Source organism: Streptomyces sp. NPDC031554, assembly GCF_055580685.1.
In genome coordinates this window covers 57,672-114,051 of the sequence record NZ_JBVIKX010000010.1, presented here as the reverse complement: position 1 = coordinate 114,051, position 56,380 = coordinate 57,672, and the positions used below count along the sequence as shown (strand labels likewise).

General features: G+C 72.8%; 51 protein-coding genes and 1 pseudogene (1 of these 52 running past the window's edge). 28 read left to right on the top strand and 24 right to left on the bottom strand.

The window, feature by feature from the left end; genetic code table 11:
• Positions 1 to 5: 5 nt before the first annotated feature.
• From ACZ5FU_RS24860 to ACZ5FU_RS24850, 3 genes are all read left to right on the top strand, one after another.
• A complete protein-coding gene (locus ACZ5FU_RS24860; RefSeq protein ID WP_468642069.1) occupies positions 6 to 623 on the top strand; it encodes a HEAT repeat domain-containing protein in 618 nt (205 codons plus the stop codon).
• 93 nt (positions 624 to 716) lie between these two features.
• The gene (locus ACZ5FU_RS24855; RefSeq protein ID WP_451525736.1) at positions 717 to 1,463 is read left to right on the top strand and encodes an adenosylcobinamide amidohydrolase; all 747 of its coding nucleotides are present in this window, start codon (positions 717 to 719) and stop codon (positions 1,461 to 1,463) included.
• Between the two features lie 491 nt (positions 1,464 to 1,954).
• On the top strand, positions 1,955 to 3,409 hold the full coding sequence (locus ACZ5FU_RS24850) for a hypothetical protein (RefSeq protein WP_468835115.1): 1,455 nt from the start codon (positions 1,955 to 1,957) through the stop codon (positions 3,407 to 3,409).
• 4 nt (positions 3,410 to 3,413) lie between these two features.
• On the opposite strand, the gene ACZ5FU_RS24845 is transcribed toward ACZ5FU_RS24850, so the two are convergent.
• Positions 3,414 to 4,457 (bottom strand): hypothetical protein, encoded by a 1,044-nt coding sequence (locus ACZ5FU_RS24845; RefSeq protein ID WP_451525738.1) that lies wholly within the window; start codon positions 4,455 to 4,457, stop codon positions 3,414 to 3,416.
• A gap of 971 nt (positions 4,458 to 5,428) precedes the next feature.
• Here ACZ5FU_RS24845 and ACZ5FU_RS24840 point away from each other — a divergent pair.
• Positions 5,429 to 5,875: a hypothetical protein gene (locus ACZ5FU_RS24840; protein ID WP_451525739.1), complete on the top strand. Its 447-nt coding sequence runs from the start codon at positions 5,429 to 5,431 to the stop codon at positions 5,873 to 5,875.
• Between the two features lie 52 nt (positions 5,876 to 5,927).
• Here ACZ5FU_RS24840 and ACZ5FU_RS24835 read toward each other — a convergent pair whose 3' ends face one another.
• A complete protein-coding gene (locus ACZ5FU_RS24835) occupies positions 5,928 to 6,053 on the bottom strand; it encodes a hypothetical protein (protein WP_451525740.1) in 126 nt (41 codons plus the stop codon).
• Positions 6,054 to 6,115: 62 nt separating this feature from the next.
• Between ACZ5FU_RS24835 and ACZ5FU_RS24830 the strand changes: the two genes are divergently transcribed.
• From ACZ5FU_RS24830 to ACZ5FU_RS24815, 4 genes are all read left to right on the top strand, one after another.
• The gene (locus ACZ5FU_RS24830; protein WP_451525741.1) at positions 6,116 to 6,763 is read left to right on the top strand and encodes a peptidoglycan-binding protein; all 648 of its coding nucleotides are present in this window, start codon (positions 6,116 to 6,118) and stop codon (positions 6,761 to 6,763) included.
• A gap of 451 nt (positions 6,764 to 7,214) precedes the next feature.
• Positions 7,215 to 10,136, top strand: a complete 2,922-nt coding sequence (locus ACZ5FU_RS24825; RefSeq protein ID WP_468835111.1) for a hypothetical protein — start codon at positions 7,215 to 7,217, stop codon at positions 10,134 to 10,136.
• Positions 10,137 to 10,164: 28 nt separating this feature from the next.
• Complete coding sequence (locus ACZ5FU_RS24820; protein ID WP_469046646.1) at positions 10,165 to 14,685, top strand: peptidoglycan-binding protein; 4,521 nt, start codon at positions 10,165 to 10,167, stop codon at positions 14,683 to 14,685.
• 85 nt (positions 14,686 to 14,770) lie between these two features.
• A complete protein-coding gene (locus ACZ5FU_RS24815; RefSeq protein WP_469046644.1) occupies positions 14,771 to 15,880 on the top strand; it encodes a peptidoglycan-binding domain-containing protein in 1,110 nt (369 codons plus the stop codon).
• A gap of 33 nt (positions 15,881 to 15,913) precedes the next feature.
• On the opposite strand, the gene ACZ5FU_RS24810 is transcribed toward ACZ5FU_RS24815, so the two are convergent.
• The 4 genes from ACZ5FU_RS24810 to ACZ5FU_RS24795 all read right to left on the bottom strand — a co-directional run bounded on the left by ACZ5FU_RS24810 (position 15,914) and on the right by ACZ5FU_RS24795 (position 18,887).
• Positions 15,914 to 16,705, bottom strand: coding sequence for a DUF4097 family beta strand repeat-containing protein (locus ACZ5FU_RS24810; protein WP_468835105.1), 792 nt, complete (start codon positions 16,703 to 16,705; stop codon positions 15,914 to 15,916).
• A 130-nt stretch (positions 16,706 to 16,835) separates the two neighbouring features.
• Positions 16,836 to 17,162, bottom strand: coding sequence for an alpha-L-rhamnosidase C-terminal domain-containing protein (locus tag ACZ5FU_RS24805; RefSeq protein WP_469046718.1), 327 nt, complete (start codon positions 17,160 to 17,162; stop codon positions 16,836 to 16,838).
• The gene (locus ACZ5FU_RS24800) at positions 17,071 to 17,733 is read right to left on the bottom strand and encodes a response regulator (RefSeq protein WP_451780649.1); all 663 of its coding nucleotides are present in this window, start codon (positions 17,731 to 17,733) and stop codon (positions 17,071 to 17,073) included. The genes ACZ5FU_RS24805 and ACZ5FU_RS24800 overlap by 92 nt, the downstream gene beginning before the upstream one ends.
• Positions 17,730 to 18,887, bottom strand: a complete 1,158-nt coding sequence (locus ACZ5FU_RS24795; protein ID WP_469046642.1) for a sensor histidine kinase — start codon at positions 18,885 to 18,887, stop codon at positions 17,730 to 17,732. Before ACZ5FU_RS24795 ends, ACZ5FU_RS24800 begins: the two co-directional genes overlap by 4 nt.
• A 486-nt stretch (positions 18,888 to 19,373) precedes the next feature.
• On the opposite strand from ACZ5FU_RS24795, the gene ACZ5FU_RS24790 reads away from it, so the two are divergent.
• A complete protein-coding gene (locus ACZ5FU_RS24790; protein WP_451780651.1) occupies positions 19,374 to 20,864 on the top strand; it encodes an alpha/beta hydrolase family protein in 1,491 nt (496 codons plus the stop codon).
• Positions 20,865 to 20,939: 75 nt separating this feature from the next.
• Here the strand turns inward: ACZ5FU_RS24790 and ACZ5FU_RS24785 are convergent, their stop codons facing one another.
• Complete coding sequence (locus ACZ5FU_RS24785; protein ID WP_451780653.1) at positions 20,940 to 21,449, bottom strand: DinB family protein; 510 nt, start codon at positions 21,447 to 21,449, stop codon at positions 20,940 to 20,942.
• Between the two features lie 188 nt (positions 21,450 to 21,637).
• Between ACZ5FU_RS24785 and ACZ5FU_RS24780 the strand changes: the two genes are divergently transcribed.
• Positions 21,638 to 21,973, top strand: a complete 336-nt coding sequence (locus tag ACZ5FU_RS24780) for a UBP-type zinc finger domain-containing protein (protein ID WP_451525750.1) — start codon at positions 21,638 to 21,640, stop codon at positions 21,971 to 21,973.
• A 1-nt stretch (position 21,974) separates the two neighbouring features.
• On the opposite strand, the gene ACZ5FU_RS24775 is transcribed toward ACZ5FU_RS24780, so the two are convergent.
• From ACZ5FU_RS24775 to ACZ5FU_RS24765, 3 genes are read right to left on the bottom strand one after another with little or no spacing between them, the layout of a single operon-like run.
• Positions 21,975 to 22,532 (bottom strand): TetR/AcrR family transcriptional regulator, encoded by a 558-nt coding sequence (locus ACZ5FU_RS24775; protein WP_451525751.1) that lies wholly within the window; start codon positions 22,530 to 22,532, stop codon positions 21,975 to 21,977.
• Between the two features lie 10 nt (positions 22,533 to 22,542).
• Positions 22,543 to 23,124 (bottom strand): sugar O-acetyltransferase, encoded by a 582-nt coding sequence (locus tag ACZ5FU_RS24770; protein WP_451525752.1) that lies wholly within the window; start codon positions 23,122 to 23,124, stop codon positions 22,543 to 22,545.
• Between the two features lie 36 nt (positions 23,125 to 23,160).
• The gene (locus tag ACZ5FU_RS24765) at positions 23,161 to 24,267 is read right to left on the bottom strand and encodes a MerR family transcriptional regulator (RefSeq protein ID WP_451525753.1); all 1,107 of its coding nucleotides are present in this window, start codon (positions 24,265 to 24,267) and stop codon (positions 23,161 to 23,163) included.
• Between the two features lie 243 nt (positions 24,268 to 24,510).
• On the opposite strand from ACZ5FU_RS24765, the gene ACZ5FU_RS24760 reads away from it, so the two are divergent.
• From ACZ5FU_RS24760 to ACZ5FU_RS24750, 3 genes are all read left to right on the top strand, one after another.
• Positions 24,511 to 25,704: an acyl-CoA dehydrogenase family protein gene (locus ACZ5FU_RS24760; protein ID WP_451525754.1), complete on the top strand. Its 1,194-nt coding sequence runs from the start codon at positions 24,511 to 24,513 to the stop codon at positions 25,702 to 25,704.
• Positions 25,705 to 26,037: 333 nt separating this feature from the next.
• Positions 26,038 to 26,286 carry a WhiB family transcriptional regulator gene (locus ACZ5FU_RS24755; protein WP_469046640.1) on the top strand — a complete coding sequence of 83 codons (249 nt, stop codon included), beginning with the start codon at positions 26,038 to 26,040 and terminating at the stop codon, positions 26,284 to 26,286.
• Between the two features lie 266 nt (positions 26,287 to 26,552).
• Positions 26,553 to 27,179 (top strand): RNA polymerase sigma factor, encoded by a 627-nt coding sequence (locus ACZ5FU_RS24750; protein ID WP_451779365.1) that lies wholly within the window; start codon positions 26,553 to 26,555, stop codon positions 27,177 to 27,179.
• 118 nt (positions 27,180 to 27,297) lie between these two features.
• Here ACZ5FU_RS24750 and ACZ5FU_RS24745 read toward each other — a convergent pair whose 3' ends face one another.
• From ACZ5FU_RS24745 to ACZ5FU_RS24725, 5 genes are all read right to left on the bottom strand, one after another.
• On the bottom strand, positions 27,298 to 28,203 hold the full coding sequence (locus ACZ5FU_RS24745; protein ID WP_451525757.1) for an anti-sigma factor: 906 nt from the start codon (positions 28,201 to 28,203) through the stop codon (positions 27,298 to 27,300).
• Positions 28,187 to 28,801: an RNA polymerase sigma factor gene (locus ACZ5FU_RS24740; RefSeq protein ID WP_451525758.1), complete on the bottom strand. Its 615-nt coding sequence runs from the start codon at positions 28,799 to 28,801 to the stop codon at positions 28,187 to 28,189. Before ACZ5FU_RS24740 ends, ACZ5FU_RS24745 begins: the two co-directional genes overlap by 17 nt.
• Positions 28,798 to 29,490, bottom strand: a complete 693-nt coding sequence (locus ACZ5FU_RS24735; RefSeq protein WP_451525759.1) for a class F sortase — start codon at positions 29,488 to 29,490, stop codon at positions 28,798 to 28,800. The genes ACZ5FU_RS24740 and ACZ5FU_RS24735 overlap by 4 nt, the downstream gene beginning before the upstream one ends.
• An 84-nt stretch (positions 29,491 to 29,574) precedes the next feature.
• Positions 29,575 to 30,402 carry a DUF4397 domain-containing protein gene (locus ACZ5FU_RS24730; RefSeq protein WP_451525760.1) on the bottom strand — a complete coding sequence of 276 codons (828 nt, stop codon included), beginning with the start codon at positions 30,400 to 30,402 and terminating at the stop codon, positions 29,575 to 29,577.
• Between the two features lie 413 nt (positions 30,403 to 30,815).
• Complete coding sequence (locus ACZ5FU_RS24725; protein WP_451525761.1) at positions 30,816 to 31,301, bottom strand: MarR family transcriptional regulator; 486 nt, start codon at positions 31,299 to 31,301, stop codon at positions 30,816 to 30,818.
• 149 nt (positions 31,302 to 31,450) lie between these two features.
• On the opposite strand from ACZ5FU_RS24725, the gene ACZ5FU_RS24720 reads away from it, so the two are divergent.
• Positions 31,451 to 32,617: a PP2C family protein-serine/threonine phosphatase gene (locus tag ACZ5FU_RS24720; protein WP_451525762.1), complete on the top strand. Its 1,167-nt coding sequence runs from the start codon at positions 31,451 to 31,453 to the stop codon at positions 32,615 to 32,617.
• Positions 32,618 to 33,424: 807 nt separating this feature from the next.
• Positions 33,425 to 34,666 carry a PP2C family protein-serine/threonine phosphatase gene (locus tag ACZ5FU_RS24715; RefSeq protein WP_451525763.1) on the top strand — a complete coding sequence of 414 codons (1,242 nt, stop codon included), beginning with the start codon at positions 33,425 to 33,427 and terminating at the stop codon, positions 34,664 to 34,666.
• Here ACZ5FU_RS24715 and ACZ5FU_RS24710 read toward each other — a convergent pair.
• Positions 34,643 to 35,143 (bottom strand): MarR family winged helix-turn-helix transcriptional regulator, encoded by a 501-nt coding sequence (locus ACZ5FU_RS24710; RefSeq protein ID WP_451525764.1) that lies wholly within the window; start codon positions 35,141 to 35,143, stop codon positions 34,643 to 34,645. The genes ACZ5FU_RS24715 and ACZ5FU_RS24710 overlap by 24 nt on opposite strands.
• 562 nt (positions 35,144 to 35,705) lie before the next feature.
• On the opposite strand from ACZ5FU_RS24710, the gene ACZ5FU_RS24705 reads away from it, so the two are divergent.
• Genes ACZ5FU_RS24705 through ACZ5FU_RS24695 form a run of 3 tightly spaced genes read left to right on the top strand, consistent with a single transcriptional unit; the run spans position 35,706 to position 38,829 of the window.
• Complete coding sequence (locus ACZ5FU_RS24705) at positions 35,706 to 37,325, top strand: PP2C family protein-serine/threonine phosphatase (RefSeq protein WP_451525765.1); 1,620 nt, start codon at positions 35,706 to 35,708, stop codon at positions 37,323 to 37,325.
• Entirely contained in the window at positions 37,322 to 38,428 is a 1,107-nt protein-coding gene (locus ACZ5FU_RS24700) for a cobalamin B12-binding domain-containing protein (protein ID WP_469046637.1), read from the top strand. The genes ACZ5FU_RS24705 and ACZ5FU_RS24700 overlap by 4 nt, the downstream gene beginning before the upstream one ends.
• Before the next feature lie 23 nt (positions 38,429 to 38,451).
• Positions 38,452 to 38,829 (top strand): STAS domain-containing protein, encoded by a 378-nt coding sequence (locus ACZ5FU_RS24695; protein WP_451525767.1) that lies wholly within the window; start codon positions 38,452 to 38,454, stop codon positions 38,827 to 38,829.
• Positions 38,830 to 39,340: 511 nt separating this feature from the next.
• On the opposite strand, the gene ACZ5FU_RS24690 is transcribed toward ACZ5FU_RS24695, so the two are convergent.
• The 3 genes and pseudogenes from ACZ5FU_RS24690 to ACZ5FU_RS24680 form a co-directional block, all read right to left on the bottom strand.
• Positions 39,341 to 39,571, bottom strand: a complete 231-nt coding sequence (locus ACZ5FU_RS24690; protein WP_468835092.1) for a tautomerase family protein — start codon at positions 39,569 to 39,571, stop codon at positions 39,341 to 39,343.
• A gap of 28 nt (positions 39,572 to 39,599) precedes the next feature.
• Positions 39,600 to 40,510, bottom strand: a pseudogene (locus ACZ5FU_RS24685) (SDR family oxidoreductase).
• 42 nt (positions 40,511 to 40,552) lie between these two features.
• The gene (locus tag ACZ5FU_RS24680) at positions 40,553 to 41,335 is read right to left on the bottom strand and encodes an SDR family oxidoreductase (protein ID WP_469046635.1); all 783 of its coding nucleotides are present in this window, start codon (positions 41,333 to 41,335) and stop codon (positions 40,553 to 40,555) included.
• Positions 41,336 to 41,493: 158 nt separating this feature from the next.
• Between ACZ5FU_RS24680 and ACZ5FU_RS24675 the strand changes: the two genes are divergently transcribed.
• The 3 genes from ACZ5FU_RS24675 to ACZ5FU_RS24665 all read left to right on the top strand — a co-directional run bounded on the left by ACZ5FU_RS24675 (position 41,494) and on the right by ACZ5FU_RS24665 (position 43,684).
• Positions 41,494 to 42,399: an MmyB family transcriptional regulator gene (locus tag ACZ5FU_RS24675; protein WP_469046633.1), complete on the top strand. Its 906-nt coding sequence runs from the start codon at positions 41,494 to 41,496 to the stop codon at positions 42,397 to 42,399.
• 183 nt (positions 42,400 to 42,582) lie between these two features.
• On the top strand, positions 42,583 to 42,705 hold the full coding sequence (locus ACZ5FU_RS24670) for a hypothetical protein (protein WP_468835080.1): 123 nt from the start codon (positions 42,583 to 42,585) through the stop codon (positions 42,703 to 42,705).
• 229 nt (positions 42,706 to 42,934) lie between these two features.
• Positions 42,935 to 43,684 (top strand): tetratricopeptide repeat protein, encoded by a 750-nt coding sequence (locus ACZ5FU_RS24665; protein ID WP_469046631.1) that lies wholly within the window; start codon positions 42,935 to 42,937, stop codon positions 43,682 to 43,684.
• A gap of 39 nt (positions 43,685 to 43,723) precedes the next feature.
• Here ACZ5FU_RS24665 and ACZ5FU_RS24660 read toward each other — a convergent pair whose 3' ends face one another.
• Entirely contained in the window at positions 43,724 to 44,584 is an 861-nt protein-coding gene (locus ACZ5FU_RS24660) for a glycoside hydrolase family 16 protein (protein WP_469046629.1), read from the bottom strand.
• Positions 44,585 to 45,034: 450 nt separating this feature from the next.
• On the opposite strand from ACZ5FU_RS24660, the gene ACZ5FU_RS24655 reads away from it, so the two are divergent.
• Together ACZ5FU_RS24655 and pntB are read left to right on the top strand one after the other, a co-directional pair.
• Positions 45,035 to 46,591 (top strand): Re/Si-specific NAD(P)(+) transhydrogenase subunit alpha, encoded by a 1,557-nt coding sequence (locus ACZ5FU_RS24655; RefSeq protein ID WP_451779341.1) that lies wholly within the window; start codon positions 45,035 to 45,037, stop codon positions 46,589 to 46,591.
• Between the two features lie 6 nt (positions 46,592 to 46,597).
• Positions 46,598 to 48,064, top strand: coding sequence for a Re/Si-specific NAD(P)(+) transhydrogenase subunit beta (pntB, locus tag ACZ5FU_RS24650; protein WP_451525771.1), 1,467 nt, complete (start codon positions 46,598 to 46,600; stop codon positions 48,062 to 48,064).
• Between the two features lie 214 nt (positions 48,065 to 48,278).
• On the opposite strand, the gene ACZ5FU_RS24645 is transcribed toward pntB, so the two are convergent.
• The gene (locus ACZ5FU_RS24645) at positions 48,279 to 48,530 is read right to left on the bottom strand and encodes an acyl carrier protein (RefSeq protein WP_468642099.1); all 252 of its coding nucleotides are present in this window, start codon (positions 48,528 to 48,530) and stop codon (positions 48,279 to 48,281) included.
• Between the two features lie 148 nt (positions 48,531 to 48,678).
• Positions 48,679 to 49,755 carry a cysteine peptidase family C39 domain-containing protein gene (locus tag ACZ5FU_RS24640; protein WP_468835075.1) on the bottom strand — a complete coding sequence of 359 codons (1,077 nt, stop codon included), beginning with the start codon at positions 49,753 to 49,755 and terminating at the stop codon, positions 48,679 to 48,681.
• A gap of 237 nt (positions 49,756 to 49,992) precedes the next feature.
• On the opposite strand from ACZ5FU_RS24640, the gene speD reads away from it, so the two are divergent.
• Positions 49,993 to 50,373: an adenosylmethionine decarboxylase gene (speD, locus tag ACZ5FU_RS24635; protein ID WP_451525774.1), complete on the top strand. Its 381-nt coding sequence runs from the start codon at positions 49,993 to 49,995 to the stop codon at positions 50,371 to 50,373.
• A gap of 10 nt (positions 50,374 to 50,383) precedes the next feature.
• On the opposite strand, the gene ACZ5FU_RS24630 is transcribed toward speD, so the two are convergent.
• Positions 50,384 to 51,079 (bottom strand): alpha/beta hydrolase, encoded by a 696-nt coding sequence (locus ACZ5FU_RS24630; protein ID WP_451525775.1) that lies wholly within the window; start codon positions 51,077 to 51,079, stop codon positions 50,384 to 50,386.
• Between the two features lie 11 nt (positions 51,080 to 51,090).
• Positions 51,091 to 52,164, bottom strand: a complete 1,074-nt coding sequence (locus ACZ5FU_RS24625; protein WP_451525776.1) for a PIG-L family deacetylase — start codon at positions 52,162 to 52,164, stop codon at positions 51,091 to 51,093.
• A gap of 119 nt (positions 52,165 to 52,283) precedes the next feature.
• Between ACZ5FU_RS24625 and ACZ5FU_RS24620 the strand changes: the two genes are divergently transcribed.
• The 4 genes in view from ACZ5FU_RS24620 to ACZ5FU_RS24605 are tightly spaced (at most 53 nt apart) and all read left to right on the top strand, a layout consistent with a single transcriptional unit that may run on beyond the window.
• Complete coding sequence (locus ACZ5FU_RS24620) at positions 52,284 to 52,928, top strand: hypothetical protein (protein ID WP_451525777.1); 645 nt, start codon at positions 52,284 to 52,286, stop codon at positions 52,926 to 52,928.
• Complete coding sequence (locus ACZ5FU_RS24615; RefSeq protein WP_451525778.1) at positions 52,925 to 53,671, top strand: 4'-phosphopantetheinyl transferase family protein; 747 nt, start codon at positions 52,925 to 52,927, stop codon at positions 53,669 to 53,671. The genes ACZ5FU_RS24620 and ACZ5FU_RS24615 overlap by 4 nt, the downstream gene beginning before the upstream one ends.
• 53 nt (positions 53,672 to 53,724) lie before the next feature.
• Complete coding sequence (locus ACZ5FU_RS24610) at positions 53,725 to 55,467, top strand: B12-binding domain-containing radical SAM protein (RefSeq protein WP_451525779.1); 1,743 nt, start codon at positions 53,725 to 53,727, stop codon at positions 55,465 to 55,467.
• Positions 55,464 to 56,380, top strand: partial view of a Gfo/Idh/MocA family protein gene (locus ACZ5FU_RS24605; protein ID WP_468642107.1) — the 5' portion only. Its footprint extends 31 nt past the window's final position; only the first 917 of its 948 coding nucleotides appear in the window; its start codon is at positions 55,464 to 55,466; its stop codon lies off the right edge, out of view. The genes ACZ5FU_RS24610 and ACZ5FU_RS24605 overlap by 4 nt, the downstream gene beginning before the upstream one ends.

Below are 56,380 nucleotides of genomic sequence, written 5' to 3'. Positions count from 1 at the left end.
CCGACATGCCACTGACGCGGGACGAAGCCGTGGCGCGGTTGGCTCACGGGCGCTCGCCCGGGCGGCGCTCCGCCGCCCGGCGCCTGCGCCGGCTCGCCGATCCCGCCGCGGGGCCGTCGCTGCTGGAGGCCCTGCGACGTGAGGCCGACGACCCCCGCACCTGGGAGACGCAGTACGAGATGGTCATGGCCCTCGGTGCGTGCGGCCACCGCCCCGCACTCGGTTTCCTGCGCGAACTCGCCCGGCGCCCGTACGAGGCCACCATGGTGTACGTCGCCCTCGGCGACGCCGTCGTCCGGCTGAGCACCCCCGAGGACACCGCCGGCGCCCTGCGGTGGTGCCTGGACAGCGGTACCCCGCTGCTCGCCGACGGCGCCCTGCGCGCCGTCGCCGCGCAGCGTCTGTGCCCGGACCCGGCCACGGTCGACCACGTCCTCGACTTCCTCGCCCCCCTGGACCCCCACGACGGACTCCGGTTCTGGGCCGCGGCCGCCGCGGTGGAGTGGCCAGGCCCCCGGGTCGGGGAGTTCCTCCGCGCGTGCGCGGCCGGACCCCGGGCCGACGTGGCCGAGGCGGCTGCCGCGTCCCTGCGGGGCGAGCACCCGGCCCGTTCCCCGGCGTAGGGGGCGCTACCGCGGAGCGTCGCACCGGCCGTCGTCACGACCGGGCCGGTTCGTAGCATGTGCGGGTCGTGTCCGTTCGTGTGAGGAGCCCCTGTGCAGCGCGCCGTCCTGCCGCCGACCCCGACCGCGCGGCGGCTGACCGTGGAGCGGTTCGGCCGCCTCGAGGACGGTGCGCGACTGTCGGCGCTGGTGTGGCGGGCGGGCCCGGGATGGCGGATGGTCAGCAGCGCCGTCCTCGGCGGGGGAGTGGGAGAACGGCTCTGGGTCCTCAACGCCCAGGTCCCTCACGGTTACCGGCGCCTGGACCCGGCCGAGCACCTGAGGGAGGTCGCCGCCGCTGCCGGTCTGACCGGTGAGGGCGTGGGCCTGATGACGGCGGCCGACGTCACGGACCACGCCCGCGCCGACGACGGCGGCGTCGAGGCCGTCGTCACCGCCGGCATCGAGGTGCGCGGGTGGGCCGCCGCACCGGCCGGCCCACCCGGTGCGAACGAGCCCTTCGAGCCCGGCACGATCAATGTCGTCGTGAGCGTTCCCGTGGCCCTGAGCGACGCCGCGCTGGTCAACGCCGTCGCCACCGCGACCGAGGCCAAGGTGCAGGCCCTGGTGGAGGCCGGTCACGACTGTTCCGGCACGCCGACCGACGCCGTCTGCGTCGCCGCCCGGCTCCCGGGGCCGGGCGAGGAGGCGCACGCCTTCGCGGGACCGCGGTCGCTGTGGGGCGCACGCCTCGCACGGGCCGTGCACCGTGCCGTCCTCGCCGCGCTGCCCCGGCCCGTCGCCGCGCCCGCCGGAACCCGCGACCCGCGACCCGTGACGGCGCCGTCGCACGCGCCGTGACCGGAGGAGACGCGTCCGACGGACAGGACAGGACAGGGCAGGACAGGGCGGTACGGGGGTGGTACGGGGCCTGCCCCGTCCCGGACCCGCCGGGGCGTGGCCACGGTTTCGGTGACCGCGCGACGGCGGGTTCGAGGCGGCGGGCGCGAGGCGGCGGGCACGAGCCCGGTACCACCGCCGGGCGCCCTCCGGGGGCAATCGAGGCCGCACAGAGTCCGTTTGGGCTCGGAGGGGAGTGAACTGCCGGAGCCGTGCCGACGGATCGCGTCCGTCCGTACCGGGAAACGGCGGACGCGCGGCGCCGACGCGGACGGCGGGACGGCCTCGGCTCCCGTCCGGTCACCGGCCGTGCGAGGCCGGGACGCAGGGGCGGGCGCTCGCCCGACGTCAAGAACTCGCCGTGGCGACACGCTCGCAGGAAGGCGACCCCCTCGCGGGCAAACGGGGTAGCTCCGCGTGCACGGCGCCGACACAGGTTCGAGTCTGAGGTCATGAACATCCGCCCCTGGGTCATCGTCGAGCCGCCGGACAGCCGAGGCCTTCGCCGCGTCACCATCGGCGGCGAGAGGGCCGGCAGTGCCTGGTCACCGGCCGAACTGCGCGCGATGCTGGCCCGTCGCGGCTACCCCGAGGACATGGACCTGGACGATCCGGCATCCGTGTGCTGGCGCGGGGGCGGCAGCGGGACCTGGCCCGACCGGCCCTGGAGAAGGCGTCTCACCCTGTCCCTCATGGTCGCCGGCCTGCTCGTCTCCATGGTCTTCAACGCGGTCGTCGGATGGCCGGACGCCTCGGGGGCCCTGACTTTCGCGCAACGGATCACCGGCCTCCTGTTCGTCCTCTCGGGCGTGGTGCTGGGAATCGCGGCGGTCGCGGCACTCGACCACTGGGGACGCCGGCAGTTCAAGGCCTCCGGAGCGCTCGTCCTGCTGGGAGCGGTCATCGTGCTGGCCACCGACGGCCTCCTGTTCCTCCTCTGGTTCGAGGAACAGGAGTACACGCGCTACATGCTCGTCTACGGGCCCGCCCTGTGCTGGTCCGTATGGGCACTGTGTCTTCTCGTGCGCGAAAAATCATGGAAAGGGATACCGCAGCCGAAGAAATTCGCGGCCGGAGTGGCGGCCACGGTGCTGCTGACGGCTGTCAGCCTCGCGTACTCGACCATGTACCAGCCCGCGGCCGCCCCCATGCACTTCACCCTGAAGGCGGAGTTCGGGAAGGCATGGAAGGACGACAACGTCGATTTCGTGCACGTTCCGCTGACGCTCTACATGAAGAACACCGGGGGAATTCCGGTGTACATCATCAATGACATCTACACGGTCCGCGGAAGAACCGCCCTGTACTCCCACGGGGAGGAGGACCTGCTGCTGGAGTGGATGGAGAGCGTGGGGAAGCCGGGGACGCGCGACGGAGAGGCCGAACTCTTCGTCGACCAGTTCAAATACTCCACCATCAGCAGCGGGAGATTCTACGAATCCGGAAACTCGCTCGACGTCGGGCAGGAGTACACGATGAAGCGCGTTTTCCAGATTCCCGGAGAAGCCTGGTACGACACGGTGGACGTGGAACTGCAGATCTCGTACATGAGGAGGGACCGGGGGCGGCTCGATGTGGAGGAATTCAGACTGCCTCACGATTCGTGGAAGGAAGCCGAGGGGCGCTACTACTGCAGACCCCTGGAATGCGGTGGGCAACTCGTCCATCGGGGGAGGGTGCGGCACAACAACAACCTCATCAACGTGACGCGCAAACCCCGCTATGTGACCGCCGTCTGGTCGCCGGGAGGGCGGTTCGTCTCCTCGATCTCCTCCTTTCCCTTCAACTACTACGGGGTGGCCGACTACCGGGAGGAGAGGAGGGAGCTGGAGAGGTACGGAGCCGCGACGGCCCGGACCGACTCGGAGGTCTCCGCGGCCGAACTGCTGAGATCCGCCGGGGTGTGACCGGTCAGCCGCCGGCACCGATGAGCCAGGGCCCCACCGTGACCTGGAAATCCTTGTCGAGGTATTCGGCGGTCTGCTCGCAGTACGCGGCAGAGCCTCCCAGGCTCCCGAACAGCCTGTCGTGCGGTACGAGCTCGGCGAGTGCGGTGATGAGCGGCGCGACCTCGAACGGGCCGTGCGTGCGCTCGTCGTTCCGCAGCTGGGCGAGGACGTCGAGCGTGTCGTCGCTCTCCTCCCGCGCCTTCCAGAAGTCCTTGACCCCTTCCTCCTCCCACTGGGGAGGAACCAGCTCCTTCAGTCCTCGCATGAGGGCCGATTCGGGAGTGGACTCGAAGATGGCGCTGGTGCAGAAGGCGGCGGCCTTGCCGAGCGCCTCCTTCGGGCGCTTCTGGGCGACGGCGGACCGCTCCTGCTGGTCCTTCATGCGGGACGTCTTCCGGTCCAGTTCCTTCGCGGCGCCGGACCGGTCCCCCTGGGACGTCCGGGGGTCGCTGATCTTCCTCAGCAACGCGCTGACCTGCTGTGTGATCTTCGCGAGTCGTTCTCTTTCCTCAGGAGGCGTCCTCCGGTCGTGCATGATGTCCGAAGAGGAGCCCACCAGTACCAGGGTGTCCTCGGGCGCCTGCTCCGGGCCCGGGCTCTCGGGTGGGTTCCGGCCGGTGTCCACCGAGCCGGCCGGCGAACCGTCCTGGCGCCTCTTCACGACGTAGGTCGTGTCTTTCACGATCAGGATCGCCTTCTCCCGCACGATCTGCGGTGTCCGGGGATCGCAGATCACGTCCAGCAGGGAGGTGGTCCGTTTGACCACCAGGATGAGCATGGACCGCTTCTCGGCCGGTACCCGCGAATCGTCGACGGCATCGAGCGTCGACGTCACCTGCGCCACGATCGCGGTCAGCTCCTCCCGCAGTTCGGGAGGCGTTCGGCTGTCGTCGATGGCCGCCAGCGCCGTCGACAGGTTCTCCGCGCTCTCGACGATCCCCTGCCTGTCCTGCGGTGCCGTCTTCGGATCCTCGGCCGAGTCGACGAGGGTGATGAGGGTCTCCACCGTCGGGAGGAGGGCTTCGGGGGCCTGTTCCTTCTGCTCGGTCAGTGTCGTCGTCGTTTCCTCGATCGCCGCCTGCTGCTCCGGTGGTGGTTCGGGCGTCCCTCCGTCCGTGCCGTCGTCCGTGCCGCCGTCCGTCCCCCCGTCCGTGTCGCCGGGGCTTGACGGCTCCGAGGGGTCGGGCGTCCCGTCCGGCGGGGAGGAGGGGGACGTCCCGGGGTCCGACGGGCCGTCCGGTTCGGACGACGGCGCGGACCCGGGGGGTGAGGAGGGGGGCGTCGCCGGTTCCGTCGGATCACCCGGTTCGGACGGAGGGGACGGAGGAGCCGTGGTCGGAGCCTGTACGCCGGCACCGAACCCGTCGGGACTCCCGGCGTTCCCCGCGGCTGTGGTGAGACCCGCCGACAACGCGAGCGCCACGACCAGAACGGATGCGTCGGCCGCGTGGAAGACATGTCGCCGAGAAATTCTGGCCATGACGGTCCCGATACGCTTGGCGCGGTGCTGTTCCGTCCGTTGCGGATTCTTCCTGCCGACGGCGGCTCCGGGAAACGCGGAGCCGGAGGAACACAGAGTCGATGCATGTCCACTCTTCACCCGTCCGGCGCGTTCCGCAACGGGGGACACGGGGCCGCGGTGCCACCGGTTCCGGGGTGCCGGGCCGGCCGGGTGGGCGGGGGATCCGGGTGTGACGGCAGACAGCGCCTCGTGGTCCCCGCCCTGCCGCCGGAAGACCGCACGCCCTCGCCCGCGGGGCGGTACCGGCACGCCGCGCCCACGCCCGGCACTCCGGGAACTTTGCTGAAGTGATCCTCAGAAAGCCTGCCTGCCAGCGCTTTTCCGGAATTGCACACGACTTGCATCGGGCGCATGGTGGAAGTAAGGCGACTGTGACCGACCGGCGGGCGCATGCCTCGACCAGCGGTCTCCATCCTCTCGGGGAGGCGTGATGGTTGCCCTGCCCCCTGTCCCCCGTGCGCTTCGGGAAGCGCGACGACGACGCCAGGACCGTCCGGTCGGCGCTCACCGCCGTCGGGGCAGGCACGGCCGCGGGCGCCACCGGCTTCTTCGGCGAGCCGACGCGGGCGGCCTGCGCGCGATGGCAGCGCATGCCCGGACCGAGGGACTCGGACGCCGATGGTCTTCCCGGCCGTTCCTCCCCGGCCGGACGCGGAGCCGGAGCCGGATTCGCCGTGGACCGCCGCCGTCCCGCTGCCCTCGCCAAGAGTTCCGTGCGCTTCTCGACGAACACGGGCGTGGCGGTCGGCGAGATCACCGCCCGCGGCTTCGCCGAGCAGGCGTGCGACCTCACCGGCGCGCCGAGGAGTCGGGCCACGGGGGTCGACGGCGGCGCGAACCTGCCGGCCCTCGTCTCCCGGGAGTCGTCCCACAACCCGAACGCGGTGAACCCACCGACGTGAACGCGACAGGTCCGGTCCGGTCCGACGGCGCGAAGCTCGACCGCTCACGCGGCTACGCCCTGGTGGTTCCCGGGACGTTCGCCGAGAACCACCGGGCGGGCACGTCCGACCGGATCCACGAGCCGGTGGCGAACATCGCCTCGGCGATCCACCACATCCGGCGCCGGTACGGTGACATCTCGCTTGTCCAGCAAGCCAGTCCGCACCGTGATCCGGCTCCTTACCGCAAGGGAGAGGGCCATGCCCGCCTTGGCGCCGTTCCCAGGAACGCAGTTCTTCCACAAGGGACAACGCAGTCCGGTGATCGCCTCGATGGGCAGACGCCTGGTCAAGGAAGGGTGCGGCAAATACCGGACGGGTCCCGGCCCCGAGTGGACGGACGCCGACCGGCAGTCGTACGCGGCCTGGCAGCACAAGATGGGATTCGAGGGGGCCGAGGCCGACGGCATCCCGGGCAGGAACTCCTGGGACCGGCTTCGCGTCCCGGAGCCGTCGCCCGTCACCGGGGGCCGCGTCGCGTCCCCCGTCCCGAAACACCACGTCACGACCGCCTACCGGCTGAAGGGGCCGCGTTGGAGCCTCGGTTACCACACCGGCGCGGATTACGCCGCTCCGGAGGGCACCCCCTGTGTCGCCGTGCTCCGGGGCACCGTGGTCCGTCACGGGAAGGACCACAGTTTCGGCAACTTCCTCGTGCTGCGGGCCGGCAAGTTCGACTACTGGTACTGCCACCTCTCCCGGCTGACCGTGCAGGGGGGTGCGGTCACGGCCGGCCAGAAGGTCGGCGAGGTCGGCTCCACGGGGAACGCCACCGGCGCCCACCTCCACTTCGAGAAGCGTCCGGCCGGCGGCGGTTTCGGAACCGACGTGAACCCCACCACCTGGTAGCCGTCGGAGGCGGGGAGTCCTGTCCGGCGGGCGCCGGCGAAGCCGCCGGAAGGCCCAGGGACGTGCGCGGGGACGTACGCGTCCGGGCCACCGGTGCGCGGAGCCCGTCCGACGCGGTGCATCCGTACGAGGGGATTGCGTTATGGCTTCCGACAGCCGTCCTCCCACCGGGCCGACACCCTGGCGGGAGGTGCGCGGACATCATCGCGAGGGCCTTCCCGGCAGTGGCGGCGGTCCCGGACGTCCCGGTGACGGGGGTCGCCTGGAGTGGTCCGGGGGATGGGGGCGCCGGGGCCGCGGCGGAGGAGGGGACCACCCTGACCACCCCTGGGACCGGGACCACCCCTGGGACCGGGACCACCCCGGAGACGGGGACCGCCCGGACCGTCCCGGCGGCGGGGGTCCTCCCGACCGTCCCGGCGGCGACGGCGCGGTGGGACCGTTCAGGGTCGTGCGCCCGGCGGACATGCTCGTGGCCGACATAGCCCTGGTCAATCTCCGGTGGGACGGCAGTCGCCTGGTCCGGCGGGAGCCGGCCGCCCCCACGCTGGTCCTGATCGGGCTGCCGCCGCAACACGTCCTGGAGGAGGTCGCCCCGCCGCTGGACACCGTCGCCGCCCCTCCCGGCCCCATGAAGGCGTTCACCTCCGGCGCGTCCCGGCTGGTCTTCTCGGTGCCGCCCGAGGTGGACGGTCTGGAACTGACCCTGGAGTCCCTGCTCGACTGGGGGCGGCTGGTCCCGATGACCGTGCCGGTTCCCCAGCCGGGCACCACCTCCACCGAACTCCCGGGAAGCGTCCTGGAGTTCCCCGCCCGGCTTCTCCTCACCTACGACGAACCCGTCGACTGGGTGTGCCCGCCGGAGCCCCACGGCGCGGACGGCCGCACCGGGTTGTGGCACGCCCGGCTGAGCGGGGAGCGGGGCGGCGAAGCACTCCTGCGGGCCTTCGCCCGGATCGAGGACCGGCCCCCCGTCGCCCCCCGGGTGCCGCTGAGCGCGGCCGAACTGGAGGCCCTGGTCACCCTCACCTGCCGGGAAAAACTGTTCGACACCGACAACGCGGCCATCGTGCTGCCCAGCGCCCCCCTGCGCGCCGAGCAGTTCATCGTGACGCCCCTGGGTGCCTCCGCCCACCTCCACGGCGCCTGGGACGACCTCACGGAGAAGGCCGCCGCGCAGTTGGACGCGATCCGCAGGAATCGCCCGGACCTCGTGGCGTACGACCACATCACCGGTCTGGGACGTGATCAGTTCGTCAGGGTCGTCACCCGCGGCTTCCTCTCCACCGGCCACCCGGCTCTGCTGGTGACCGAGTACAAGCGGCTGTTCGCCGCCGACCGCGACGGTGGCGTCACGGCCTACCTGCAGCGGGAGGACCGCATCCTCCCGCGCGTCCCGCAGGTGCACTACGCGGAAGGCACGGGTTTCCCCCATCAGGGACGGGAGATGCCCTTCCGCGCGCTGCGGATCACCGACCGGGTCACCCCGCCGATCAAGCCCGTCTGGCCCCCGAAAGCCCCCGGCCAGGATCAGCCGCAGGCCGTGGAGGCGTTCTGGGTGGAGCTCCAGGACGGCTCACGCGACCACGAGTTCACCGTGATCGGCACGGATCACGAGGGACGCGACGTCAGCTTCACCACACCCCTGGTCTTCGTACCCGCCTCACGGGCCGGCCAGTTCGAGCAGTTGCGGGACCTCTACAAGCCGGATGGAACGAACTCGGACAGGAACCGGCTGAAGCGGACGCTGGGCGGTCAGGTGATGGCCATGGCGCAGCCGCCCGCAGGCGCCCCCGGCAGCACCAGCCACGCGGTCGGCACCCTCCTCTTCGAGATGACCCGCAGGTCCGACGGGGGCGAACACCCCCTGGCCGGGACGCTCGTCGTGTCCGGCGCCGAGGTGAACGTCCCCGCCCTCGAACCGTTCACCCCGGACGCGGGCCCCGTCCCGGTGCACTTCGACACCGTCTACCTGGACCGCGGCCCGGCGGCGCACCCCGCGCGCGCGTACCTCGACCTGGACGCCGCGGTCGACCTCGCCTTCGCGGCGGAGCAGTCCGGCGGCGTCGCCCGGCCGAACGCCGCGGTCAAGGTGATCACCAGTCAGGCGGGCGTCCTCCCCGACATGTTCAGGACCGACGGCACGGGAGCCGTCGGCGCGGCCCCCATGGCCGACATCAGGCAGGCCTTCGGAGCGGCGAAACTGCTCGGCTTCATCGACCTGGGCGAACTGGTGGGGGACATCGCCGGCCGGGACCTCGACCGGCTCGGGCACCTCGGGGACGACGACATCCAGGCCGTCCTCGACGACGTCGACGGCAGGCTTCCCGCCCCGGTGCTGCGCGTCCGCGACCTCGCGGACGGGGCCGGCAAGGAACTGCGCCACGTGTGGAAGACGGATCTGAGACCACCGGATCGCGGACCGCAGGACAAGCCGCCCCTCCTGGACGTGGACGGCACGGTGCTCACCCTGGACGCACGCACGACGACCTCGAAGGAAGCGGGCCGGACGACCTCGGTGGAGGGCCGGCTGCGCCACATCGCCCTGAACGTCGCCGGGGTCGCCCGGGTGGAGATCGCCGAGCTGGTCTTCAAAGCCGTTCCGGGCAGCAAGCCGGACGTGACGGCCTCCGGACTGGAACTGAAGTTCGACGGCGATCTGGAGTTCATCAACACGCTGCGCAGTGCCCTGCCGGCGGACGCCTTCGGCTCCGGCGCGTTCGTGGACGTCCAGCCGTCCGGCATCCGCACCGGTTACACGCTCGCCCTCCCGACCGTCGCCGTCGGTGTCTTCTCCCTGGCGAACGTCTCCCTGACAGCCGAACTGACCATTCCCTTCGAGCCGACGAAGGCCGTCTCCCTGCGCTTCTCCGTCTCCGAGCGGCAGCGCCCCTTCAACGTGACCGTCTCCCTGTTCGGCGGCGGCGGTTACTTCTCCCTGCTGGTCGACGCGGAGGAGGGGATCAGGGAGGCCGAGGGCGCCATCGAGTTCGGCGGCAGCGCGGCGCTCGACCTGGGGGTCGCGAGCGGCGGGGTGACGGTGATGGCCGGAGTCCGCTTCGAGCTCAGGGACGAAGCCGTCAAGGTGGGCGGCTACCTGCGGTGCAACGGCTTCCTCAGCGTGCTGGGCATCGTCACCGTGTCCGTCGAGTTCTACCTGGAGCTCACCTACGAGAAGAGCGACGGCCGGTCGACGGTCCGGGGGAGGGGCACCCTCACGGTGAGCGTCAAGATCGCGTTCTTCAGCAAGTCCGTGACCCTCAGCCTCGAACGGAGCTTCTCCGGCGCACCGGGCGATCCCACCTTCGTCGACTGCTTCGACAAGGACACCCACTGGGAGGAGTACTGCCTCGGCTTCGACGGCGACTCGTAGGAACCTGTGGACCCGGTGGTGGGTGATCATGAAGTTCGAACAGAGAGTGCTGTGGACGGTGCTCCCGGCGGGCCTGTCGCGGGACGGGACGAGGGCCAAGGTGTCCGTCTTCGTCAGCCCCCGCCTGGGAGTGCCCGACCAGGACCCGGCGGCGCGGCCCGACGGGGAACCCGAACGCGGCACGCTGGACTCCTTCGACGACTTCCGTTCCTGGCCGGAGAGGATCAGGGACGCGACGTTCGAGTTCGGCCCGGGCGACGGCGTCTCCCCCTCCTTCACCGGACCGGTCCGGGCGTCCGGTCCCCCTCCCGACACCACACGGTGGAACAAGCTCTTCGGCGGTGACATCCCGGTGGAGCCCTACGTCTTCGAGGGCATGGCCGGCCGGGCCGCGGCGATGCGCACCTACTCGGCGAAGCGGGTGAGCGAAGCGACCCGCACGGCTTACGGCACGGCGGCCAGGAGGTCTCCCGAACGGCCCCCCGACATGCGCTCCATGATGCGGCAGATGATGGGTTCCGAGAGCGCGGTCGCGGACCCGGAACGTTCCGACACGGCTGCCACCATGCGCCGGGGCCTCGACGAGGTGACCGAGTTCCACCGGTCCGCGGCCGGCGATGAGCCGGCACCCTCCGAAAGCGCGCCACCACCGAAGAAGCCCGATCCCGACTTCCACCAGATGCTCACCTCGCTCGGCGACCACCCCGAGCTGCTGCGCATGCTCGGGCTGGTCCTGGACTTCGACCTGCCCGTCGAGAAGATCCCGCCCTCCGCGGGCGAGCGGTTCCTGTGCGTGATCCCGCACTGGGAGTCCGCACTGGGGCCGGACTCGGTCGACGTGCCCCCGCGCACGCGCTACGTCCTGCTGCCCGACCGCAAGCTGTTCGTCGCCGCGCCCCGGAGGTTCGAGACCGACCCGCTGGCCTCTCCCGCACTCGGCCTGGTCGCACTGCCCGAGGACGACTTCTCCCTCGAACAGGCCGACATCGACAGCGCCGCACTGAAACTGGCCGACCTCGCCCGCGAAGGGGCCGGCGCACCGGAGCCGGCCGAGTCGCCGCAGACCAGAGGGCTGGCCCCGGTCCGGACACAGGGACTGTCCCTGGTCAGGGACGATCGCCGAGGGGTTCTCCGGACCGACTTCGAGACGGCGGACCGGCACGAGGACGCGGCCGCCACCGCCGTACGGGCCAGGCGGCCACTCGGAGAGGACGGGCAGGTTCCGGACCGGCCGGACTCGCCCGCCATGCCGCAACTGTGCGCGGAGGACCTGGTCCGCGGCCACCGGATGGACGTCTGGGACGACACCCGGGCCCGCTGGTACTCGTTGCACGCGCGCACGGTGGCCTACCGCTCCCCGGGCGAGGAGGAACCGTTCCTGACGGCTTCCGACGAAGGCTTCTTCCTGGCCAACCTGGTGTCCTCGCCCGCCGACGCCGACAGTGACGTCGTGTACGTACCCGAGCGGATCATGACGTGGGAGGGCTGGTCGCTGTCCGCGCCCCGCCCCGGCCGGGTCCTGGGCATCGGCGAGGGGGCGCCCGACGAGGTCGTCGAACCCGCCGGCGAGGCGCAGACCCGGCTTCCGCTGCGCATCGACGTCACGGTGCGGCAGGGCTCGCTGCCCCGCCTGAGGTTCGGCCGCGGATACCGGGTCCGACTGCGCACCGTCGACCTGGCGGGCAACGGCCCGAACCTGGACGAGGCCGACGCCCTGGTCGGCCGGGACGGCAGCGGCGACCTGGTCCTGCCGGGGGACGGGCCGCTGGTCTTCCGCCGGTTCGAGTCCGTCCCGGCTCCCGCCGTGGTGCCCCGGTCACCGCTGCACGAGGGAACCTCGGTGTCCCGGCTGGTCATCCGCAGCACCCCGGGCAGCGCACCCGGCCCGGCCGCCGACGGCGCGGTCCCCGGCACCGGGACGCGAGTCGTCGTCCTGGCCGAGGTGCGGCCGGAACGGACCAACGACGACGTACGGGTCGTCCAGGAGGCCCTGATCGCCCTGGGCCACCCCGTCCCCGCGGGGGCGACCGGCCACTTCGGCCCTCAGACCCGCGAGGCGTACGCCGCCGAACAACGCGACCAGGGCATCGGCGGCCCGGCCGCCGACGGCGTTCCCGACTGCGCGTCCCTGACCGAACTCGGCCGCAAGGGCGGCTTCGCCGTCGACTGCGTCACCGTCCCCGGCACGGGAGGCGGGGACGCCCGGCAGGAGGAACCGGCCCGCACCGCCGAACAGCACGCCGCCCACCTCAACGGCCTGCCCGAGGTCACGACGGGGAACCGCCCTCCCTACGCAGGTGTCGACGAGCGACATCTGGCGGCGCCCAAGGCCTCACTGCACTGCGTCGAACGGCACGGACTGCTCGACGGGGCCATCGGCGCGCAGGACCGGGCGGCCAGGGAGGCCGGCTACGCGCTGGCGTCCCGCGAGAGCGGCTCGCTGAGCGATCCGGCCCGGCCGGGGGCGGAAGTGGAACCGGTCCGCTCGCCCGCCGCCGACCCCGAGCACCCGGTGGCGACCGTCCGGTACCCGGGCGAGCAGGTCGAACTGCCGTATCTGCGCGAGCCCCTGTCCACCGGGGCCGTGCTGCTGGACCTGCCGGGGACGCGGGCGGGCGAGCCGTTCGAGGTCCCGTGGGGCGGCAGTGCCTGGCACCTGCCCCGTTCGTTCCGGCTGAGGCTCGCGGAAGGAGACGCACCGCCTCGCTTCGACGAGGCGTCACGGGTGCTGACGGTCTTCCTGCCCCCGGCCGAAGTGGCCACCGTACGGGTGTCCTCCGCGATGCGGTTCGACGAGGGACTCATGGGGCTGGCCTCCTGGTGCCGTGAACTGCCCGGCCGGCGAGCGCGACCCGAGGCCCCGCCGGAGGACGCGGAGGCGACGGCGCGGCAGGACGAGGAGGAGCGCGGCCGCACGGCCACCGCCCTGAGTCTGGCCGCCGCCGGCCGCCACTGGATGTTCACCCCTTCCCAGACCCTCACGCTCGTGCACGCGGTCCAGAGGCCACTGCGACGCCCCGTCCTCGACCTGCGGCCCCCGGCGCCCCGTCCTTCGGACGCCACCGCCGAGCACCTCGCCGGGACGATCGCGCTGGACCGGAACAGCACCGGCCGGATCGAACTCGTCGCGCACTGGACGGAGGTCTCCGACGAAGGCGGGGAAGGGCGCACCGAACGCCCCCTGACCACCACGGTCTTCGACCTGCTGACAGCGAGACTGCTGCCCCCGGACGATCCCGCGTCGAGCCCGTCGGCCGTCCTCGAGGACGGCACCCTGACCTTCGACACCGAAGCCGCCGGGGACCCTGACAAGGCGGAACCGGGGAAGCACGAGTTCGGCGACACCAAGCACCGGGTGGTGTTCTACCACCCGGTGGCCGGAACCCGGTTCGGTGACTGCTTCCCGCCCGAACTCGCCGAGAACGACCCGAACGCGCTGACGGTGCGGGGCGCGCCCGTGCGGCACTCCGTGCCCAGCAGCGCCCGGCCCACCGCGCCCCGGCTGCTGTACTGCGTACCCACCCTGTCTCTCGAGACCGTCGAGAGCCCGCCCGGCACCGTCGTCAGGCGCCGCCGCGGCGGCGGCATCCGGGTGTTCCTGGAACGTGGTTGGTTCTCCTCCGGGGACGGCGAACTCCTCGGCGTGGTGCTCGGCCAGGCACCGCCCGCCGGCACACCCGTGGGCGCCTTCCCGGAGGTCACCCTGATGGGCCGCGACCCGGTGCACCGCTCCGCCCGGGTCGTCGCCCCGACCCCGGCCACGTTCACCAACGCGGTACGGCGGGCCGAGCAGGTCGCCCCGGCGACACCCGCCGGTTCGCGCACCGTCACCGTCGTGGGCTTCGCCCCGCGGTTCGACCCGGAGGGGAACCGCTGGTTCTGCGACGTGGACCTCGACACCGGGACGACCTGCATGCCGTTCGTCCGGCTGGCCCTGGTCCGCTTCCAACCGGACTCGATCCCGGGAGCCGAGATCTCGCCCGTCGTGGTCACCGATCTGGTGAGGACCCTGCCCGACCGCGAACTGCGGGTGAAGCTGGACGAGGTGCCGACCGTCAGCGTCACCGGCCCCTCGTACGACCCGACCGACTCGCCGCCGCCGTCGATCACCGCCACGGTGCAACGCCGGAGCGACGCCGTCGCCGACGAGGATCTCGCCTGGACGACGCTCGACGGCACGACCGTGACGCTGACCTCGATCGACGCGGTTTCCACCAGGACCCCCTCCTACATCGGCCAGGTCCCCCTGCCTTCGGACGTGCCGCGTGACCGGCTGCGCCTGCTGGTCATGGAGACCGACGGCATACCGCCCGACGCCGCCGCCCCGCCCGCCACGCCGGGGCCGGTGGTGTACTGCGACACCGTCCCCCTGGGCGCGGACCCCCACCGTCGTGGTGACGGCGACCGCGACCAAGGCGGAGACGACCGCGACCGGGACGACCGCGACGGAGACGACCGCGACGGAGACGACCGCGACCGGGACGGCCGCGGCCGGGACGACCACGGCAGGTGGGACCACCGCTGGGGTGGTGATCGCCACGGGCGCTGATCGGGCGAACGGCGTCGTGCCCCGTCTCGGGACGCGCGAGAACCGCCATTCCCTCAGGGGGTGGTCACCCGGGAAGGAGCTGGCCGTGAGCATCTGTTTCACACCCGGCGAGGTGTACGGAGACTCTCCCGACAGCGTGAAGCGCAGGATGTCCTCGCTGTTCGGAGACGTGGCGGAAATCATCGTCAAGAAGCACTACTGCAAGGAAAAGGGGGGCTGTCAGGAATTCCTCAAGCCGGGCACGCTCCAGACCGATTTCTTCGACGTCGGCATGGGATTCCACCGATGTGATCACCTTCTCGCGTACCTCCACGTGCACAACCCCTTCCTCACCGCGGACGTGCGCGCCCGGTGTCTGGCCCGCAAGGAACCGGGCGATCCGCATTTTCCGGTACCGGACGTCATCACCACCGAGCCGGGAAGGCGGGAGTTCTACGAGATCAAACCGGACTCGGCCGACGGTCTCGCCAAAGCGGTCAAGAAGGTCCAGTGGTTCGAGGACGAGGTGTGCGCCCCGAACGGGCTCGTCTACGGCAGGGGCACCGTCTTCAGCGGTGCCGTGGACGAAGTGGTCTGGAACGGGACCTGGTTCGGTGTTCCCGTCAAGGTGCGTTTCACGACCGAGATGCCGCGCAACGGAATCGTGGTGTACAAGCTCTGCCTGGACAGGGCTCTCGGAGAGTTGCTGGAGAAACTCCTCGTCAAAGCTGTCGTCGCGGCCTTGGTCTACCTCCTCCTGACCACCGCGCCCGTCGTCGTTCCCGCTTTCGCGGTCCTCCTCGCCTCGGCGGCCGAACCACCGCTTCGGCAACCGGTGGGGAGCGGTGGAACCAACTCGAAACCGGACGTCGCCTACGCGCAGCTCATGCTGAACGACTGGCGGGGACGGAACGGCGTTTCCCCCCTCCTCGACGTCGACGGTTCGGTGGGTCCCCGGACCATCGGCGCGATCACGTTCTTCCAGCAGCGGGTGACGGGGATCGTCGACGGCCGGTTCGACCTGGGCGGCCCGGGAGTCGGTGCGCTCGAGTCCGGCCACTTCGACTCGCTCACCTCGCAGGCGAGCGTCACCTCCTCCATGGAACAGCGTGAGTTCGAGCAGGAGGAGGAGGCTCCGCTGCTGGAGAGCCTTGCCGAAGCAGGGCGGGACCACCTGTCCTCGGTGTACCGAACGGCCGGGGCACTGGCCGGTTGACCATCGCGCCGGGCCGACCGGAAACACCGGGCATCACTCCCGGGCGGCGCCGACGTCGCCGTTGACCGTGGTCAGGGTCATGGTGCGGTCGTCCTGTGTGCCGTCGGTGGGGAGGGTCACCGACGGCCGGCCGTTGTCGGTGGCCGCCGTGACGCGGTAGCGGGGCGCGTCGTGCGGCACCACGACGCGGACCGAACCGTTGGTGGTGGCCGCCGCGACGCCGGTCGGCGAGGTGGCGCAGTGGAGCACCACGTCGCCGTTGACCGTCTCCGCGCGCAGCGTCGTGGCCCGCAGGGCGTCCGCGCGCACCGAACCGTTCCGGGTCGCCAGCCGGACCGCCGCCTCTTCCTCTCCTCCCGCGCCCTCACCGTTCCCGGAACCGGTCACCGTCACGTCACCGTTGACGGTCGTCAGGTCCAGGGCGGCGTCGACGCCCGCCACGTCGATGCCGGCGTCACGGGCGGTGACGGTGACGGACGTGCCGGCGGGGACGTCGACCTCGGGCATGCGCGGGCACGAACCCTTCGCCTCGGGCGGCCGGGCGCACGACAGGTCCACGACCCAGGTGTCGTCGCGGTGCGTCCAGCGGTGCCCGACGCCCCGCTCGACGACGACGCGGTCACCGTCCGCGGGCCGCAGACGCACCCCGTTGTCCGTGGTGATCACCAGGTGCGCACCGGGGCCGGTGACCGGCCACCCTCCGGCCGTCCGGGCGTCGCCGCGCCCGTCGTGTCCCGCGCCGCCGCACCCCGCCACGAGGGGGAGGGCCGCCAGCGCCACGGCCAGGCGCCGCGCGTACGTCGTCGTCATCGCCACCGCATCCATGCCGGGTCGCCTTCCCCCTCTCGCGGCGGTCAGACCCGGGCGCGTGCCGGCACCGTCGACCGGGCTTCCCCACAAGGGAATTGACGCTCCGTCAGTTCGTTGCCGCCGTCCGCCGCCTCGTGACCCCGCCTCAACCGCGGGGGAGGGCGACGGTGTACGTGTGGGTGCCGGGGCGGGCGAGAACGGGTTCGCTCCCGGGCAGCCGGACCTTGGCCGTCGTGCCGGGGGGAACGGTCACGGCCACGGTGAACTCCTCTCCGCGCCGCCGCCACCGGCAGGCGAGGGGCCCGTGCAGCGAGTCGTGCCGCGCCGAGGCCCAGGTGAGGCCGCCGCCGGGCCGGGGCCGTCGGCCCCGGGCCGCGGCGTCATGCCGGGCGGACGAGGCGGTTCTCGTGGGCGAAGACCACGGCCTGTATCCGGTCGCGGAGTCCGAGCTTGTGCAGGATGCGCCCCAGATGGGACTTCACGGTCGCCTCGGCGAGGTACAGGCCGGCCGCGATCTCGGCGTTGGACAGGCCGCGGCCCACCTGGACGAGCACCTCGCGCTCACGGGCGCTGAGCCGGCTCAGCCGCTCGTCGGGTCCGGCGCCGCCGCCGTCGGGGAGGTGCGGGCGGAGGTCCTCCAGCAGGCGGCGGGTGATCCGCGGGGAGAGCACCGCGTCGCCCGCGGCCACGCCGCGTATCGCGGCGAGCAGTTCCTCGGGCCTGGTGTTCTTCGGCAGGAAGCCCGACGCTCCGGCGTCGAGTCCGGCGAAGGCGTACTCGTCCAGGTCGAAGGTGGTGAGGATCAGCACTCTGCTCCGCGGGGAGGTCCGGACGACCTGCCGGGTCGCCTCGATCCCGTCGGTCCCGGGCATCCGGACGTCCATGAGGACGACGTCGGGGCGCAGTTCCCGGGCGAGGCGCACGGCCTGGACGCCGTCCGCGGCCTCACCGACCGGCACCATGTCGGGCTGGACCTCCAGGACCGTGCTGAAGGCCATGCGCAGCAGCGCCTCGTCGTCGGCGATGAGGACGCGGATCGTCATGCGGACGCCGCCCCGTCGCCGAGGAAGAGGCGGGTACGGACTCCCCAGCCGCCGCCCGGGAGCGGTCCGGCCCGCAACGTCCCCCCGTAGGCGGCCGAGCGCTCGCGCATGCCGGCGATGCCGTGGCCGGACGGTGCGGTGCCGGGCGCCGGCGGGCAGGGGCCGCTGTCGGTGACGTCCACGGTGACGGTCTCGGCCGAGCACCCTATCCGGACCTCCGCGCGGGTGCCTGAGGGCGTGTGCCTGAGGGCGTTGGTCAAGGCCTCCTGCACCAGGCGGTAGACGGTCAGCTGCGCGGTGGCGGACATGTGGGTGTGGCCGCCCCGGACCTCGACGCGGGTCGGCAGCCCGGCCGCGCACATCTGGTCGGCGAGGGACTCCAGCTGCGCGATGCCGGGCAGCGGGTGGCGCTCCGCGTCCGGTTCGTCGGTCCGCAGGACGCCCAACGAGCGCCGCATGTCGGTCAGGGCCTGCCGGCCCGTCTCGGAGATCTGGAGCATCGCGGTGGTGGCCCTCTCCGGCGACCGGTGCTGCGCGTAGACGGCGGCGTCGGTGAGCGCGACCATGACGGACAGGTTGTGGGTGACGATGTCGTGCATCTCCCGGGTGATACGGGTCCTCTCCTCGGCGACGGCCAGTCGCGCCTGCTGGTCCTGCTGGTGTTCCAGGCGCGCGGCCCGTTCCTCCAGGGCCGCCAGGCAGGCGCGACTGGTGCGCGCGTTCACCCCCAGGACGGCGGCGGCGACGACCGTTGCGCTCACCGCGACGAAGGGGGCCAGGAACGCGCCTTCGGTCGCCCAGCGCAGGCAGGCCAGCAGGGCCCCGGCCTCCACGACGGCACCGGCGACGAGCGTGCCGAGCCAGCCCGAGTTCGCGGCCGCCGTGTGGAGGGCCACCAGCAGGGCGACGTCCGCCGGCAGCGGGACGTCCGCCAGCCACTGGACGAAGGCCGCGGCCGCCACGGCGCCGAACACCGTGAGCGGGGCCCTGCGCCGCCACACCAGGGGCAGCGTGAGGGCGGCGGTGAGGGCCAGGGCCACCGGGAGCTCTCGCGGCGGGCGGGTGGTCACGATGTTGAGCAGGAGCAGCGCCGGCAACAGCGAGTCCCCCACCACGGGCGGCAGCCGGCGGCTCCGGCGCCGGGCGGCTCCCACCGGTCGCACCGCTCGCGGGGAGGCCGGGCCGGCGTGGTCCGCCGGCCGTGCGGCCGTCCTCGTCCGCCGTACGCGGTCCCGGTGGCGCACCGGGTGGGCATCGCCGGGTCCTGCGGCCGCCTCGGTCATCACACGTCCCTGTCGGTTCGGCATCGTGGCGGCCCCGGCCGGGCCACCGCCGCGTGCGGCCGGAACCGGGTCGGACACGAGGAGCCGGCCCCCTCGCGCGCACCGGCGTGCACCGCGGTCCTGTCACGGTAGGCCGTGGGTCCGCGCAGCACATGAGCCCACCGTCTGAGGGCACCGCGCCGAGGTACGACCGCAGGAGGAGTCCCTCCACCGCCCACGGTCGCAGGGCGGCCGTGCACCCGCCGTGCCCGACTGCGACCCCGGTCGCACGGGCGAGAGGCCCGGATGCGACTCCGGTCGTACAGGGCCCCTGCCCCGGATGCGACTCCGGTCGTGCACGAGGGCGATCCGGGACCGATGTGGCACCGCGTGCCCCGCCCCGAGGATGGCCGGGTGACCGAGATCATCGCGGGACCGTCCATGTCCCCTCCGGAACTGCTCCTCCTGTCGGCCGCCGTCGCGCTGGTGGTGGCGCGCTGGCTTCCCCCCGCCGTCCGACCGCACGTCACGATCGCGGCGGGGGCGGTTCTCGCGCTGTCCGCGATCGTGCTGGGCGCGGTGGGGATCCGCTGGCAGATGCTGCCGGTACTGGCGGGTGCCGCCGTCGCGTCGCCGTTCGCCCTGTCCCCCCTGCTGCGACGCCGTGCCGGCCGGCCGGCACGGCGGGCCCGATGGTGGCTGGCGTTGCCGGGGACGGTGGCCTGCGCCGGCCTGATCGCCACGGGACCGGTGGCCGCCTGGGCCTTTCCGGTACCCGTGTTCCCCGAGCCGTCGGGCCGTTTCGCGGTCGGCACCCGCGTGGTGCAGTGGACCGACCCACGCCGCCCCGAGAGCTTCACCGCCGATCCGCACGACCGGCGCACGGTCGTGGTCCAGCTCTGGTATCCCGCGCGGAAGAGCCCCGCGGGCGCGCAGCGGGCCCGGTACCTCGGACGCACGGAGCACGAGGCGCGCACCGTTTCCGGTGCTCTCGCCCGCGAGGTCGGCCTGCCCGGCTTCCTGGTCGACGGCCTCCCGCGTGCCCGCACCCGTTCGGTCTTCGACGCCCCGGTGGCCGGTGGGGGCGGACGGTTCCCGGTCGTGCTGTTCTCTCCGGGGTCGAGCGGAGTGCGTACCCAGAACACCGCCTGGGCGGAGGAACTGGCCAGCCACGGCTATGTGGTCGCCGCCCTCGACCACCCCTACGACTCCGCGGCCGTCGTCCTCGCCGACGGCCGGACGATCCGCTCCGAGATCGCCTCCACCGGAGACCGGGACGAGGACGCCGAGCTGGCGGTCGGCTGGACGGCTGTCCGGGCCGACGACCTCAGCTTCGTCCTCACCCGGCTGGACCGCCTGGACCGGGGCGAGACCGCCGACCCGCTGACCGGACGCCTGGACACCGGCCGGGCCGCGGTCACCGGTCACTCCATGGGCGGGGCCGCCGCCCTGCGGGCGGCCCGGCAGGACCGCCGGTTCGCCGCCGTCGTCGATCTGGACGGCTATCCCCACGGCCCCGCCTCCCCCTCCCTCCACCGGCCGACGCTCGCGCTCACCCAGGCCCTCACCTCCGCCACCGACCCGCGTTACCTGCCCCGCCTCACCGAGGCCCTCAGGTCCAGCACCGCGACCGGCTACCGGCTCACCGTCCCCGGCGCCGCGCACCTCACCTTCACGGACGGCCCTCTGTACCTGCCGCCCGTGCCCTCGGCGGTCGGTTCCCTCGGCCGCACCGGGAGCCCGCGCGTCGTCGCCGCGGCCACGCTCGCCTTCCTGGACAGCGTCCTGCGGCACCGACCCGGTGACCTGGAAGAAGTCCTATCGGCCTACGGCGACCTCGGCGTCCACCGCCCGGACGGCAGCCCCTGAACGGCAGCCCCGTGCCGCCCGCCGGGCCGCCCGCCCTCCCGCGCCCGGCCGTGGGCCGCGGCGACGGCCCCGGTCTCAGCCGGAGTGCGTCGTACCGGCGAGGACCTGCTCGCGGAGAATGTCCGCGTGGCCGCAGTGCTGGGCCAGTTCGCGCAGCGTGTGCAGGTAGACCCACCGCAGCGGCAGCGGGCCCCGGCGGTTGCCCGGCACGAGGTCGTCCAGGCCCAGGTCCGCGGTCGCCCGGCGGGACGCCGCGCAGGCCTGCCGGTGGGCGTGCTGGACCGAGGCGACCGTGTCGTCCTCGTGGAGTTCGAACGACTCGTCGGGGGAGTCGGGAATGCCGATCTCGGCACGTGACCGGCAGCTGACGGCCTCGTCGAACCAGACCTTCTCGACGAACGTGGCGTGCTTGACCAGGCCCAGCAGCGTGGTCCTGGACGGGACCAGCGACCTGCGCGCCTGTTCCTCGGTCAGTCCGTTCAGACTGTCGTGCAGCGCCGATCGATGCTCGTCGAGGAACGTCTCGAACTGCTCGCGCAGGGGTGCCTGGAAGACGTCGGGCCGCACTGACGGCTGGGAGATCATGACCGCAACGATAATGCGGCGGGTCCCGAAGGGGGTGCGGTTCCGCACGCCCGACCGCCGCACCCGGAGCGGAACCGGCCACCGGCCCGCGCGCCCGGTCCCCAAGCGTTCGCGGCGCGGGCCGCATCCGGCGGGCCCGCGACGGCCGAAGGGGGAGTGGTGGGGAACGCCGGCGAAGGAGGGACGGCATGACGAGGTGGACACCGCTTCCCGACGGCGGTCGGCCGGAGGGACGCGGCTGCGCCCACATCGGGACGCTGGAGCGGGAGCACGCCCCGCGCAGTGAGGTGTGTCTGCGGTGCGCGGCCCTCGGACACGACTGGGTCGGCCTGCGGGTGTGCCTCACCTGCGGCCACGTCGGCTGCTGCGACAGCTCGCGCCACGGCCATGCCACCGCTCACTTCGAGTCCAGTGGACACCCGTTGATACGGGGCGTCGGAGGCGGCGACGAATGGGCCTGGTGCTTCGTCGACGAGGTCTACCTCCGGCCGCGGCACGCGACCCGGCGGGAGCGCCGGACGTGATCTAGGGGTCCCCCCGGCCGACGGTGGTGATGCGGGTGACGGCCTCCAGGGTGAGGGCGCGGTCGTGGGGTTCCCGGGCCAGGGCACGGTGCAGGATCAGGCCCTCGATGAGGGCGTCCAGCTGGCGGGCCGTACCGGGGTCGAAGTGCTTCTCCAGGTGGGTGCGGCTGCCCGCCATCCACTCCTGGGTGAGTTCCCGGTAGGCCGGACGGCGTGCGGCGAGGGTGTAGAGCTCCTGGGCGAGGACGAGGTCGCGCGGACTTTCCTCGGACAGCGCGTGGACGAGGTCGGTCACCGCCGCCCTGGCCTGGTCGCGGTCGGCCGGAGGCGCCAGATACGCGTCGAACAGCGCCACGACGTGGTCGGAGAAGTGCCGGAACGCCTCGCGGAGCAGCTCGTCCATGCCGCTGAAGTGATAGGTCATCGACCCCAGGGGGACACCGGCACGTGCGGCGATCTTCCGGTGGGAGACACCCGCGACACCCTCGTCGGCGATGAGGTCGAGGGCGGCGGCCAGGATGCGCGCGCGGCGCAGGGGGTCGACGTGTCCGGTGGCCATGGCGGCGGACTCACAGGTTCCGCACCGGCCGGGCCGGATTGCCGACCGCCACCACGTTCGCGGGCAGGTCCTTGGTGACGACGGCGCCCGCGCCGACGACGGAGTTGTCACCGATGGTCACGCCGGGCAGGACGATGACGCCGCCGCCGAGCCAGACGTTGTCGCCGATGGTGATCGGCCGCGCCGCCTCCAGCTTGTCCCGCCGGGGCTGCGGCTCCAGGGGGTGCGTGGGGGTGAGCAGTTGGACGTTGGGGCCGATCTGGCAGTCCTCGCCGATGGTGATGTCCGCGACGTCCAGCGCGGTCAGGTTGTAGTTGACGAAGGTGCGCGCGCCGATCGTGATGTTGCTGCCGTAGTCGACGTGGAGCGGCGGCCGCACGTGCGCCTCTTCGCCCAGGGTGCCGAGGAGTTCGGCGAGCAGCGGCCGGGCGGCGTCGGCGTCCTCGGCGTAGGCGGCCTGGTAGCGGGTGGCCAGGCGTACGGCCTGCTGCTGGCGGCGCGCGATCTCCGGGTCGTCGGCGATGTAGAGGTCGCCCGCGAGCATGCGCTCGAGGTTGCTGCGGGGGTCGTCCGCGAAGTGGTCCGTCGTCATGCGTACGATCGTACACTCGCAGTGTACGAACGTACGCTACGGCTCGGAGGGCCGGGACGGCCCGCTGCCGTGGACGTCGCGGACGGTGTCGGCCGGCCGGGGCCGTGCCCCTCCGGCGGACCCCGCCGAGCTGAGCATCCGGACCGCCGTGCCCAGTCCGGCCGGACACGTCAGACCGGGCTCGGCCGGCCTGCTCCAGCCGGGCCCGCAGAGCATGACCAGGCTCTGTGTGCGGGCGCCGCGCACCCCCCAGCGCGTCGCCGCGATGTGGCGGGCCAGCGGAAGGCTCGCCGTGGACCGCGACTGCGACCAGAGGGCCACCGCCACGGGGCCCACGCGCTGCACCGCGGCCACGACCGTTTCGCTGGGCACGGCGGCGCCCAGCACCAGGGCGGGAACGCCCCGTTCGGCCAGGGCCGCGCTGAGCGCCTCGATCGGCAGCGTGTGCTGCTCGCCGGGCAGGCAGGCGAGCAGCACGGGCGGCGTGCCGTGCGGAGCGTGCCGCAGGGTCGAGGTGACGTAGACGTGCCGCAGCGTGGCCGAGATGTGCCAGGACAGCAGGTGCTCGACCTCGATGTAGCGGTCGCCCGAGGATTCCCACCGGCGGCCGACCGCCCGGAGCGAGGGAACCATGACCTTCTCCCAGGCGCCGACCAGCCCGTAGGTGCCGACGGCGTCGGTGAGGCGTTCCTGGACGGCCGCGGCGTCCAGGCGCACCGCGGCGCGCGCGAGCCCCACGCACGCCTGCCGGGGATGCCCGGACGGCGCTCCGCCCTCGTGGTGCGCCGCGGGAGGGGCCGGCACGGCGGCCGGCCGCTCCGTCTCCCGCGGCGGGTCCGCCGCGGGAGACGCGGGGAGGGCGGTCCCGAGCGGTGCTCCGGCGGACGGACCCTGTCTCGCGATCCGCGCGGCCTCCGCCGGGGGGACGCCGCTCGCGGTCAGCCGGCACATCTCCTGGACCGTGGCGACGTCCTCCGGCGTCCAGCGGCGGTGCCTGCCCTCGTCGCGCACGGCCGGTCCGAGGCCGTACCGCCGGTCCCAGCTGCGCAGGGTGGTGGGCGAGACCCCGAGCCTGCGCGCCAGGAGACCGGTGGTGATCCCGGCGTCGGGCGCCTGCGCGGCCCCCCGCGCGTCGGGGCCCATCACCGGTTCCGCGCGGTCGCGCGGCACGGCACCGCGCGCTCGGGGACGTCGTGGCCGGACGGCGAGGACACGGGGGACGGCAACGGGCACCTGCCTCGTCTCGGTTGCTTCGGAATCCCGCCACCTCGGGGGACCTGCACGTTCTTCGCCGGAAGGGCCGCTCGCGGATGCACCGCCGTCCCCGGCGTGCATTGCCCGGCGTGATCGTGGAACAAGGGCCCCACGACTTCGAGGAAGGACCCCATGACTTCACTCACGGAACAGCACGACGCGGCCGACTTCTACGACTTCGGGGCCGCCCTGAGCGAGGACGAGCGCGAAGTGCTCCTCAGGACGAGGGCGTTCATGCGCGACGAGGTCCAGCCGCTGGTGGCCGACCAGTGGGCCGAGGGCTCCTTCCCCAGGGAGCTGATCGCCCGTTTCCGCGAGAGCGGACTGGTCGGCCTGCCCTACGCGGGGTACGGCGACGACCGCCCCGCCGCCAGCCATCTGCTGACCGGGATGATGGCGATGGAGATGAGCCGGGTCGACGCCTCGGTCGCCACCTTCTTCGGAGTCCACAACGGGCTCGCCATGCACGCCATCCACACCGGGGGCGACCAGGCCCAGCGCGACCGCTGGCTGCCCGGCATGGCGAGGATGGACACCGTCGGGGCGTTCGCCCTCACGGAACCGCTCGACGGCTCCGACATCGCGGCCGGCATGCACACCACCGCCCGGCGCGAGGGCGACGACTGGGTGCTCGACGGCGCCAAGCGCTGGATCGGCAACGCCACCTTCGCCGACCACATCGTCGTCTGGGCCCGCGACGTCGACGACGACCAGGTCAAGGGGTTCGTCGTGGACGGCGGCACACCCGGACTCAAGGTCGAGAAGATCGCCCACAAGACGTCGCTGCGCATCGTGGAGAACGCCGACGTCACCCTCGAGGGCGTCCGCGTCCCGGAGTCCGACCGGCTGCAGAACGCGTCCTCCTTCCGCGACGTCGCCGAGACCCTGCGCGCCACGCGCAGCGGCGTCGCCTGGCAGGCCCTCGGCGTCATGATCGGCGCCTACGAACTCGCCCTGCGCTACGCCACCGAGCGGCAGCAGTTCGGCCGTCCGCTCGCGGGTTTCCAGCTCGTCCAGGACCTCCTGGTCAAGAGCCTCGGCAACATCACCTCGAGCTGGGGCATGCTGCTCCAGCTGGCCCGGCTCCAGGACGCGGGGGTGTTCCGCGACGAGCACTCGTCGCTGGCGAAGGCGCACGTCACCGCCCGGATGCGTGAAGTGGTGGCCTGGGCCCGGGAGATGTTCGGGGGGAACGGCATCGTCCTGGAGTACGACGTCGCGCGCTTCTTCGCGGACGCGGAGGCCATCTACTCCTTCGAGGGCACCAGGGAGATGAACACGCTGATCGTGGGCAAGGCCATCACCGGGCAGAGCGCCTTCGTCTGATGCGGACGGCCCGGCACCGGCGATCGTCGCCGCATGAACCCCGCGCGGGCACGGGCGCGGTCACGGGTGCCGTGCTCCGGGGCGCCGCCGCGGGCGCCCCGGGCGGCCGGAGGCCCGGACGGGACGAGGGTGGCCGAAAAGAACCGAAAAGTCTATATTCCTACGTACCCCTGCCGGGTCCCGCGGCGCTTCGGACGCCGGGGACAGGAATGCCCGAGAACGGGCGGCCAGACGACCGGCGGAGGATCCCATGTTGTCTTCACCCTGCGGCACCGCCCGTGCCGTGCTCCACGGCGGCACCCGCCGTGCGGCGGCCGGGACGGCGGAAGGCCTGTGAACTGGCGCGATTCGGCGGCCTGCCGCGACGAGGACCCCGAACTCTTCTTCCCCGTCCGCGAGGACGGCCTGTGGCGGCGACAGATCGAGCAGGCCCGCTCGGTGTGCCGCCGCTGTCCCGTGGCGGGGGCCTGCGGCGCGTGGGCGTTGCGCAACGCGGAGTCCGACGGGATGTGGGGCGGGATGACCCCGGGGGAACGCCGCGCGCTGCGGCTCGGGCGGGTCGCCCGGAACAGCCCTGCCTGAAATGGGCGCGTCCTCCCCTCGCAGGCCCCGGCCCGGGGCGGGGGGAGCGGCCCGCCGGGGGTGCCCGCCTCCTCGGCGCCGACGGCGCCGCACCGATCCGATGCAGAGACGATGCAAGTTGCCGCACAGAGATACGACTCCGCATCCTGGACGAGTCGAATCGCTTCCTGCGACCGGCCGCGAGGGGTCTTGTGCTCCGCGCGGCCGCGCAGTGGCCCGGGCCCTCCGAGCCGGAACCGATCCCTCCCGTACGAGGAGCAATCGCCATGACTGCACGGCAGGCCATCGAACCGACCTCCCGGCCGGCGCCGCTACGGGCCCCCTCGGAGGAGTCGTCGGCCGACGAGGAGATCGTCTCGCGCTTCATGGCGGGTGACGAGGCCGGCGTGGCCGCCGTCTACCAGCGGTGGGGGCCACTGGTCTACACCCTGGCGCGACGCTCCCTCGGGGACGCCCGCGAGGCCGAGGACGTCACCCAGGTCGTCTTCCTCGCGGCCTGGCGGGGGCGTGCCGGGTTCGCCCCGGAGCGCGGCACCCTGGCCGCCTGGCTCACCGGGATCACCCGTCGCAAGATCGCGGACGCGCTGTCCGCCAGGACCCGGCGGACCGAACTCGGCGCGGCGGCCCAGTCGTTGCTGCCCGGCACGGAGTCGGAGCCCGACGCCCAGCCGGACGCCGTGATCGACCGGGTGATCATCGGTCACGAACTGGCCAGGCTCCCCGCCCCGCAGCGCCGCGTCCTCGGCCTGACGTTCTACGACGACCTGACGCAGAAGCAGATCGCCGAGGTGACCGGCTGGCCGCTGGGCACCGTCAAGAGCCACGCCCGCCGGGGCCTGCACCGGCTCGGCCGCTGCCTGCGGGAGAGCGGGACGTTCCACCACCTCGCGTGAACGAGGCATGGACCCGCGTGAACGATGCACGGACGATGCGACATCCGTGACCGTCCGCTCCCCGCCGCCGGGCCCCTCCTCGCCACGGGACCCGCGCCCGTCGGCGGGGAGCGGACGGTCAGCCGGCGAACGGGCCGCGGACGAGGCTGTCGCCGGAGTGGTCGGGTCTGCCGTTGTAGGGCTGGACGGACACGTCGACCACGGAGTACTCGTCGAGGTCGATGTTGTCGGGGACGGGCAGCGCGGCACGGCCGTCGGGGCCCAGGACGCCCATGGAGACCAGTTTGGTGTGCGTGCGGTCCATGAGCCAGACCTCGAAGTAGCCGGACGTCCGGGGGAGACCCTCGACCGTGACGTCGAGAGTGCGGTGCCCGCCGCCGTCGCTGAGCCGGGCGTAGCCGGCCGAGTCGGCCCGCAGGGAGTCCAGCCGCTCGGGGGCGGCCGAGGGGGCGCTCGTGGACCTCTCCTGCGTCGTCCACCAGGTGACGGCGCTCCCCGCGGCCGCGCCGAGGAGCGCGGCGCACGCGGCCAGGGCCACGGCGGAGCGCCCCGGCCGGCGGAGCCTCGCCCGCGCCGCGGTCCACGCCGTCGTCCGCGCTCCCGGCCGTGTCGCGGTCCGCGCCGCCGTCCGTGTCACGGGACGGCTCGCGGGACGGCCCGCGTCCGGGGCGGTCACACCCCCGCCTTCCGCGCTCCCCCCGTCCCCCGGCGACCCTGCCTCCTCCGCACCCCCCGCTTCCTGCGCACCCCCCGGCAGGCGGGCGCGGGACGAGTCCGCCTCGGTGTCGTGACCGTGCGGGACGGCGATGCCGAGTTCGGCGGCGATGGAGTCCCACAGGCCGGCCGGCGGCTGGAGCAGGTCGTGCTCGTCCACCGAGGACGCCCTGGCGCTCGCGACCACGTGGCGCAGGGACCGGAGCTCCCGCGCGCAACGGCCGCACTCGAGCAGGTGCTCGGCGGTGGGAGGGGACGGCTCCTCCCCGATCGCGATCAGCGCCAGCGTTTCGTCATCCGTGTGCTCCACCGTCCACCTCCAATCGGTTCTTCATCCGCATCAGTCCGCGCCGGGTGTGGCTCTTGACGGTGCCGAGCGGGAGACCGGTCCGCTCGGCGATCTGTGCCTGGGTGAGATCTTCGTAGAACGCCATTCTGAGCACCGTCTGCTGCTGTTCGGGAAGCCTGTCCAACTCGTTCGTCAGCAGGATGTGGTCCAGTACGGAGTCGGCCGGGCCCGCGGGCCGTCCGGGCGGGGCCGACGCCGCCGCCGAGGTGATCGCCTCCACGTCCCGCAGGTGCCGGGAGCGTCTGGTGAGGGCGTCGGCGACCTTCTTGTGGGCGATGCCCATGATCCACGTCTTGAGGGACCCGCGCCCGGCGTCGTACCCCTTGCGGCCCTGCCAGGCCCCCACGAAGACCTGCTGGGTGACGTCCTTCGCCTCCTCGGCGTCTCCCAGCCTGCGTGTCGCCACCGTGAACACCAGCGCACCCCACCTTCGGTATGCCTCACCGAGGCACGACTCCTCACCGGCCGCGAAGCCGTCTCCCAGGCGGGCGTCGGACAGGGACGCCGCGGCCGCCGCACCGGCGGCCAGGACCTCGGACCCGCCCCATCGTGACGTCACTTCGGTGCCTCCACCGCGGTGACCACCAGATTGTTCTGGTACCCGCCGCGGTCGGGGAGGTAGGGGCCCGCGCAGGTGATGAGGGTGAGGACGGCCGGGCCGTCCCTGCGGAACGCGTCCGACGAGGGCAGGTCCCGCTTGCCGACGGTACGACGCGTGGTGACGCGGTACGCGGTCCGCTCGTCGTCCGCGCTCGTGACGAGCACCTCGTCGCCCGGTCCGACGTCGTTCAGGGCGTCGAGGACGCCCAGGCCGCGCCCCTCGGAGTCGACGTGGCCGACCACGACGGCGGAGCCCCGCGGGGAGCCCGGCGCGGGGGAGTAGCGGTACCAGCCGACGCGGCCGGGATCCTCCGGCACCTCGACCTGACCGTCTCCCGTGACTCCCACCGGATCGACCGGAGCGCGGACGCCGAGCCGGGGCAGGGCCAGGGACGTCGGCTCGGCGACCGGCCCGGTGGCCGGGGCGGGAGCGCCGGACGCCCGCCCGCCGGCGGCCGTCGCGGCGACCGGGTCCCGTGCCGGGCCGGTCGTCGCGGTGCCGGTGACCGGTGTCGCACCGAAGTCGTCGGCGGCGGGGGCCCGGTCTCCCGGCCAGGAGCCGGCGAGCAGGACGGCGGAGACGACGAGCCCCGCCGGCGCGCACACCAGCCCGATGAGGACGGGCCGCCGTGACGACCGCTTGCCCATGGAGAAGTCCTCCCTGCACGAGGATTGCGGGGTGCCGCCCGGCGGCGGCACCCGTTGTGGTGACGAGGGCTGTGTCCGGCGCGCCTATCGGGCCGCGGAGCGCAGCCTGACCAGCAGCCCGGCCGCCGCCAGCGCGGAGACGGCGCCCAGGGACAGGGCGCCGAGCGGCAGACCCTCGTTGTGCGCGGCGGCCTGACCGCTCCCGCCGGCCGGGACGCCGCCCGGGGCGGAGTGCATGCCTGTCAGCGTCTGGGTCTTGAGCGCCAGGTTCTTGTCCTGGGCGCTGCCCCAGGCGTAGACGACGGTGCTGGTCCCCTCGGCCAGGTTCAGCTCGGCCGGTCCGATCGCCACCGTGTCGGTGCCGGCCAGGACCACGTCGGCGGACACGGTGCCGGCCGGGACCTCGCCCTCGGCCTCCTCGGGGTTCTCCAGACCCTTGAACACCGGAGTCCCGCCGGCCCGGACGTCGACCGCGGGGGCGGCCGCGACATGGCGGACGGTCAGCCGGGCCTGGCCGGCCGGCACCTTGGAGGTGTCGTTGACGAACGCGTCCAGCGCGGGCGCGCCGTCGGCGGTCAGGTGGGCGACCAGGGTGGCGTTCGCGCCGGCGGGCACGTCGACCGTCTTCTCGACGGCCGGAGTGCCGTCCGGCCCCTCGCCGTCCTTGAAGATCTTGACGTCGTAGGAGCCGGCGTCCAGCTTCATCGGATCGGTGAGCGTTCCGGGCTTGAAGTCGGGGATCAGCTCCTTGTCCCCGGCGTAGACGTCGACTGTCAGGCCGGGTACCGCGTGGAGCACGGACACGGTGGCCTGGTCGCCCGCGGCCTGCGGCTGGGCGAGTGCGGGAGCGGCGGCGGACAGGGTGACGACGGCGCCGACGGCGAGGGCGGCACCTGCAACACGTGCGGTCATGGCGGCTCTTCCCTTCGTTCGAGTTCGTCTCGAATCTGTGAGGACGCATTCCGCCGCCCGTGGCGCCCCGGTTTCACTTCCCGCCGTTTTTCTTCCGCCCCGGATCCGGGGCGGGGAGAGCACCCCCGCCCGTCGGCAGCCGGTGCCGACGGGCGGGACGTGAGGGGTCCGTACGTCTCGGCCCGGCCGCGGCCGGGATCTTCCACCGGCATCGGGATCAGGGGCGCGGGCGTCCCCGTCCGGGAGGCCGGCGGACGCGGACAGTTGCCATTTGACAACTATAGCCATGAGGCAAGAGAGTGGAACGGGACGCGGGCAGGAGGGATCCGGGGATGTTCCAGTGGGCGGGGACCGCTCCGCTCGCTGTCGACCGGTGCCGGGCGGGTGGCGCGACCGACGTCGCGGTGGGTCGCTCAGGCGGTCCGGGTGTCGACGTCCTGGGTGTCGTCGTGTATCTGCACCGCCGCCGCGTCGCAGAACGCCTCGAGCCCCAGCAGCAGCGCGGTGCGGTGCGCGGGGGACATCTGGTCGAGCACCGCCCGCAGCACCTTCTCCCTGCGCGCCCGCAGATCGGAGAGGAACGCGGTGCCCCGGCCGCTGAGGTACAGGCGCACTTCGCGCCTGTCGCTCGGGCTCACCGTCCGCTCCACGAAGCCGGCCGCCTGGAGGCGGTCGCACAGCCTGCTGGCCGACGGCGGCGTGGAGGCGAGACCGTCGGCGAGGGTGCGCAGGTTGATGCCCTCGTGATGCTCCAGAATGAGCAGGACGCGCAGTTGCGACGCCGACACGGGTGCCGTCGAGGCCCTGCCCCACAGGACTTCCAGCAGCTCCGCAGCCGTGGAGGTCACGCGCGCGACCCCGTCTGGCTCTGGGTGGGGGCGGAAGGAAGTCACAGTCACGCTCTCGTAGGCACCGGGACAGCCGTCAGCGTACTAGGCGATCGAGCCGGCCAGAGAGGGAACCGCCACGGGCACGGCTGTGCCACGGTGGGTACCCGTCAGGTGGGCGAGGCCCGCTCCATCCGACAAAGATTGGTGTACTTCTCCACGTGAAGAGATTCGTGACCGCGGAGCGCGCTCTGCGCGCGGCGGCACCGGACAAGCTGCTCGAGGCGGTCCGGCGCGTTCTCACCGAGCACTACGCGGCGGAATCCGTCGAACTCTTCATGGCCGACTACGGCCTGACCGTGCTGCAACCGGTGTCCGGGCCGTCGCAGGGCCAGGAGTCGGTACCGGTGCACCACGGTCCGGCCGGCCGTGCCTTCGGGGCCCAGGAGGCCTTCGTCGAGGGGGTCCCGGACGGCATGGTGTGCGTGCACCTGCCCGTCACGGTCAGGGGGGACCGCCTCGGTGTCCTGTCGGTGACCCTGCCGGGCGGCGATCACGCGCGCGACAGCCTCCGGGAACTGGCGGAGATCGCGGAGGTCCTCGGGCACGAGGTGGTCGTGGCGGAACGGGACACGGACCTCTACCTCCAGGCGCGGCGCAAGGACCGGCTGACCCTGGCCGCGGAGATGCAGTGGCAGTTGCTGCCGGGCCGTTCCTGCGCCCGCCCGGAGTTCGAGCTGGGAGCCCAGCTGGAGCCCGCGTACGCGATCTTCGGCGACAACTTCGACTGGTCGTCGACCGCCGACCGGCTGATGCTCTACCTCTCCAACGGCATGGGCGAGGGCATAGAGGCCTCCTTGCTGACGAACCTGGCCGTCAACGCGCTGCGCAACGCCCGACGGGCGGGCCTCTCGCTCGCCGACCAGGCGGCACTCGCCGACCAGGCGGTCTACGCCCACTACCGGGGACACCGCTATCTCTCCGTCCTCATGTTCGAATTCGATCTCGTGGGCGGACGGGTCCAGGTGGTGGACGCCGGCTCCCCGCAGATGCTGCGCCTGCGCAACGGCAAGGTGGAACGGGTCACCTTCGAGGCCCAGTTGCCGCTCGGCATGTTCGAGGAGACGGACTACGTGCCCCAGGAGTTCGAGGTCGAGCCGGGCGACCGTCTCGTCTTCGTCAGCGACGGGGTCTACGCGGTCGCCTCCCCGGGCGGCGAGACCTACGGCGACGCCGCGCTGGCCCGGGCCATCCTGTCCACCCGGCTGCTCCCCGCCGCCGAGGTGCCGCGGGCCGTCCTGCGCGAACTGACGGGCCACCGGGGCGACGCGATCCCGAGTGACGACGCCCTGGTGGTCTGCCTCGACTGGCGCGGCCGACAGCCGTGAGGGCCGCTGGGCGCCTTCGCCCGACGCGGACGACGAGGCGTTGTCCGCGCCTCGTCCCGCCCGCCGGTCTTCGTCGCACGGCACGTATCGGCTGATCGTCCTCTCGCGTCGGACGCCGGCCCGATCCGGGAGCGGCGACAGGTGCGGCGGGCCGCGCCCGAACGCGGGTTCGCCCTGGTGCCCCGGCCGAGCCGCTCACCGCGGCCGGCGAGCCGGCCCGCGACACCCTGGTCCACGGCGGCGGCGGACGGAGGGAGATCGCCACCGTGGACCGCGGGGCGTTCCGCGGTCTCCGGCTGACCTCCGTCGGCACGGGGCCGGGCATCGACGACCTCGACCGGGCCACGACCGACGGCTGCACCTCCCGAGGCGGCCTCGGCCCGGGACCGAACGGGGCCGGACCGCTGGTGCAGGAGTTCGCCGTCGACAGCCGGCCGGGCCACGGCGGCACCGTCACCGTCAGCGCCCGGGTCTCCGGGCCGCCCTCGCCCCGGCCCGCTTCGGGACGACCCGACGGGGCGAGAGCGGCCGCACGGGCCGGCGCGACGCGCGACACGACGCCCGCGGCCGTCGAGCCGGCCTCCTGCGGGACGGCCGGCGGAGCGCCGCCCCGGCCCTTCGGACCACGGACGGACGGGCCGCGCCCGAGCGGTCGCCTCCGAGCGGCTCTGCCGGAGCGGCCGGGTCGAACCGTCGTTCCCGAGCACCGTCGCCCCCGAGCACCGTCGTTCGTCCGGAAGCGCCCGGGCAGGGGGACCACGGGGATAACGTGGGGAGATCGAGGGGGCAGGGGAAAGGGTGGACGCCTTGAACACTTCGGAACCGGTCCCGTCGGCGGAGAGCCGGCTGCGGGCCGCCCCGCCCCACGCGCTGGTCGCCACGGCCCGAGGTCTGCTCGCCGACCGCGTCGGCGCCGAGCAGGTGACCCTCCTCCTGGCCGACTACGGGCTGAGCGTTCTCCAGCCGGTCACCGACCTGCCGCACACCGGCGATCCCGTCCCCGCCCACGAGGGCCCCGTCGGACGGGCCTTCCTCAGCCAGGCCCCGGTCGTCGAGGTCACCGACGACCCGGCCCCCGCCCACCTCGTCCATCTGCCCATGACCATGCGCGGTGACCGGCTCGGCATCCTGTCCGTCCGTCTGCCCCACGGCACGGCGGACCCCGCGACGGTGCTCCAGCTCACCGACTTCGCCACCGCGCTGGCCCACGAGGTCGCCGCCGCCGACCGGGACACCGACCTCTACCTCCAGGCCCGCCGCACCCGGCGTCTCACCCTCGCCGCCGAGATGCAGTGGCAGCTTCTTCCCGGCCGGGGCTGCGCCCGCCAGGAGTACGTCATCGGAGCCCACCTGGAGCCCGCCTACAGCGTCGGCGGCGACAACTTCGACTGGTCGACCGGCGCCGACCACCTCGTCCTCAGCGTCACCGACGGCATGGGCCAGGGCATCGACGCCTCGCTGCTCACGAGCCTCACCGTCGGGGCCCTGCGCAACGCGCGCCGGGCCGGGATCGGCCTCGCCGACCAGGCCTGCCTCGCCGACCAGGCACTCTTCGCCCAGTACCGCGGCAAGATGTACTCCTCGACCCTGCTGCTGCGGTTCGATCTGGACTCCGGCCTCGTGCACGCCGTCGACGCCGGCTCGCCGCAGCTCTACCGCCAGCGCGGCGACACGACCGAGCGGGTCGAACTGGAGGCGCAGCTGCCGCTGGGCATGCTCGAGGAGACCCCCTACGAGGAGCAGACCTTCACGGTGGAACCCGGCGACCGGCTCATCGTGCTGAGCACCGGCGTGCACGGCGCCCGCGACGCCGAAGGCGGATCGTTCGGGGACCGCGCGCTACGGCAGATCCTCGGTGCCACACGACGGGAGTCCCCGCACGAGGCGGCGCGGGCCATGGTCTCCGGCCTGATCGAGCACTTCGGCAGCAGGGCCCTCGCGGCCGACGCCGCGGTCGTCTGCCTGGACTGGCACGGCCGTACGGAGGAGACGGCGCGGCGGACACCACCGGCGCCCCGGCCTCCCTCACCCGGAGCCGGGAGACCGTGACGGTCCGGTTCTCCCCGTCCTGAGGAACCCCATCAGCCCACGGCGCAACGCGTCCCTGTCGACGGGGTCCATCACCCCCAGAGCGACGGCGAGAGCCTGGGCACGCCGCCCGGCGACCTCCCCGAGCACCTCCTGGCCGGCCGCGGTCAGCATCAGCTGGACCTCACGGCGTCTGCGCGGATGGAACGAGCGGTCGAGCAGGCCGGCCGCCTCGAGACGGTCGCACAGCCGGCTGGCCGTGGGCAGCCCGATGTCCAGACACTCCGCCAGGGCCGTGAGATTGAGGCCCGGCGAGTCCTGCAGCGCGCGCAGCGCCCGCAACTGGTGAGGTGACAGCCGCAGCGTCGCGTCGTGCGCGGCGGCGGACCACAGACTCGTCAGGTTCTCCACGGCATCGGCGATCTCGAGGGCCATCCCCTCCGGCCCGTCGGGGGGTCCGTCGGTGTGATCCTCGCCGGGACCGTCGAGATGCGTCACTGATCAGTCGCTTTCGGTAAGCCTGAGGCACTGTGAACACCCATGCTCATTCAAACGCAGTACCCGAGGAACCGAGGAGCAAGCGACCGCTGATGTGTGCGATCGCAGACGAATGTGTGTGCATATGCCAAGAGCGTGTGCGGCTCCTGGCCGGCGCGCGACGGCGGCGCCTCGCCCGGCCTGCGGCGGCGGCAGCTCGCCCGGCCTGCGTTCCGCCGCGTCCGGGCGGCGGCCGACCGTTCGCCCCGGCGTCCGGAGGTCGTCCGCCCGTGGCTCCAGGGGTAGTCTCGGAGTGGCTCCCCGGCCCGGACGCCAGGCCGCCCGGGTGGCGCGCCCCGGAGTTCGCGCGTGAACGAAGTGTGAAGGTTCGCGGCTCTCGGGCAGGTGCGGAAAGTGCGGCAGCCCCTGTGTTTCCGGGGTGTTCGCGGGGCGAGGGGGCGCGGCGTCGCGCCGATCCGGGGACTCATGGTTGCACCAGACACCCACCTGCGCGATTGTTGTTCTCCGACAACTGTCTTCTTCGCCGAGTGAGGTGAGGGTCCACGCGCAGGGGCCCCGCGGCATGACTTCCTTCCCGGACGCCCCCAGCACCGGTGGCGCCAGCGCGCTGAGCGCTGCCACCGCCCCCCATCCCGTCATCGTCCTGGCCCCGGACGGACACGTCGTGGAACTCAACGGCGCCGCCTCCGACCTCCTGCCCGCGGCCCGGACCGGGCGGAACCTGTCCTCGCCCCCCTGGCTGGCCGCCACCGACGGCCTTCTCCGTCCGGAACCCGTCAGCGGCACGGTGGACGACCGCTTCTTCTCCGCCCACCCGTCCGCCCTGCCCGACGGCAACACCGCGTGGTGGTTCGTGGACGAGACCGCCCACCGGTCGGTGGTCGAGGAACTGGAGGCGGAGCGCGGACGCACCCGGTTCCTCACCGAGGCCTCCAGCGCTCTGCTCGCCTCGCTGAACGTGAGCCGCTGCATGGAGGTCACCGCCCGCCTGGCCACCGAGCACCTGGCGGACGCCGCGCTGGTCGTCGCCCCCACCGTCGCCAAGAAGCTGCCCCTGGTCGTCTGCGACCACAGGGGCGAGGTGACCCACGTCACGGCCGCCGGGGCGCCGGACACCGTGCCGGGCCTGGCCGAGGCGCTGCGCGGCTTCCCGCCGGTGCCCTCACGGTGGATAGACCCCGCCGCGGCACCGCAGTGGCTCGTCCCCGAGGGATTCGGCGAGGTGGGTTCGCTGGTCATCACGCCGCTTCCGGGCCACGGTGTGCCGGCTGGCGCGCTGGTCCTGCTGCGCCGTAGTCACAAGGCCGCCTTCACCGACGCGGAGGAGGCGCTCGCCGGGCTGTTCGCCGCCCGGGCCGGCGCGGCGATGTCGGCCGCCCGTCTCTACGCGGAGCAGAACTCGATCTCCGACACGCTCATGCGGGAACTCCTGCCGCCCACCCTGCGGCAGATCCAGGGCGTCGAGTTCGCCGGGGGCTACCGGCCCAGCAAGGACTCCGAGCGCGTGGGCGGCGACTTCTACGACGTCCACCCGCCGACCGACGACTCCCCCGAGACGCTCGCCGTGCTCGGGGACGTGGCCGGCAAGGGCCTGGAGGCCGCCGTGCTCACCGGGAAGATCCGCAACACGCTGCACGCCCTGCTGCCCATGGCCGACGACCACGACAAGATGCTGCGCCTGCTGAACAACGCCATGCGCAACAGCCACCACACCCGCTTCGCCACCCTGGTGCTGGCGTCCGTACGCCGCGAGAAGGGCGACGTGGTGCTGCGCCTGACCTCGGCCGGCCATCCCACACCGCTGATCGTGCGCGGCGACGGAACGGTCGAGGAGGCCGACACCCGGGGGACCCTGATCGGCGTCATGCCGGCCATCACCTCCCGGACCGCGAGCGTCAGACTCGCCCCGGGGGAGACGTGCCTGATGTTCACCGACGGCGTCACCGAAGCCAGGGGCGGCCCCCTCGGCGACACCATGTTCGGCGAGCAGCGCCTGCGGCGTGCCGCCCGGGAGTGCGCCGGCATGCCCGCCGAGGCCGTCGTCGAGCGCATCCAGATGGTCGCCTCCCAGTGGATCGGCGGCGGACGCCACGACGACATCGCCCTCATGGCCATCACCGCCCCACGTGGCACCCACCTCAGTGCCGTGGACGGGACGACCCGGGGCAGGTACACCGCATGACCGGCCACCTCACCGACACCCACCAGGGCTCGCGCCCGCCCGGCGTCGACGCCGGCCGCACCTCACCCCACGACGGCGAGCAGGCCCCCCGCTGGGCGGACGGGCTCTGGGCGGCCGTCCGGGCGGGGGACGAGTACGCGGCCGTCGACGTCGTCACCGAAGCCCTGCGCGCCGGACTGGAGCCCGAGGCGGTCCTGCTGGACGTCATCGGGTCCGTCCAGCGCAAGGTCGGCGGGGAGTGGGCGGCCGGCCGCATGAGCGTGGCGGACGAGCACGTCGCCACCGCCATCAACGAGCGGGTCATCGCCGTCCTGCCCATCGTCCGGCCCTCCGCGCCCGGCTGTCGCGTCACCGTCGCCTGCGTGGACCAGGAATGGCACGCGCTGCCCGCCCGCCTGGTGGCGGAGACGCTGCGGCTCCGCGGCTGCCGGGTGGACTACCTCGGCGCGCAGGTGCCCACCGCCCATCTGATCGGCCACGTCCACCGCACCGGACCGGACGCGGTGTGCCTGTCCAGTTCCCTGCCCACGCGGCTGCCCCTCGCCCACACGGCGATCACCGCCGTCCAGGCCACTGGTACCCCGGTCATGGCCGGCGGTCTCGCCTTCGGTGCCGACGGCCGGTACGCCCGTCTGCTGGGCGCCGACGCGTGGGAGCCCGACGCGCGGGCCGCCGCCGACCGGCTCACCTCCGGTCTCCTGGCCCGGCCGGCGGCCGCCCACCAGGCGATCGACGACCTGCCGCACCTGGGCGACCAGGAGTACACGATGGTGGCGGGCGCCTCCACCCGCCTGGTCCGCGAGATCTTCCACTCCCTCGAACAGCGTTTTCCTCCCATGAGTGCCTACACCGAGGCGCAGCGGGAACGGACAGCGGAGGACCTCGCCCACATCGTCGACTTCCTGACCGCCGCCCTGTACGTCGACGCCCCTGAGATCTTCACCGATTTCCTGACCTGGACGGCCGACCTCCTCACCGCCCGGGGCGTGCCCGCGCGCTCCCTCGTGCCCGGCCTGGACCTGCTGGAGGAGCAACTGCGCGACTTCCCCCGCGCCCGCCGTTTCATCGATGCCGGACGAGCCGCGCTCGCACCCTGTCCCTGACCCCGAGACGCTGGACGAATTCTGTGACTACCTCGCCCGACGCGGACCCCGTGGAGACCCCGTCCCCGAGCGGCCGCCGCACCGTACGCCTGGCCCTCGAGGGGGACCTGGACTACGACACCAGCGGCGACGTGCTCCACCAGGTGAGACTGGCTCTCCTGGACGGTGAGGACGTCGAGGATCTGCGCCTGGACTGCCGGGGCCTGGAGACGGTCGACTCCATGGGGCTGGCGACCCTGCTGCAGATCCACCGTTCCGCCCGTCAGGACGGCCTCCGTTTCCACCTGGACAACATAGGACCGGCACTGCGGCGCCTGTTGGAGATCACCGGCACCTACGACTATCTGACCACCTCCCCGGAGGACGGCCGGCCGGGCGACGGCCGGCCCCGCGCGACCTGACGTGACGACCCGACCCGCATGACGACCGTGCCGCCGGGCACGCGCGATGCCGGTTCCCCACCCCTTGACGCCATCATTGGTCTGATCGACTGATCGAGGCCGAAGAGGCGGGTGCGGCAAGAGCGGTCGCCGGAGGAGCCGTTGGCGAACCGGACGCTGGTGGACGGCGACTGGGACCTGGTGGCGGACGAGAGCGGAGCGACCCGGTTCGGCTTCAGCCTGTTGCCGAAGTCCTTCGAACGGGAAGGCCGGTTCCCCGATGTGCTGGAAGAGGTCCCGCCGGTCGCGGTGGAGTACGTCGCCGATCCGGTGGAGGTCCCGGCCACCGACTTCGGGAAGTACACGCCGGCGCCGCGAGATCCACGGCGGGCTCGAGGCCGTCGAGAATACGGGGAAGCGATGAAGGGCGATCCCGCCGACCCCCGGGCGAACGAGACCGTGTCGGCGGACGTTCGGCCCGGGGGCCCTCGGTTTCAAAGCCGCTGTCCTGGCCGGATGGCGGCCGGTGCGGTCAGACGCCGCTGGTGTCGGTCGGTGTCGCCTCGCCGAGCATGGCGAGGGTCAGCACGTTGCCGGAGATGCCCCAGCCGCCGTCGGCGACCTCTTCGACCAACACCATGGTGTTGTTGCGGGCGCGCTCGCCGTAGATCTCGACGTACAGCTCGGTGGTGCGGGTGACGATCTCCTCCTTCTGCTTCGGGGTGAGGGTCTTCTCGGGGACCTTGAAGTTCGCGAAAGGCATGGCTGGTTGTTCCTTCTCTCAATGGGTGTTACAGGGAGCTGCCCGCGGTGAGCAGGCTGTCCAGTCCGATGCGGCGGAAGAAGTCGGCGCGGAGGCGGTCGGCGACCGCGGAGACGATTTCGCTGCCGTCTCGGCCGGGGTCTATGTGAGTGCGCAGAGGTCGAGTGCCATGCCTCATCGCGACCAGTCGCGCGACGGCTTCAGCGACTTCGGTCACGTCGGCGTCCGAAGGGATGAGCGCGGCCGGGCGCTTGCCCAGATCGCCCATGAGGGACCGGTGCCGCTGGTCGTAGGCTTCCGCACGGGTGATGTCGGCGGGGGCGCCTGCGTTGGCGAAGTGGTTGGTGCCGGTGGTGAACGCGCCGGGCACTACGATCGCGCTGTCGATGCCGAACGGGAGCACCTCGGCGGCGTAGCTGACGGCCAGGGAGTCCATCGCGGCCTTGGCGGCGAAGTACGGGGCCAGGAACGGGGGCAGCCGCCGCGGGTGCTGGAACTGCCGATCCACACCAGCAGCCCTGAGCCCTGCTCACGCAACTTCGGCAGGGCGGCGCGGTTGACGCGCTGGGCGCCCAGGACATTCACGTCGTACAGCTCCGCGAACTGCTCGGCGGTGAACGCCTCGGCGGCGCCCAGGACCATGTGCCCGGCGTTGTGCACGACCACGGCCAGCCGGCCGTGCTCGGCGAGGATCCGGTCGACTGCGGCGTCGGCGGAGTCCTGGGAGGTGACGTCCAGTTCGACGGCGTGCACGTCGACCTGGTGGTCGGTGCTGTAGCGCGTCAGGTCGGCCGCTGCGGCCGCGTTGCGGGTCGCGATCTGGCGGATGCCCGCGTACACGGTGTGCCCGGCGAGGGCCAGCGCACGCACGGACAGTGCCCCGATGCCGCTGGAGGCCCCGGTGACGAGGACGACCTTCCCTGTTTCGTCGTTCCTGATGGCAGGGCCTTTCGTCGATCGGTGGGGGTGGCCGCGGGCGGTTCAGACGATTCCGCCGTTGGCGCGGATGACCTGTCCGTTGATCCAGTGGCCGGCCGGGGAGGCCAGGAAGGCGACGACCTCGCCGATGTCGGCCGGGGTACCGAGGCGCTCCAGCGGGGGCTGGGCGGCCAGGCGGGCGATGGTCTCCTCGTCCTTGCCGTCCAGGAACAGCGCGGTGGCCGTGGGGCCGGGCGCGACGGTGTTGGCGGTGACGTCCCGGCCCCGCAGCTCCCGGGCCAGGATCAGCGTCAGCGCCTCGACCGCGCCCTTGCCGGCGGCGTACGCGCCGTAGCCCGGGAAGGCCAGCCCCACCACGGACGTGGAGAACGTCACGATCGCGCCGCCGGGGCGCACACGACGGGCGGCCTGCTGGACGACGACGAACGTGCCGCGGACGTTGGTGCGGTGCAGGTCGTCCAGCACGGCCAGGTCCAGCTCGGCGATCGGAGCCAGGTGTATCCGCCCGGCCGCGTGCACGACGACGTCGACGCCGCCGAACTCTCCTTCGGCCACGTCGAACAAGGCCGCGACCGCGTGTTCGTCGGCGACGTCCGCACGTACTGCGATCGCCCGGCCGCCGTCGGCGACGACCTCCTTCGCGGCGGCTTCGGCCTCGTCCCGGTTACCGGCATAGCCGACCACGACGGCGTACCCGTCGGCGGCCAGCCGGCCGACGGTCCGGCGGCCGATGCCGCGCGAGCCGCCGGTGACGATCGCGACACGGGGGGAGGCGGAGGGCCGGGCCGAGGAAGCGGTCCCGTCGGGGGAAGGGGGGATGGGCATAGCTGACTCCTGTGGTGGAGGGGGGGCGGGCCGCGGCCTTGCCGTCGCCCTGCTGCGTCCTCCACGATCCGCCGGTCCCCCGTCCCCAACCAGGGCTGTGTCCACCCAGGGGACGCCACCCCCTGGCTGTGCTCTGGCCGACGAGCGACCATGGAGGGGTGAACCTTCCAGAACTCGGTGCCTTCCTCAGGACACGTCGCGACCGCATCCGCCCCGCCGAGGTCGGCCTGCCCCAAGGCCCGCGCCGGCGCGTCCCCGGCCTGCGCCGCGAGGAAGTCGCGCAGCTGGCAGGGTTGTCGGCCGACTACTACACCGAGTTGGAACGCGGCAGCGCAAAGAACGGCGTGCAGCCCTCGGCCCAGACCCTGGCCGCCCTCGCCCGAGCCCTGCGCCTGAACGGCGATGAGCGCGACCACCTGTTCCACCTGGCCGAACGGCCGGTCCCCCCGTCGGTACGCGGGTCGTCGGCACACGTGCAGCCCGCGCTTCTCGGACTCCTGGACCGGCTGTCCAGCACCCCCGCGCGCGTCATCACCGACCTGCACGAAACCCTGGTGGAAAACGACCTGGCCCTGGCCCTGCTGGGCAAGTCCCCGGCGCACCGCGGCCCGGCGGCGAGCTTCGTGTACCGCTGGTTCACCGACCCGCGGGCACGCGAGATCTACCCGCCCGAGGACCACCCGCACCACTCCCGGGTCTTCGTGGCCGACCTCCAAGCAGCGGCCGCCCGGCGCGGCCGGGACGCGGAGGTCACCAAGATGGTCGCCGCGCTGCGCCGCCGCAGCCAGGAGTTCGCAGCTCTCTGGGACACCCACGACGTCGCGGTGCGCCGCATGGACCACAAGAGGATCGTCCACCCCATGCTCGGCGTCATCGAACTCGACTGCTACAACCTCCTCAGCGAGGACGGACGGCAACGCCTGCTGTGGTTCACCGCCCCGCCCGGAAGCCCGGGAGCCGAGCAGCTGGAACTGCTGTCTGTCGTGGGGATCCAGGAGCTGAGCGTCACGGAGGGCATGGCACCGGAGAGGTCGTCCGCGGCGGAATCCGGATCGCAGCGCTGACCCGCGCCGCAGAGGGAGGAGGACCGCTTTCACGAGTCGTCGCAAACGGCTGGATGCCTGAAACACCCTCATGAAACGGTCAGTGGTCGTGAACGACGACCACAAGCGCGTGGAATCGTACGACTGCCCGATGCCAACCCGCGCCGCCCCCGCGGGCTCCCGTGCTGGACCGGCAAGGGCAAGGTGGCCGTCCAGTACCGCACCGCCCGCTTCCGCCCTGTGCCCCAGCTCGCCAAGGCGCTCGACGTGCCGACCCCGGCCGTACGCAAGCCGGGGCCGGTGGGGCCGAGCCGCCCCGGCCGGTGAACGCCGGCACCGAACCGGTCGGGCACGTCCGCCTCGGCCGCGCACGGGCCTCGACCGCCCGGCCACGGCGGCGAGTACGTGATCACGCCGCTGCTTTGCGGCTGGTGTCCGAGTAGGACACCGGGGCCTTTCCCCCGGGACGGACGAGTGATCGGAAGCCTTCCTTCCGGTGCGGGTGGGGCGTCATCATGCTCGGATGCGGCGAATATCGAAACCATGGCGTTGGCCCGTGGGGGGACTGGTCCTCGCGGGTGCGGGCGCCCTCGTCGTGCCGATCGGCGGGATGCTGTGGCTGCACCTGCTCGTGGCGCTGTGCGCCTTCACGGTGCTCGCCGGACTGGCGCACCGTGAGGTCCCGTTCCCGGTGGCCCTGGCGCAGTTGCGTCTGGGCGGCGACGATCCGGCCGTGCTGCGCGCCCGCGTCCTGTCGGCGGTGGTGTGCCTGCCACGGGGCCGGGCCGATCTCGCACTGCCCCGCCTGCGGTCCGTCCTCCCGGACCTGACCCGTGTGCTGGGACCGGACCACCCCGACACCCTGTCGACCCGGCTGCTGGGCCTGCAGGTGCGCGGTGAGGCGGGCGACCTGCCCGGCCGCCTCACCGAGATGCGCAAGCTCATCGACGACATCACACCGGTCCTCGGCCCCGGTCACCCCGACACCCTGGCCGCCCGCCACTGCCTCGCCGAGTGGCTCGGTCAGGACGGCCGCGCCGACGAGGCCGAAGCGGCGTACGAGGACGTCATCGCCACCGGCACCGAGCATCTCGGCGCCGACCACAACCTCGTCCTGATCGCCCGCAGTTCCCTCACCATCCTGCGCTACGACCGCACGAGCCCCGACAACGGCGCGGCCGTCGACGACATGACCGCGATCGTCGCCGCCATGGAACGGGCCCTCGGCCCCGCCGACCCGACCGCGGCCTCCACCCGGCGACTCCTCACACGGTGGCAGAGCACGCGGTCGGGCAGCGGCGCGTAGCGGCGGTCACCGGGCGAGGTGCGGCGCGCCGCGGGGCGGTCACGCCCGGCCCGTCCCGTAGAAGCGCACGTAGTCGACCGTCATCGTCGCGGGGGACGGCGTCGAAGGGCCGGGCGGGCCGGGCCAGTCGCCGCCCACGGCGACGTTGAGCAGCAGGTGCATGTCCTGTTCGAAGACCCAGTCGTCCGGCGTGGGCAGTTCCGACGGGGTCAGGGTGAAGTACGGCTCTCCGTCGACGGACCAGGTGATGCGGCGGGGCTGCTTGTCGACGGCGTACGTGTGGAACGCCTGCGAGGCGTCGGCCGGAAGGGCGGTGGAGCCGCCGATCCCGTCCTCATTGAAGTAGGTCGGCCCGTGCGCGGTGCCGTACACCGTCCGCGGTTCCCCGCCGACCACCTCGCAGATGTCGATCTCACCCTGGCCGGGCCATTCGACGCCGTTGTCGCCCAGCATCCAGATCGCCGGCAGCAGCCCCGTCCCGGTGGGCAGCTTCGCGCGGATCTCCGCACGTCCGTGGGTGAGCGCGACCTTTTTCTCCGTCGTCAGGCGGGCCGACGTCCAGGTACAGAACTCCTGTGTGTAGCAGGGAAGTCCGGACCCCGCGGGGGCCGGCCGCGCCGAGATCGAGAGGTGCCCCGAGCCGTCGAGCGCGGAGTTGGCCGCGTCGTCCGTGTAGTACTGCAGTTCGTTGTTGCCCCACCCCTCGGCGTCCCGGTTCCCGATCTCGGTGTTCCACGACCGCTCCGACGGACGGGTACCCGCCGCTCCGTCGAACTCGGCCTGCCAGAAGGGCTCTTCCCGGGCCGTCGAGGGGCGCTCGTCCGGAGCGGAACCGCATCCTGACAGCAGCCCGCCCAGCGCCAGCACCAGGGCCAGTGCCGGGCGGGTCCTTCGCTTCATCGAGTCGCTCCTGAAGGGTCGGGCGGAGGAGGCGGGCACGGCTCGTCCCCTCGTCCGCGAGGGGGCCGAAGGGGCCCGGACCAGGGCTGTGCGCCGTGCCCGAACCCTATGCGACGGCTGCCTCGCGGAACGCGGCGGGCGCCCCGGACGACGGCGCGGTTCGTCCTCCTCGTCCGGGGCGCCGCCCCGGTGCCCGGGGAGAGGTCCCGAGGTGCCGGGGGAGAGGCCCCGACGGCTCGAAGCCCGCCGGCCGGGTCCCGCGCGGGCCGGCCGTTCCGCGCCGTTGCCGACCGTTCCGGGCCGTTCGCGCAAGGTGAAGCACGTCACCGTCCGTTCACGTTGGCCCCTCCCCGTCCGACGGGTAGGTTCCGCGATCACGGGGGAGGACGTTTCCACCGCCCCGAGCGCAGATTTCCCCTCCACACCCTCTTCTGACGAGAGATACAGGACATGTCTGCTCAAGAACGCTCACAGCATCCTCCCCGGCGCGTCGGCGTAGTGGCCGAGTCCGTCCCCGGGGAGACACGGATCGCGGCGACCCCGGCAACGGTGCGCACGCTGCTGGGGCTCGGCTACGAGGTCGTCGTCGAGTCCGGGGCCGGTGAGGCCTCCGGCTTCGGCGACCAGGCGTACGCCGACGCCGGCGCGGGCATCGGCGAGGCCTGGGACGCGGACGTCGTCCTCAAGGTGAACGCCCCCTCCGACACGGAGGTCCGCCGGTTGCGCAGAGGGGCCACCGTGGTCGCCCTGCTGGCCCCGGCGCAGAACCCCGAGCTGCTCCGCGCGCTCGCCGACGCCGGGGTGACCGCCCTGGCGCTGGACGCGGTGCCGCGCATCTCGCGGGCCCAGTCGATGGACGTCCTGTCCTCGATGGCCAACATCGCCGGTTACCGCGCGGTCGTCGAGGCCGCGCACGCCTTCGGCCGGTTCTTCACCGGCCAGGTCACCGCGGCGGGCAAGGTGCCCCCGGCGAAGGTGCTGGTGGCCGGCGCCGGCGTGGCCGGACTCGCGGCGATCGGCGCCGCCTCCAGCCTCGGCGCGATCGTGCGCGCCACCGACCCGCGGCCGGAGGTCACCGACCAGGTGAAGTCGCTGGGCGGTGAGTACCTGCCGGTGCGAGCCGCCCAGGAGGCGAGCACCGACGGCTACGCCAAGGCCACCTCCGCCGACTACGACCGCGCCGCCGCCGAGCTCTACCGCGAGCAGGCAGCGGACGTGGACATCGTGATCACCACCGCCCTGATCCCCGGCCGGCCGGCACCGCGCCTGCTGACGGCCGGCGACGTGGCCGTGATGAAGCCCGGCAGCGTCATCGTCGACATGGCGGCGGCGATGGGCGGCAACGTCGAGGGCACCGTGCCGGGGCGGACGGTGGTGACCGACAACGGCGTCACCATCATCGGCTACACCGACCTGGCCTCCCGCCTCCCGGCCCAGGCCTCGCAGATGTTCGGCACCAACCTGGCGAACCTGATGAAGCTGCTCACCCCCGGCAAGGACGGGCAGCTGGTCGTCGACTTCGACGACGTCGTGCAGCGGGCGGTGACCGTGGTGCGCGCCGGCGACGTCACCTGGCCGCCGCCGCCCGTCGCGGTCTCGGCCGCGCCCGCCGCGCAGCCCGCGGCCGCACCCCCGGCGCCCGGACCGAAGCGGTCGACGCCGACGCCCGCGTGGCGCTTCGGCCTGATCGGGCTCGGGATGCTCGCGATGTTCCTGCTGGTGGCCTTCGCCCCCGCACAACTCGCCGAGAACTTCACCGTGTTCGCACTGGCGGTGGTCATCGGCCACTACGTCATCGGCAAGGTGCACCACGCGCTGCACACCCCGCTGATGTCGGTGACCAACGCGATCTCCGGGATCGTCGTCATCGGCGCCCTGCTGCAGATCGGGCACGAGGGCCGGATCGTCACCACGCTGTCCTTCGTGGCGATCCTGCTGACGAGCGTCAACATCTTCGGAGGGTTCGCCGTCACCCGCCGCATGCTCTCCATGTTCTCGAAAGGCTGAGCCGAGATGACATCCCTGACGGCCTCACACGCCGCCGACCTGGTCGCCGCCCTGCTGTTCATCCTCAGCCTGGCCGGCCTCTCCCAGCACCGCACCTCCCGCGCGGGCGTCGTCTACGGCATCGCCGGCATGGCCCTCGCCCTGGTCGCCACCGTGGTCGTGGCGGCGCAGAGCATCACCGCCGGAGCGGTCGCGCTGATCGTGCTGGCGACGGCGCTCGGCGCGGCGGCCGGCCTGTGGCGGGCCCGCCGCGTCGAGATGACGCAGATGCCCGAACTGATCGCCGTCCTGCACAGCTTCGTCGGCCTCGCCGCGGTGCTGGTGGGCTGGAACAGCTACCTGGAGGTGGAGTCCCACGGCGCGGCGCAGACCAGGGTCGGCGCCGACCTGCTGGGCATCCACCACGCCGAGGTGCTCATCGGGGTCTTCATCGGCGCGGTCACGTTCACCGGCTCGATCGTCGCCTTCCTCAAGCTCTCGGCGCGCATCAGGTCCAGCCCTTTGATGCTGCCGGGCAAGAACGCGCTGAACATCGGCGCGCTCGTGGCGTTCGCCGGGCTGACCGTCTGGTTCACGATCAGCCCGAACCTGCCCCTGATGATCGCGGTGACCGTGCTGGCGCTGGTGCTCGGCTGGCACCTGGTCGCCTCGATCGGCGGCGGCGACATGCCGGTCGTCGTCTCCATGCTGAACAGCTACTCGGGCTGGGCGGCGGCCGCGGCGGGTTTCCTGCTCGACAACAACCTGCTCATCGTCACGGGCGCGCTGGTGGGGTCCTCCGGCGCCTACCTGTCGTACATCATGTGCAAGGCGATGAACCGGTCGTTCCTCTCCGTCATCGCGGGCGGCTTCGGCATCGAGGCGCCCTCGGGAGGCGAGGAGGACCACGGCGAGCACCGCGAGATGCGGGCCGCGGAGGCGGCCGGGCTGCTGGCGCAGGCCCGCTCGGTGATCATCACGCCCGGATACGGCATGGCCGTCGCGCAGGCCCAGCACCCGGTCGCGGAGCTGACGAAGCGGCTGCGCGAGCGGGGCGTCGAGGTCCGCTTCGGCGTCCACCCCGTCGCCGGACGCCTGCCCGGTCACATGAACGTGCTGCTCGCCGAGGCGAAGGTGCCCTACGACATCGTCCTGGAGATGGACGAGATCAACGACGACTTCACCGACACCTCGGTCGTCCTGGTCATCGGCGCCAACGACACCGTCAACCCCTCCGCCACCGAGGACCCGGCCAGCCCGATCGCGGGCATGCCGGTGCTGCGGGTCTGGGAGGCCGAGCAGGTCATCGTCTTCAAACGCTCCATGGCCTCCGGCTACGCGGGCGTGCAGAACCCCCTCTTCTTCCGCGAGAACAGCGGCATGCTCTTCGGCGACGCCAGACAGAGCGTGGAGGAGATCCTGCAGGCGCTCGGCACCGACGGCCGGCACGACGCGCCCCCGGCCGCGCGCCAGGCGACGGCGGCCGGCCACTGACGGAGCGCCCTGTGCCGGGACGCGCCCGACGGGACGCCGGCGACCGGCCGACGGCCGTCCGGACCTCGCACGGGTCCGGACGGGCGTCGGCCCTTTGCCACCCGGGGCGTGCCGCTCCTCCCGCCCGGGCTCGGCCTCCGCGGGCTCCCGCGGAATTCTCCGCCGACCGCCGACCGCCGACCGTGGCTCCGCCCCGGCGATCCGGCGCGGACCTTCATGCGCGGGGCAGCTCCACCAGGCTGTTCCACAAGGTGGACGGCGTCGCGAAGGTCTCCATGACCAGCATCTCGTCCGGCAGTTCCACCGAGAACCTGTCCTCGAGCTCCGCCACCAGACTGAGCAAGGTCAGCGAATCGAGGCCCAGTTCCGTCAGGCTCGCGTGCGCGTCGACGGGGGTCCCCTCGTCGAGGAACGGCAGTGACTGCCGGAGTGCGGCCTCGAAGTCGCTGTAGGAAAGGTCGTTCACGGGCTGCTCCTCGATGACGGGCCTGCGGGCGACGGCTGCGCTCCCGTGAGGATCATGCCAGCCCGCGGGCGCCTTCGCCCTCCCCGGCCTGAGGACCGGCGCCCCCGCTCCTGCCGTGCCGACGGGGCGCCGCGGGGCGGGATGCCGCTCAGGGCACCGCGGGCCGTTCCCCGCGCGCGCGGTCCGCGGACCGCGCGCCGGAGGGAGCGAGGGAGTCCCGTACCTTCGCGTTCCATTCCTTCTCGAGGGCCGCCGTCTCGGTGATGAGGTCCGCGATGCGCCGCACCGCGGCGGTTCCCTTCCGGAAGCGCAGGAAGAAGTAGTTCCGGGTCATTTCCCAACGCCTGGCGAGAGCCTCCGCGTCGGCGGCCCGATCGTGCAGGGACGGCAGCGCGCAGCTGTCGGCGGCGGCCCGCAGGAAGCGCGCGTTCAGGGCGCGCTGGCTGGCCAGTTCACCGAACCAGGCGCTGACCTCGATCATTCCCACAGGGCTGAGCGAGGTGAAGGCGTCCGGGACGGTGCGCAGTTCGTCGGCGCACGCGAGCACCAGGTCCGTGCCGGCGCGGGAGTTCGTGCTCCGGGCGACGGCGGAGCGGAACCGCTCCTGGCGCGCCCGAGCCGTCGACGCCTCCTGGCGCTGTCCGGGGTCCGGCCCGCCGGCTCTGAGCACCACGGTGCGGTTGCGCCAGTCGGGGTCGCCCCTGCGTGCTTCTCCGAGCGCGTCCGACGACATGGCGGTGAACAGGACGTCGCTGTCCATGAAGCCGTCGAAGAGGGAGCCCTGATAGCGGTCGACGATCCGCAACGAACCGCTCTCCTGGCCGACTTCACCGTCCCCGGGGTGGATCACGATCCGGTGCGAGTGGTGCTGCTGCCGGTGGAAGGAGCTGTGGGGGACGTGGAAGGTGTCCACCCAGGCGATCACCGGGTTCCCGTCCAGCAGTTGGGCCCGGATGTACTCCTCGGCCCGTACCGGACCGTCGTGCCGGACATGGTCGGCGACCAGGCCGTGCCACTCGTGCAGGATCTCCTCGGGTGTCCGGCGGTGGATCCCGAGCCGTTCCACGGGCCATTCGGCGTCGACGCCGTCCGCCCTGCGGTGGTACCCCCAGTGCTCTCCCAGAACGCTCGGATCGTGGCCGAGCCAGGCCGCCGTGATGCCGAAGGTCGCCGAAATGCAGTCGAGTGCCTGGAATTCGGGGTTCGATACGCCCTGCCGCTCCAAGAGCTCCGCTCCTTCACTGTTCCTCGCCGGCCGCGGTTTCCGGCCGTTCCGACGTGGTCGCCCGCCGTCCTCTTGACGGAGGGTGTCCGCGAGCCCCGGGGCACCCCGGATGTTACGCTGCGCCGCGCCGGGAGTCAGCGGACCGGCCCCGCCGACCTGCCGCTCCGGCCGCGCGGACCGGCACCCACCTACCTGAAAGGAGACGGGGGCGAGCGACCAGCGACCCCCCGGTTCCCCATGACCGACTCCAGCACTTCTGCCACCGAGGACATCAACGTCGACGACCTGTGCTCGTACGCAGTCGACGTCTGGGTGAGCGACCACAGCATCCTGACCGACGAACAGCGCATCCTCCAGGTCCTGCGCACCGCCGCGGAGAAGGGGAACGCCACGGTGCTCGGCGAGTCCTCGCACGTCTTCCCCAACGGCGCCGTCACCGCCATCCTCCTGCTCTCCGCCTCGCACCTGAGCATCCACACCTGGCCGGAATACAGCCTGGCCAACATCGACCTGCTCGCCTACGGCCGCCTGAACGGCGAACGGATGATGCAGAGCGTCGAGTCGGCCCTCTCGCCCACGAGGATCAACGTGACGCGCATGCTGCGCGCGGTGCACTGACCCGCACCGCTCACAGCCACCCCGAGAGCGACCCGAGGAACGCGTCGAAGTCGTCCCGGTGGATCGCGTGCGTGGCGTCCGGCACGGTCCGCACCTCGAACCCGCGCCGGGTCAGCTCCGCCCGCATCCCGGCGCTCACCAGCGTGCTCGGCTCCGCGGCCTGGACGAGGGAACGCGCCAACGGCCTCTCCGGAGTGTGATCGGCGGCACGGTACGCGGAGAGGGCGAGCGCCGACCTCTCGTCCCAGGCCTCCAGGGCCGCCAGTTCGGCCGCGACCCGGCTCTCCCCCCACTGCGGGCGCAGACTCCTGATCAGCATCTGGGGCGCGCGTTTGAAGAGCGCGAAGACGGCCGGATCGAGGGTGCCGTCCGGGCCCCCCAGCCGCCAGGCCGGCTCCGAGTAGACGACACGCTCCGGCTCCAGTTCCGGCACCGCGAGCGCCAGGGCCAGTGCCCCGAGCGAATGGCCCAGCGCCAGCTCGGGACCGTGGGGCAGCGTCTCCAGCAGGTCCTGGGCGAAGAGGTGCGGCGCGTACGCCCCCCGGCCGCTGTTCCCGTGCCCGCGCAGGTCGACGGCGAGGACGCGGTACCCGCGCCCGGTGAGGACCGGGACCAGCTCCTGCCAGGTGCGGTGGTCGGCCATGAGACCGTGGACGAGGACGGCGACCCGGTCACCGGTGCCCCACTGCCGTGTGTGCAGTCGCATGCCGCGACGCCTCACCCGGCCGCGGCGGCTTCCGCCGCCGCCGTGGACGCCAGCTCCCCGAACGCCCCGGCGGACTCCGGCAGCACCCAGAGGCGTTCCGCCCACCCGGGCGTGCCCAGCCGCCGGCCGTGGCGGACGATCCGTTTCGAGACCGCCTCCAGCACCTGGAGCCGGTAGGGCCACAGCGCCTCCTGCTTGGTGCGCACGGCCGCCTCCGACGCCGGGACCAGCAGCGGGGCCGGCGCGGCCGCTCCCGGGCCGACGCCGAGCCGGCCGGCCTCGGCCGCGGCGTCCGCGAACAGCGAGTACGGCATGTCCTCGTAGAACGCGACCCGTTCGGGCTCCAGCGTCTTGCGCGCGATCAGCTCCAGCGCGGCCTGCCGGGTGAGGACGTGGTCGACGTGCCCGCCCACGGCCAGCGGCACGAGCACCGGCTGACCGCCCGCCACCTCGGCGGCCAGTTCGGTCAGGATGCGCTCGAACAGCTCCGGCTCCGTCGCGCGGGCCGTGTCCACGGCGTGCGGCTCGAGGAAGTACCCCTCCTGCCAGGCGGCCCGGTCGGCGGCGTCCACCTGCCCGAGCACGGTCAGTTCCACGCCGAGCACCCCGCACGCCACCCGCTCCTCCTCCAGCAGCAGACGCGAGGCCAGCTCGGGACGGCTCCGGTAGTAGGGGCGGCGCGTCCAGGTCTCCTGCGAGAACACGTCCACCACCCGGCCGCCGAACCGGGCGAGCAGCGCGCCCAGGGCCAGTTCCGCGTCGTCCGGGTGAGGGGAGAGGACGGTCAGGGCACGTGACGGTCGCGTGCGGGGTGACGGAACGGCGACCACCAGGCCCGCCGCGTGCCAGTCGGCGATCAACTCCCGCTCGGGGGAAGGCCAGGAGCGGTACGGCCGGGTACCGTCGCACGCGAACCACAGCTTCGCGGCCGACTCGGGGAAGACCGCCGGGTCGACCGGCTCGCCCAGGAACCGCACCTCGTCACCGTCGAACTCGGCGTGCGGCAGCCGGATCGGACGGTCTTCCCCCGTGAGTGGGCCGGTCGTGCGCCTGGTCAGGGGAGCGGGGGAGGGACGCTCTGGCATGCGCAGGAGTGTAGACCAAGGGCCGATCATGGAACTATGGGAAGGAGAAAGGCAGCAGGAGCACGCGACAGGTCTGTGATCCACTCTGCGGTCGGCACGTGACGAGAGGCTCGAACAGTATGTACGTACTCACCCGGGGACTTGCCGCGCCGGAAGCCGCCCGCCTGCGGGAGGCCTGCGAGCGCACCGGACTGCCGTTGAAGGAGCCCGAGGCGCAGGACCCGCGGGGAACGGCCGAGCACGTCAGGGACGACCTCCTCGTCGCCTTCGTGGCCGCCGAGGCGGACGGCTCGGCCCCGCTCGAGGTGCGCGAGATCACCCGGGACGGCGCGTACGCCGTCCTCGTGCAGCCGGCACCGTCCGCCAGGGGCACGCTGGCGGCGGTCCGTTCGGGCGCCGGCTTCGTCATGGCCGCGCCGCTCGGCGTGGAGCGCCTCGTGTCGTTCCTGACCTACCTGCGGGACGTCGCCGCCCCCGCGTCCGCCCAGGTCCTCGACCTGGACGAGTCCGGCGTCCTCACCACGCCGTCCGCGTCCGTGCGGTTGACCGGGGCCGAGGCCGGAGCCCTGCGCGCGCTCGCCGAACGCCGGGCCGTCATCGTCTCCCGGCCCGACCTGCTGCGGCTGACCGGCGAGGACCCGAGGGACGTGATCGAGGCGTTGAGGGCCCGGTTCCGGGAGGTCGGCTCGGGCGCCCAGATCCTCAAGGTGCCGCACATGGGGTTCCGGCTCGTCGGGGAAGTGCGGCTGAAGGCCACCGCGTGACGGCGCGGGACCGTCCGCCCCGCCCCGTCCACGTGTGGTGGGCACGCCTGGCCGACGCGCACCCGGCTCTGGTGGAACTGCTCGACCCCGTGGAGCGCGGCCGTTACGCGGCCACGGCCGATCACGACAACCGGCGCCGTTTCCTGGCCGGTTGCGCGGTCAGCCGGGTGGTGCTCGGCGAACTGCTCGGTCTGCCGCCCGCCGACGTGCCCCTGCGCCGTGTGTGCCCGCGCTGCGGCGGACCGCACGGCAAGGTCACGCTCGACGTCCCGGCCGGTGACGCCCACGCGGGCGTCCGCTTCTCCGTCTCGCACAGCGGTGAGGTGATCGGGCTCGCCGTCTGCCACGGCGCGGACGTCGGACTCGACGTCGAGGACGGCAGGGGCACGGACGTGGAGAAGGTCGCCCCCCGTGTCCTGGCCGACCGGGAACTGGCCGCCCTGCGCGCCCGCCCGCCCGCCGAGAGGTCCGCGGCCTTCCTGCGCTACTGGACGCGCAAGGAGTCCGTGCTGAAGGCGATCGGCGTCGGCCTGCGCGTTCCGCTGCGACGGCTGGAGGTCTCGGATCCCGAACTGCCCCCGGCCGTGCTGAGCTGGCCCGAACAGATGGACACCGACCATGAAGTGCGTATGGCGGATACGGTGGTCGGCGCGACGCATTCCGCGTCGGTCTCGGTGACGGGAACGGCTGAAGTGACACTCGCGGGACACGACACCTCGGCGATGCTCCGGGCGTGGCGGTAACTCCTCTATTCGCATCGACTGCTTCACAGACCACGGGGAAGGGTTAGGGTCAGATGTCGGACGTCGTGCTGTTGACTCCACGTGAGATAGCCACGGGAGCACTCAGCCTGAACAACCAGAACGTGACCGTCACCGACGAGGAATACGTCCAACTCGACCCGGCGTTGCGTATTTTCTACGAAAAGGTCCGGGAGAACCTGGGTCTGGCGTGCATCACCGGCTACCTGCGCAATGCCGGACACTCCGTCACGTCGCTGAATCTGCACGGCCGTACGCCCAGCGACGAGGCCATCATCGACCTCATCCGCCGGGAGCGCCCCCGCTTCGTCGGCATCAGCATCATGTACGACCTGCACATCATCGATGCCATCCGGCTCATCCGGTGCGCGCGGACCGCCGACCCCGACGTCTTCATCGCCATCGGCGGGGCCTTCTGCACCTACAACGCGAAACTCATCGCCGAGCAGGTGCCCGAGGCCGACTGCGTCACCTTCGGCGAGGGCGAGCTGACGGTCGTCGGCATCATGGACCGGCTGACCGCGGGGACGGACTGGCGGGAGACGCCCGGGCTGTTCTACCGCGACGGCGACCGGGTGCGCAGCAGCGGCATGCCGGTGCTGCCCGACCTCGCCCACCTCGTCTGGCCGGCCCGCGACGTGCTGCAGTACCACAAGGCGGCGGGCATCGCGACGCCGGTGGCCTCCACGTTCACCAGCCGTGGCTGCCACGCCAAGTGCACCTTCTGCTACGCGCCCCGCCAGCCCGGAGTGGTCGACGGCTTCTGGCGGATGCGGCCGCCCGGTGACGTCGTCGACGAGATCGAGTACCTGCAGCGGGAGTTCGGCACCCGTTTCATCTGGTTCAACGACGACAACTTCGGCGGGGCCTTCGGCGACGGCTTCGCGCACGCGGTCGAGTTCGCCGAGACGGTCCTCCGCCGCGGCCTGAAGTTCCAGTTCCACTGCGAGTTCCGGGTCGACTCCGGACTGATCGACCACGAGGCCCTCGACCTGCTGCACCGGGCGGGACTGTCGTCCGCGCTGCTGGGCATCGAGTCCGGGTCCCCCGGCATGCTGCGGCGCTTCAAGAAGGGCACCACGGTGGCCTACAACCTGGACGCGGCCCGCATGTTCAAACGCAAGGGCCTGGGCCTGGACCCGGGCTGGATCATGATCGAGCCGAAGACCACCATCGACGAGCTCTGGGAGAACCTCGAGTTCATCGTGGCGGCGCGGATCCACGAGGCCGACAACCCGTTCTTCCTGATCAACCGCGCGATCGCGCTGCGCGGCACGGAGATGTACGACAAGATCGAGGAACCGCTCCCGCTCGCCGACATCGAGGGCCTGGAGGGCGACGCCTACGAGATCCTGCGCACGGCCCGCCGCGACTACCGGGTGCCGGACCCGCGCGTCGAGGCCCTGTGGAGCGCCTGGAGCGAGGTCGGCGAGGAGATCAGCGACCGCAAGGAGAACGTCCTGCCCTTCATCGCCCAGAAGATCGCCCTGGGCGCCCGCCGGCTGCGGGGCACGGAGCACAACCCGCGCGCCTTCCTCAGCCGGCTGCGGGCCTGGCGCAACGGGCTGCCGGAGCTGTTCCTCGCCTTCATGAACCACGGACTCGTCCTCGCCGAGACCGACCCGCCGGACCTCGTCACGAGGCTCACCGCCGACCTCAGGGACCTGGTGGCCGAGTACGACGCCGAGCACCTCGGCGAGTCCTTCCAGGACTTCGGCGAGCGCGTGGAGCGCGTGTGCGGTGCCGAGGCCCTCCTCGCGGCGGGAGCGGGCCGATGACCCTGCGATACGGAGTGGTCGGCTGCGGCCGCGTCTTCCAGCGCTACCACCTCCCCGTCGTCACCGGCCACGAGGACTACACCCTCGTGGCCGTCTGCGACACCGACGTCGACAGCGCGCGCTCGGTGCTCGGCGAGGCGGCCGACGGCGTCCTGGTCACCACCGGACTGGAGGAGTTCCTCACGGTCGGCAGGCCGGACGTGGTGGCGGTGTGCACCCCCAACGACGCGCACACCGAGCCCGTCCTGGCGGCACTCGCGGCCGGAGCGCACGTGCTGTGCGAGAAGCCGCTGGCCGCCGACCTGTCCGAGGCGCGCCGGCTGGCCGGGGCGGCGGGCGCCGACCGGCTCGCGGTCAACCTGCCCTACCGCTTCCACGAGTTGCTGCCGGCGTTCCACAAGGCGCTGCCCGAGGGGCCCTGCGAGATCACCCTGACCTTCACCACGGCCGGCCAGCGGCTGTGGCGGCCGGTGACGAACTGGTACGGCGACGCGGCGCGGGCCGGCGGCGGGGCGCTGGTCGACCTCGGCGCGCACGCCCTGGACCTGCTGGTCACCGTCTTCGGCCGGCCCCGCCCGGTCTCCTGCCGGGTGGACGCCGCCGGCGTGGAGGAGCGGGTGGTCGCCGGTCTGGAGTTCCCGGCCGGTCACGCCGAGCTGCGCATCGACCGCCGCAGCCGGGTCATGGGCCTCACCCTGGAGGCCACCGGCGCCGGCGGCGAGAGCGCCGTGCTGGATCTGAGGCGCGGCGAGGTGCGCAGCGCCGCGGGCACGGTCACGGCCGCGGACCGCCGGCCCGAGCTGGCGGCGATCCGCGGCTTCCTCGACACGGTGGCGGGCCGGGCCCGCGGCCTCACGGTCGCCCCGGCCCAGGCCCTGGAGGTGCAGGAGCTCATCACGGCGCTGTACGCCGC

Coding starts and splice junctions, on each gene's coding strand:
- ACZ5FU_RS24860 (WP_468642069.1), top strand. CDS start 6: ATGCCACTGACGCGGGACGAAGCCGTGGCGCGGTTGGCTCACGGGCGC.
- ACZ5FU_RS24850 (WP_468835115.1), top strand. CDS start 1,955: ATGAACATCCGCCCCTGGGTCATCGTCGAGCCGCCGGACAGCCGAGGC.
- ACZ5FU_RS24835 (WP_451525740.1), bottom strand. CDS start 6,053: ATGTCACCGTACCGGCGCCGGATGTGGTGGATCGCCGAGGCGATGTTC.
- ACZ5FU_RS24830 (WP_451525741.1), top strand. CDS start 6,116: ATGCCCGCCTTGGCGCCGTTCCCAGGAACGCAGTTCTTCCACAAGGGA.
- ACZ5FU_RS24820 (WP_469046646.1), top strand. CDS start 10,165: ATGAAGTTCGAACAGAGAGTGCTGTGGACGGTGCTCCCGGCGGGCCTG.
- ACZ5FU_RS24810 (WP_468835105.1), bottom strand. CDS start 16,705: ATGGATGCGGTGGCGATGACGACGACGTACGCGCGGCGCCTGGCCGTG.
- ACZ5FU_RS24800 (WP_451780649.1), bottom strand. CDS start 17,733: ATGACGATCCGCGTCCTCATCGCCGACGACGAGGCGCTGCTGCGCATG.
- ACZ5FU_RS24790 (WP_451780651.1), top strand. CDS start 19,374: ATGTGGCACCGCGTGCCCCGCCCCGAGGATGGCCGGGTGACCGAGATC.
- ACZ5FU_RS24785 (WP_451780653.1), bottom strand. CDS start 21,449: ATGATCTCCCAGCCGTCAGTGCGGCCCGACGTCTTCCAGGCACCCCTG.
- ACZ5FU_RS24780 (WP_451525750.1), top strand. CDS start 21,638: ATGACGAGGTGGACACCGCTTCCCGACGGCGGTCGGCCGGAGGGACGC.
- ACZ5FU_RS24775 (WP_451525751.1), bottom strand. CDS start 22,532: ATGGCCACCGGACACGTCGACCCCCTGCGCCGCGCGCGCATCCTGGCC.
- ACZ5FU_RS24770 (WP_451525752.1), bottom strand. CDS start 23,124: ATGACGACGGACCACTTCGCGGACGACCCCCGCAGCAACCTCGAGCGC.
- ACZ5FU_RS24765 (WP_451525753.1), bottom strand. CDS start 24,267: ATGGGCCCCGACGCGCGGGGGGCCGCGCAGGCGCCCGACGCCGGGATC.
- ACZ5FU_RS24760 (WP_451525754.1), top strand. CDS start 24,511: ATGACTTCACTCACGGAACAGCACGACGCGGCCGACTTCTACGACTTC.
- ACZ5FU_RS24750 (WP_451779365.1), top strand. CDS start 26,553: ATGACTGCACGGCAGGCCATCGAACCGACCTCCCGGCCGGCGCCGCTA.
- ACZ5FU_RS24735 (WP_451525759.1), bottom strand. CDS start 29,490: ATGGGCAAGCGGTCGTCACGGCGGCCCGTCCTCATCGGGCTGGTGTGC.
- ACZ5FU_RS24730 (WP_451525760.1), bottom strand. CDS start 30,402: ATGACCGCACGTGTTGCAGGTGCCGCCCTCGCCGTCGGCGCCGTCGTC.
- ACZ5FU_RS24705 (WP_451525765.1), top strand. CDS start 35,706: ATGACTTCCTTCCCGGACGCCCCCAGCACCGGTGGCGCCAGCGCGCTG.
- ACZ5FU_RS24700 (WP_469046637.1), top strand. CDS start 37,322: ATGACCGGCCACCTCACCGACACCCACCAGGGCTCGCGCCCGCCCGGC.
- ACZ5FU_RS24690 (WP_468835092.1), bottom strand. CDS start 39,571: ATGCCTTTCGCGAACTTCAAGGTCCCCGAGAAGACCCTCACCCCGAAG.
- ACZ5FU_RS24680 (WP_469046635.1), bottom strand. CDS start 41,335: ATGCCCATCCCCCCTTCCCCCGACGGGACCGCTTCCTCGGCCCGGCCC.
- ACZ5FU_RS24660 (WP_469046629.1), bottom strand. CDS start 44,584: ATGAAGCGAAGGACCCGCCCGGCACTGGCCCTGGTGCTGGCGCTGGGC.
- ACZ5FU_RS24655 (WP_451779341.1), top strand. CDS start 45,035: ATGTCTGCTCAAGAACGCTCACAGCATCCTCCCCGGCGCGTCGGCGTA.
- pntB (WP_451525771.1), top strand. CDS start 46,598: ATGACATCCCTGACGGCCTCACACGCCGCCGACCTGGTCGCCGCCCTG.
- speD (WP_451525774.1), top strand. CDS start 49,993: ATGACCGACTCCAGCACTTCTGCCACCGAGGACATCAACGTCGACGAC.
- ACZ5FU_RS24630 (WP_451525775.1), bottom strand. CDS start 51,079: ATGCGACTGCACACACGGCAGTGGGGCACCGGTGACCGGGTCGCCGTC.
- ACZ5FU_RS24625 (WP_451525776.1), bottom strand. CDS start 52,164: ATGCCAGAGCGTCCCTCCCCCGCTCCCCTGACCAGGCGCACGACCGGC.
- ACZ5FU_RS24620 (WP_451525777.1), top strand. CDS start 52,284: ATGTACGTACTCACCCGGGGACTTGCCGCGCCGGAAGCCGCCCGCCTG.
- ACZ5FU_RS24610 (WP_451525779.1), top strand. CDS start 53,725: ATGTCGGACGTCGTGCTGTTGACTCCACGTGAGATAGCCACGGGAGCA.